General features: G+C 63.6%; 45 protein-coding genes. 29 read left to right on the top strand and 16 right to left on the bottom strand.

What is annotated here, in order from left to right:
• On the top strand, nucleotides 1–1,285 hold a 1,285-nt coding region (locus VGO12_RS17260), incomplete at its 5' end, for an NCS2 family permease (RefSeq protein ID WP_327513972.1).
• Between the two features lie 101 nt (nucleotides 1,286–1,386).
• On the opposite strand, the gene VGO12_RS17255 is transcribed toward VGO12_RS17260, so the two are convergent.
• Both VGO12_RS17255 and VGO12_RS17250 read right to left on the bottom strand, forming a co-directional pair.
• Nucleotides 1,387–1,707 carry a 2Fe-2S iron-sulfur cluster-binding protein gene (locus tag VGO12_RS17255; RefSeq protein WP_327513971.1) on the bottom strand — a complete coding sequence of 107 codons (321 nt, stop codon included), beginning with the start codon at nucleotides 1,705–1,707 and terminating at the stop codon, nucleotides 1,387–1,389.
• Nucleotides 1,708–1,739: 32 nt separating this feature from the next.
• Nucleotides 1,740–2,993: a cytochrome P450 gene (locus tag VGO12_RS17250; protein ID WP_327513970.1), complete on the bottom strand. Its 1,254-nt coding sequence runs from the start codon at nucleotides 2,991–2,993 to the stop codon at nucleotides 1,740–1,742.
• Nucleotides 2,994–3,104: 111 nt separating this feature from the next.
• On the opposite strand from VGO12_RS17250, the gene VGO12_RS17245 reads away from it, so the two are divergent.
• Nucleotides 3,105–3,953 (top strand): AraC family transcriptional regulator, encoded by an 849-nt coding sequence (locus VGO12_RS17245; protein WP_327513969.1) that lies wholly within the window; start codon nucleotides 3,105–3,107, stop codon nucleotides 3,951–3,953.
• Nucleotides 3,954–4,041: 88 nt separating this feature from the next.
• Here VGO12_RS17245 and VGO12_RS17240 read toward each other — a convergent pair whose 3' ends face one another.
• The 3 genes from VGO12_RS17240 to puuE form a co-directional block, all read right to left on the bottom strand.
• A complete protein-coding gene (locus VGO12_RS17240; protein WP_327513968.1) occupies nucleotides 4,042–4,527 on the bottom strand; it encodes an ureidoglycolate lyase in 486 nt (161 codons plus the stop codon).
• Nucleotides 4,528–4,640: 113 nt separating this feature from the next.
• On the bottom strand, nucleotides 4,641–5,660 hold the full coding sequence (gene alc / locus VGO12_RS17235) for an allantoicase (RefSeq protein WP_327513967.1): 1,020 nt from the start codon (nucleotides 5,658–5,660) through the stop codon (nucleotides 4,641–4,643).
• A 10-nt stretch (nucleotides 5,661–5,670) separates the two neighbouring features.
• Nucleotides 5,671–7,086 (bottom strand): allantoinase PuuE, encoded by a 1,416-nt coding sequence (puuE, locus tag VGO12_RS17230; protein ID WP_327513966.1) that lies wholly within the window; start codon nucleotides 7,084–7,086, stop codon nucleotides 5,671–5,673.
• Nucleotides 7,087–7,258: 172 nt separating this feature from the next.
• On the opposite strand from puuE, the gene uraH reads away from it, so the two are divergent.
• Genes uraH through xdhC form a run of 4 tightly spaced genes read left to right on the top strand, consistent with a single transcriptional unit; the run spans nucleotide 7,259 to nucleotide 12,346 of the window.
• The gene (uraH, locus tag VGO12_RS17225; RefSeq protein WP_327513965.1) at nucleotides 7,259–7,630 is read left to right on the top strand and encodes a hydroxyisourate hydrolase; all 372 of its coding nucleotides are present in this window, start codon (nucleotides 7,259–7,261) and stop codon (nucleotides 7,628–7,630) included.
• Between the two features lie 4 nt (nucleotides 7,631–7,634).
• Nucleotides 7,635–9,113, top strand: coding sequence for a xanthine dehydrogenase small subunit (gene xdhA, locus VGO12_RS17220; RefSeq protein WP_327513964.1), 1,479 nt, complete (start codon nucleotides 7,635–7,637; stop codon nucleotides 9,111–9,113).
• Between the two features lie 11 nt (nucleotides 9,114–9,124).
• Nucleotides 9,125–11,464, top strand: coding sequence for a xanthine dehydrogenase molybdopterin binding subunit (gene xdhB / locus VGO12_RS17215; protein WP_327513963.1), 2,340 nt, complete (start codon nucleotides 9,125–9,127; stop codon nucleotides 11,462–11,464).
• Nucleotides 11,465–11,482: 18 nt separating this feature from the next.
• A complete protein-coding gene (gene xdhC, locus VGO12_RS17210; RefSeq protein WP_327513974.1) occupies nucleotides 11,483–12,346 on the top strand; it encodes a xanthine dehydrogenase accessory protein XdhC in 864 nt (287 codons plus the stop codon).
• A 32-nt stretch (nucleotides 12,347–12,378) separates the two neighbouring features.
• Here the strand turns inward: xdhC and VGO12_RS17205 are convergent, their stop codons facing one another.
• On the bottom strand, nucleotides 12,379–13,167 hold the full coding sequence (locus VGO12_RS17205) for an NAD(P)H-dependent oxidoreductase (RefSeq protein WP_327513962.1): 789 nt from the start codon (nucleotides 13,165–13,167) through the stop codon (nucleotides 12,379–12,381).
• A 94-nt stretch (nucleotides 13,168–13,261) separates the two neighbouring features.
• Here VGO12_RS17205 and VGO12_RS17200 point away from each other — a divergent pair, with 94 nt between their 5' ends.
• On the top strand, nucleotides 13,262–14,188 hold the full coding sequence (locus VGO12_RS17200; protein WP_327513961.1) for a LysR family transcriptional regulator: 927 nt from the start codon (nucleotides 13,262–13,264) through the stop codon (nucleotides 14,186–14,188).
• A 327-nt stretch (nucleotides 14,189–14,515) separates the two neighbouring features.
• Complete coding sequence (locus VGO12_RS17195) at nucleotides 14,516–14,944, top strand: hypothetical protein (protein ID WP_327513960.1); 429 nt, start codon at nucleotides 14,516–14,518, stop codon at nucleotides 14,942–14,944.
• 175 nt (nucleotides 14,945–15,119) lie between these two features.
• Here the strand turns inward: VGO12_RS17195 and VGO12_RS17190 are convergent, their stop codons facing one another.
• Nucleotides 15,120–16,034, bottom strand: a complete 915-nt coding sequence (locus tag VGO12_RS17190; RefSeq protein ID WP_327513959.1) for a LysR family transcriptional regulator — start codon at nucleotides 16,032–16,034, stop codon at nucleotides 15,120–15,122.
• Between the two features lie 147 nt (nucleotides 16,035–16,181).
• Between VGO12_RS17190 and VGO12_RS17185 the strand changes: the two genes are divergently transcribed.
• Both VGO12_RS17185 and guaD read left to right on the top strand, forming a co-directional pair.
• Entirely contained in the window at nucleotides 16,182–17,420 is a 1,239-nt protein-coding gene (locus VGO12_RS17185; RefSeq protein WP_327513958.1) for a urate hydroxylase PuuD, read from the top strand.
• On the top strand, nucleotides 17,417–18,769 hold the full coding sequence (gene guaD / locus VGO12_RS17180; RefSeq protein WP_327513957.1) for a guanine deaminase: 1,353 nt from the start codon (nucleotides 17,417–17,419) through the stop codon (nucleotides 18,767–18,769). The genes VGO12_RS17185 and guaD overlap by 4 nt, the downstream gene beginning before the upstream one ends.
• A 102-nt stretch (nucleotides 18,770–18,871) precedes the next feature.
• Here the strand turns inward: guaD and VGO12_RS17175 are convergent, their stop codons facing one another.
• Nucleotides 18,872–19,693 carry an IclR family transcriptional regulator gene (locus VGO12_RS17175; protein WP_327513956.1) on the bottom strand — a complete coding sequence of 274 codons (822 nt, stop codon included), beginning with the start codon at nucleotides 19,691–19,693 and terminating at the stop codon, nucleotides 18,872–18,874.
• A gap of 170 nt (nucleotides 19,694–19,863) precedes the next feature.
• Here VGO12_RS17175 and gcl point away from each other — a divergent pair, with 170 nt between their 5' ends.
• From gcl to VGO12_RS17155, 4 genes are all read left to right on the top strand, one after another.
• Nucleotides 19,864–21,648: a glyoxylate carboligase gene (gene gcl / locus VGO12_RS17170; RefSeq protein WP_327513955.1), complete on the top strand. Its 1,785-nt coding sequence runs from the start codon at nucleotides 19,864–19,866 to the stop codon at nucleotides 21,646–21,648.
• 66 nt (nucleotides 21,649–21,714) lie between these two features.
• Nucleotides 21,715–22,530 (top strand): hydroxypyruvate isomerase, encoded by an 816-nt coding sequence (gene hyi, locus VGO12_RS17165; RefSeq protein WP_327513954.1) that lies wholly within the window; start codon nucleotides 21,715–21,717, stop codon nucleotides 22,528–22,530.
• Nucleotides 22,531–22,535: 5 nt separating this feature from the next.
• Complete coding sequence (gene glxR / locus VGO12_RS17160) at nucleotides 22,536–23,420, top strand: 2-hydroxy-3-oxopropionate reductase (RefSeq protein ID WP_327513953.1); 885 nt, start codon at nucleotides 22,536–22,538, stop codon at nucleotides 23,418–23,420.
• A gap of 189 nt (nucleotides 23,421–23,609) precedes the next feature.
• Nucleotides 23,610–24,878, top strand: coding sequence for a glycerate kinase (locus VGO12_RS17155; protein ID WP_327513952.1), 1,269 nt, complete (start codon nucleotides 23,610–23,612; stop codon nucleotides 24,876–24,878).
• A gap of 15 nt (nucleotides 24,879–24,893) precedes the next feature.
• Here VGO12_RS17155 and hpaH read toward each other — a convergent pair whose 3' ends face one another.
• The 3 genes from hpaH to VGO12_RS17140 form a co-directional block, all read right to left on the bottom strand.
• The gene (gene hpaH / locus VGO12_RS17150; protein ID WP_327513951.1) at nucleotides 24,894–25,697 is read right to left on the bottom strand and encodes a 2-oxo-hept-4-ene-1,7-dioate hydratase; all 804 of its coding nucleotides are present in this window, start codon (nucleotides 25,695–25,697) and stop codon (nucleotides 24,894–24,896) included.
• A gap of 76 nt (nucleotides 25,698–25,773) precedes the next feature.
• Nucleotides 25,774–26,388 (bottom strand): LysE family translocator, encoded by a 615-nt coding sequence (locus VGO12_RS17145; protein WP_327513950.1) that lies wholly within the window; start codon nucleotides 26,386–26,388, stop codon nucleotides 25,774–25,776.
• 210 nt (nucleotides 26,389–26,598) lie between these two features.
• The gene (locus VGO12_RS17140) at nucleotides 26,599–27,258 is read right to left on the bottom strand and encodes a response regulator transcription factor (protein WP_327513949.1); all 660 of its coding nucleotides are present in this window, start codon (nucleotides 27,256–27,258) and stop codon (nucleotides 26,599–26,601) included.
• Between the two features lie 175 nt (nucleotides 27,259–27,433).
• Here VGO12_RS17140 and VGO12_RS17135 point away from each other — a divergent pair, with 175 nt between their 5' ends.
• Nucleotides 27,434–29,122 (top strand): ATP-binding protein, encoded by a 1,689-nt coding sequence (locus VGO12_RS17135; RefSeq protein ID WP_327513948.1) that lies wholly within the window; start codon nucleotides 27,434–27,436, stop codon nucleotides 29,120–29,122.
• Here VGO12_RS17135 and pbpC read toward each other — a convergent pair.
• From pbpC to VGO12_RS17115, 4 genes are all read right to left on the bottom strand, one after another.
• On the bottom strand, nucleotides 29,112–31,193 hold the full coding sequence (gene pbpC / locus VGO12_RS17130; protein ID WP_327513947.1) for a penicillin-binding protein 1C: 2,082 nt from the start codon (nucleotides 31,191–31,193) through the stop codon (nucleotides 29,112–29,114). The two genes, VGO12_RS17135 and pbpC, sit on opposite strands and share 11 nt — an antisense overlap.
• Nucleotides 31,194–31,201: 8 nt before the next feature.
• Nucleotides 31,202–36,652 carry an alpha-2-macroglobulin family protein gene (locus tag VGO12_RS17125; RefSeq protein WP_327513973.1) on the bottom strand — a complete coding sequence of 1,817 codons (5,451 nt, stop codon included), beginning with the start codon at nucleotides 36,650–36,652 and terminating at the stop codon, nucleotides 31,202–31,204.
• 217 nt (nucleotides 36,653–36,869) lie between these two features.
• Nucleotides 36,870–37,535 (bottom strand): GntR family transcriptional regulator, encoded by a 666-nt coding sequence (locus VGO12_RS17120; RefSeq protein WP_327513946.1) that lies wholly within the window; start codon nucleotides 37,533–37,535, stop codon nucleotides 36,870–36,872.
• Nucleotides 37,536–37,708: 173 nt separating this feature from the next.
• Entirely contained in the window at nucleotides 37,709–38,428 is a 720-nt protein-coding gene (locus VGO12_RS17115) for a TetR/AcrR family transcriptional regulator (RefSeq protein WP_327513945.1), read from the bottom strand.
• Nucleotides 38,429–38,622: 194 nt separating this feature from the next.
• On the opposite strand from VGO12_RS17115, the gene VGO12_RS17110 reads away from it, so the two are divergent.
• On the top strand, nucleotides 38,623–39,111 hold the full coding sequence (locus VGO12_RS17110) for a RidA family protein (protein WP_327513944.1): 489 nt from the start codon (nucleotides 38,623–38,625) through the stop codon (nucleotides 39,109–39,111).
• Between the two features lie 243 nt (nucleotides 39,112–39,354).
• Entirely contained in the window at nucleotides 39,355–40,386 is a 1,032-nt protein-coding gene (locus VGO12_RS17105) for a trans-3-hydroxy-L-proline dehydratase (RefSeq protein ID WP_327513943.1), read from the top strand.
• A gap of 88 nt (nucleotides 40,387–40,474) precedes the next feature.
• On the opposite strand, the gene VGO12_RS17100 is transcribed toward VGO12_RS17105, so the two are convergent.
• Nucleotides 40,475–41,095: a helix-turn-helix domain-containing protein gene (locus VGO12_RS17100; protein WP_327513942.1), complete on the bottom strand. Its 621-nt coding sequence runs from the start codon at nucleotides 41,093–41,095 to the stop codon at nucleotides 40,475–40,477.
• Between the two features lie 227 nt (nucleotides 41,096–41,322).
• Between VGO12_RS17100 and VGO12_RS17095 the strand changes: the two genes are divergently transcribed.
• From VGO12_RS17095 to VGO12_RS17040, 12 genes are all read left to right on the top strand, one after another.
• Complete coding sequence (locus VGO12_RS17095) at nucleotides 41,323–42,900, top strand: ABC transporter substrate-binding protein (protein ID WP_327513941.1); 1,578 nt, start codon at nucleotides 41,323–41,325, stop codon at nucleotides 42,898–42,900.
• Between the two features lie 66 nt (nucleotides 42,901–42,966).
• On the top strand, nucleotides 42,967–43,908 hold the full coding sequence (locus tag VGO12_RS17090) for an ABC transporter permease (RefSeq protein WP_327513940.1): 942 nt from the start codon (nucleotides 42,967–42,969) through the stop codon (nucleotides 43,906–43,908).
• A complete protein-coding gene (locus tag VGO12_RS17085; protein ID WP_327513939.1) occupies nucleotides 43,905–44,774 on the top strand; it encodes an ABC transporter permease in 870 nt (289 codons plus the stop codon). The genes VGO12_RS17090 and VGO12_RS17085 overlap by 4 nt, the downstream gene beginning before the upstream one ends.
• Nucleotide 44,775: 1 nt before the next feature.
• A complete protein-coding gene (locus VGO12_RS17080) occupies nucleotides 44,776–45,789 on the top strand; it encodes an ABC transporter ATP-binding protein (protein WP_327513938.1) in 1,014 nt (337 codons plus the stop codon).
• A 2-nt stretch (nucleotides 45,790–45,791) separates the two neighbouring features.
• Nucleotides 45,792–46,799, top strand: coding sequence for an ABC transporter ATP-binding protein (locus tag VGO12_RS17075; protein WP_414650737.1), 1,008 nt, complete (start codon nucleotides 45,792–45,794; stop codon nucleotides 46,797–46,799).
• A 25-nt stretch (nucleotides 46,800–46,824) separates the two neighbouring features.
• Nucleotides 46,825–48,627: an aminopeptidase P family protein gene (locus VGO12_RS17070; RefSeq protein ID WP_327513936.1), complete on the top strand. Its 1,803-nt coding sequence runs from the start codon at nucleotides 46,825–46,827 to the stop codon at nucleotides 48,625–48,627.
• Between the two features lie 238 nt (nucleotides 48,628–48,865).
• Complete coding sequence (locus VGO12_RS17065) at nucleotides 48,866–49,597, top strand: DeoR family transcriptional regulator (RefSeq protein WP_327513935.1); 732 nt, start codon at nucleotides 48,866–48,868, stop codon at nucleotides 49,595–49,597.
• A gap of 176 nt (nucleotides 49,598–49,773) precedes the next feature.
• Nucleotides 49,774–50,787, top strand: a complete 1,014-nt coding sequence (deoC, locus tag VGO12_RS17060; protein ID WP_327513934.1) for a deoxyribose-phosphate aldolase — start codon at nucleotides 49,774–49,776, stop codon at nucleotides 50,785–50,787.
• 5 nt (nucleotides 50,788–50,792) lie between these two features.
• Entirely contained in the window at nucleotides 50,793–53,177 is a 2,385-nt protein-coding gene (locus VGO12_RS17055; RefSeq protein WP_327513933.1) for an aldehyde dehydrogenase family protein, read from the top strand.
• Between the two features lie 137 nt (nucleotides 53,178–53,314).
• Nucleotides 53,315–53,767, top strand: a complete 453-nt coding sequence (locus VGO12_RS17050; RefSeq protein ID WP_327513932.1) for an RbsD/FucU family protein — start codon at nucleotides 53,315–53,317, stop codon at nucleotides 53,765–53,767.
• Between the two features lie 102 nt (nucleotides 53,768–53,869).
• Complete coding sequence (gene rbsK / locus VGO12_RS17045) at nucleotides 53,870–54,802, top strand: ribokinase (protein ID WP_327513931.1); 933 nt, start codon at nucleotides 53,870–53,872, stop codon at nucleotides 54,800–54,802.
• Nucleotides 54,799–55,674, top strand: a complete 876-nt coding sequence (locus tag VGO12_RS17040; RefSeq protein ID WP_327513930.1) for a sugar ABC transporter permease — start codon at nucleotides 54,799–54,801, stop codon at nucleotides 55,672–55,674. Before rbsK ends, VGO12_RS17040 begins: the two co-directional genes overlap by 4 nt.
• Nucleotides 55,675–55,740: the final 66 nt, after the last annotated feature.

Here is a 55,740-nt window from a genome sequence, read left to right as displayed (position 1 = left end):
ACGACTATTCAAGCTGAAAGAGCATCAGACGACGGCGCGCACCGAGGTGATCGCCGGTATCACGACATTCCTGACGATGTCCTACATCATCTTCGTCAACCCCGACATCCTGTCGAGCACGGGCATGGATAGGGATGCCGTCTTCGTCGCAACCTGTATCGCCGCGGCCCTCGGCTCGGCCGTCATGGCGCTCGTCGCCAACTGGCCGATCGGCATGGCGCCGGGCATGGGCCTCAACGCCTTCTTCGCCTTTACCGTCGTCGCAGCCCTCGGCTTCACCTGGCAGCAGGCGCTGGGCGCGGTCTTCATCTCGGGCGTGATCTTCCTGATCCTGACCGTGACAGGGGTCCGAAGCTGGCTGATTGCGGGCATTCCGCATTCGCTGAGAAGTGCGATTGCCACCGGTATCGGCCTCTTCCTCGGCATCATCGCCTTGAAGAACGCCGGCATCGTCGTCGACAATCCGGCAACGCTCGTCGGTCTTGGCGACCTCAAGCAGACCGGTCCGCTGCTCGCGATCCTCGGCTTCTTCGTGATTGCCGTGCTCGATGCACTGAAGGTTCGCGGTTCGATCCTCATCGGCATTCTGGTCGTCACCGTCCTGTCGATGATCCTCGGCGTCAGCGAATTCAAGGGCATCGTCTCGGCGCCGCCGAGCATTGCGCCGACCTTCCTGCAGCTCGACATCATGGGCGCACTGCATGGCGGCCTGTTGCACGTCATCCTCGTCTTCGTGCTTGTCGAAGTCTTCGACGCCACCGGGACGCTGATCGGTGTCGCCAAGCGCGCCAAGCTCGTCGAAGAAGGCAAGCCAAACCGTCTCGGTCGCGCGCTTCTCGCCGACAGCACCGCGATCGTCGCCGGCTCGCTGATCGGCACCAGCAGCACCACCGCCTATGTCGAAAGCGCCTCGGGCGTCCAGGCAGGCGGCCGCACGGGCCTGACCGCACTCACCGTCTGCGTGCTGTTCCTGGCCGCATTGTTCTTCTCGCCGCTCGCAGCCGCCGTCCCGTCCTATGCGACGGCGCCGGCTCTGCTCTACGTCGCCGGCCTGATGATGCGCGAACTGACCGAAGTCGACTGGGACGACCTGACCGAAGCGGCTCCGGCAGCACTCACAGCACTTGCCATGCCCTTCACCTACTCGATTGCCAACGGCCTCGCCTTCGGCTTCGTGAGCTACGTGGTCTTGAAGGTCTTCACCGGCAAGTGGAGCGTCATCCATCCGGCCACCCAGCTCGTCGCCGCGCTCTTTATCGTGCGCTTCGCGTTCTTTGCCGAGTAAGCGAAATTGGCCGGGGCATTTCTGCCTCGGCCATCAGGACTTCCCCGTAAGTGCTGGCCGGAGCAACGTAACAGTTGCCCCGGCCTTTTTTCCGTTTCGTCTCAGTACTGCCCGGCTGGCAGATGCACGACCAGGCCGTCCAGCTCCGCCGAGACCGTGATCTGACAGCTTAGCCGGCTGCGCTCATCCGGGTTGACGACGCACTCGATCATGTCCTGTTCCTGGAATTCGGGGGCCGGCAAACGGTCGCTCCAAGCGCCGTCGATGTAACAGTGGCAGGTGCCACAGGCGCACGAGCCGCCGCATTCGGCGGCGATGGCGTCGATGCCGTTCTGCACGGCGGCCGACATCAGCGACTGGCCGATTTCCGCCTGGATTTCCTTCGACGTGCCGTCCGCACCGATGAAGACGATTTTGGGCATGGGTATTCTCCTGGTATGTCGGTTTGCTGCGGTCAGGCCGGCCGAATGGCGATGTTCAGGCGCTTGGGTCCGCGCACGGACAGTCCGCGCTTGTACTGGGGCTCCCGGTCGACCAGTTCGATCGTCGGGAAGCGGCGAAGCAGCGTGCTGAAGATGATGTCCATGTCCAGGCGCGCCAGGTGATTGCCGAGACAGAAGTGTACGCCGCCGCCGAAGGCGAGGTGCCGGTTGGGCGTGCGGCCGATGTCGAACGTATTTGCGTTTTCGAACTGTTTGGGATCGCGGTTGGCGGCACCGTAGAGCAGGCCGAACTTGGTGCCGCGCTCGAAACGGCGGCCGCCGATTTCGACATCCTCGACGCAATGGCGATGGAAGAACGGAAGCGGAGATTCGAAGCGGAACATCTCCTGCACGCCGGTCTGGATCAGGCCGGGCTCTGCGCGCAACCTAGCCATCTGGTCGGGAAAACGTAAGAGCGCATGCATGCCGCTGCCGAGTACGTCGATCGTCGAGCCGTGGCCGGCCATCAGGATCAGCATGCAGGTCGAGATGAATTCGTCGAAGTTCATCGCGCCCGAACGCTCCGCCTCGATCAGCACCGAGATGAGATCGTCCTTCGGCGCCCGCTCGCGCTCGGCCTTCAGCGCCGTCAGATATTCGTAGAACTCGGTGGTGTTACGCTCGGCAAGCTCCTTGCGCGCGTCAGAGCGGTCGACGTCGAAGAATTGAACGATGTTTTCCGACCAGATACGAAGCTGCGGACAGTCCTCGTCCGGCACGCCGAGCAGGCGGCCGATGATATGTCCCGGCACGTGGGCGGCGAGATCGTCGACGAAGTCGATCTCACCGCGATCGGCAAGGCTGTCGATCAGCCGGTCGACATAGGCCTGGATCTGGTCACGCAGCTTGGCGATCATCGCCGGCGTGAACAGCTTGAACACCTGCTTGCGGAGCCGGTCGTGTACCGCGCCGTCGCTGTCGAGCAGGCTGAACTGCACGAAGCGCTGGTGATGCGGCATGTCATGCCAATTGGCATCCCGCTGGAGTTTCGCAAGCTCCTCGACGGTCGCGATATCTTCAAGCGAGCGCACCATGCGCTTGTCCATGACGATGGCCGACACGTCCTCGAAGCGCGAAGCGAGCCATATGTCGAAATCCGCGAAATAGTGCAGACCTTCGGTCTCCCGCAGCGTCTGATAGGTCGGGTAAGGATTGCGGGCAAATTCCCGCGACAGCGGCGCGAAGACGAAATTGGCTGCATCGCCGTTCGGCGCGGCTTCGGTCATGGGTACACTCCGTGCATAAAGCTGCATGATAGCGTCACGGGCTCGCGTTGAGGAATAGTGGCCGATCGCAAGATGATGGACAAAACTCGCATCGCCTGTCAGGAAAAGCAGATGCAGAGCCTGAAAGAAGAGCTTCACTTCCATACGCCGGCGAAATTCGCCGACGCCTTCCCCTATCTGGCGCTGGTTGCCGGAAGCCGGACGGCATGGCCGCAGGAAGCACCGATCCGCAAACGCTTCCACCAGCACGTCTTCGTCTACACGACCGGCGGCTGTGGATTGATCGAGCTGCGTGACCAGCGCTTTCTGGCGGAAGCCGACAGTGTCGTCTGGCTGGATACCGCGCAGGCCTACGCCCACAGCTGCGCTCAGGACAGCGATAGCTGGCGCTATCTCTGGATGGGGATCGAGGGCCATGGCCTCAACGCCCTTTATCAGTTTCTCGGCGTCCAGCAGCAGCCACTGTTCGTGCCGAGGGATCAAGGCGCGGTGCGTGCCGCCTTTGAGGCCGTGATCGGATTTCTGTCTGAACGTTTGCCTGCGACCGATGCGCTGGCGAGTGCGGCGATCGCCGGCCTCATCGCCGATCTGGTCGCGCCGCGGCTGACGGGTTCGGAACCGGTTGACGGTGGGCATGGCGAAGACCGCTTGCTCGCGGTCCTGAAGGCCATGCGCGACGATCTCAGCCGGTCATGGACGATCGACGACCTCGCCACGCGGGCGCGGCTCAGCCCTTCGCAGTTCTTTCGGCGCTTTCGCGATCTGGTGGGTACGACGCCGATGGACTGGCTGCGGCACGAGCGCATCAACCAGGCAAAACGCCTGCTGATCGGTCCCGACGCCAAGGTCTCGGCGGTTGCTGCCGAATGCGGCTATCCGGACCCCTATCATTTCTCGCGCGATTTCCGGCGGCTGACGGGATACACGCCGACCAAATTCAAGCGCGATGGCGGCTACTGACACCGCAGTTGCATCATCCGATTTTCGGCGGCCAGCGAGGCCCTGGCGCACCGATGAACCCGACCGGACGACCGGGTCATGCGTCTTCTCACACGATCAGGAACGGTTCCGTGAAGAAGTGTTCCTCGAGGTTCACACCCTCGCCGCCGCGGTCGACAACGGCGAAATCCGAGACGTCGTCGAGCGGCGTCAGGATGCCGTGCCAGACGTTGCGGGCGATGTTGACGCCCTGGCCGGGCGTGGTCCTGAAGGCGATCGGTTCACTCGGTCCTTCTTCGGTCTCCTTGGAAACGACGATCAGAAACGGGTTGTCGCTCAAGGGAATGAAGGCCTGGCTGCCGAGCGGATGGCGTTCGACCATGGTCAGTTTCAGCGGTAGCGGATAAGGTACGCCGCGCACGAGGCTGATCATCGGCCGGGCCTTTTCGCCCGTCGTGTCGATCTTGGCGAGATCATGATAGCGGGTTGCCTTGCCGCCGTTGATCGGGAAGTTGTGGGCATTGTCGGTTTCAATCACGTCGCCGAACGGCGCAAAGGCCTCCCGGGTCAACGGTTGAATGACGATCTCTTTCATGTGACGCTCCTCCGTCCAATGTTGATGAAATATCGGAAACGGCGGGAAGGGGCGTGAATCGGCCTTCCATCCGCAACCGCGGTTGGTTCAATCACCTCCCACAGTGAGATGACTTACGATGTGCCGGCCTTTGCAATACGCCCGAAGATGCGCAGCCGGCTGACGCCGCCGTCGGGGTAGATGTTGAAGCGCACGTGGCTCACCGGGCCGCGGCGCAGCATGGCGTCTGTTCCGTAAGTGTGGACGCTGTCGGCTGAAAGCTTCTGCGCCGGCAGGACTTCCTGCCAGAACATCGAGGATGCGGTGATCGCGGACGCGAGCTCGCAGGCCGTTTCCCCGAGATCGGCCGCCTGCAACGAACAAGCATCCGGGAAGTTGCCTTTGAAATGCGCAGTATCGACGACGATCCGCCCGATCTCGCCCCGGGCTGCAAGCTTGACGACGATCCAGTCGTTGCCAGGCTCTCGCCGCCTGCGCGTTTCCCAGCCGTCGCCCATATTGATGCCGCGCCCGGGCGCAAGCAGGCGTTGGTGGCCGTAGTGGCCGTTCGAGTAGGCGATGATGCGCCCGCCGACGAGCGACGAGGCAAGATCGATCTCTGCCTCGGCAGCCGCCCGGTCGAGCACCGGCGTCCCGTAGACCCTGAGGCGCGCGACACCGCCATCGGGATAGATGCGCAGCCGCACATGGCTCCACACCCCATCGGAGCGAGCTTCGAAAAAATGCCGGCCATTCGGCCCGAGCGGTCGCGCACAGACCAGTTCCGTCCACACCGTCCGCTCGTCCGGGCCATCTGGCGCCAGACAGGCGTCAATGCCGCAGGCGGTCGGATAATTGCCGGTGAAATGGGCCGTATCGACCTCGAAGCCGCGGATGCGGCCGTTCGCGGCCAGCGCAACGATCGCATGGTCGTTGCCCGGACCCCGGCGACGGCGCGTCTCCCAGCCGTCCATCCACTTGCCGTTCTCGTCGTAGACACCGGGATGATAGACCGGGGCTGAGTCCTCAAGCATGCGCTCGAGCGGTGCGAAGAATTCGTCTGTCGCAAAGACCGGCCGCGCGCCGAGGCCGGCGGAGGCAAGGTTGATCGCGTTCAGCGCGAATTCGGGCAGGCTCACGCCGTCGGTCGTCATCGCGAGGTCCTCAGCTCGGCAGTATGTCCTTGAGGCGCAGATAGGCGATGCGTTCCACCTGCCTGCACGCGGTTTCGAACTCCGTCTCGCGATCGTTGCCGATCCGGCTTTCGAAGGCGGCGAGGATCTCGTCCTTGGTGCGTCCCTTCACCGCCATGATGAACGGGAACTTGAACGTGTCGACATAGGCCGCGTTGAGCGCGGTGAAGCGCTCGCGCTCGGCGTCGGTCAGCGCATCGAGGCCGGCGCCGGCCTGTTCGTTGGTCGAGCTTTCCGTGAGACGCTTTGCCTGGGCGAGTTTACCGGCGAGATCCGGGTGGGCGATGAGAACAGCAAGCCGCTCTTCGGCCGACGCTTCGCGGAAGACGACGGAAAGGGCGGCTGCAAGGCCGATCGCCGTATCGTTGGCACGCGAGAGTTCGCCCTGGAAGGCGCGCTTGGCGATCCACTTCGAATGTTCGAAGACGCCGCCGAAGCGGGCAACGAACTCTTCTTCCGAAAGCTGCGACGGGCGATCGTTCCAGGCCTTGTACGGATAGGCCTCGGCCCAGTAGCGCGCGATGTCGACGCGTTTTGCAAGCCAGACCTTCTCGTGGCTCTGCACATAGTCGAGGAAACGGGCGAGTGCCGCGGCGCGGCCCGGGCGCCCGACGAGGCGGCAGTGTAGCCCGATGCTCAGCATCTTCGGCGCGCCGGCGGTGCCTTCGGCATAGAGCACGTCGAAGCTGTCCTTCAGGTAGCTGAAGAACTGGTCACCGCTGTTGAAGCCTTGCGGCGTCGCAAAGCGCATGTCGTTGCTGTCGAGCGTATAGGGGATCACCAGCTGGTGGCGGCCGGCATGCTCATGCCAGTAGGGCAGGTCGTCCGCATAGGCGTCCGACACATAGTCGAAGCCGCCGGCCTCCGTCACGAGATCGAGCGTGTTGTCGGAGCAGCGACCGGTGTACCAGCCGCGCGGGCGCTCGCCGGTGACGACCGTGTGCAGGCGGATCGCTTCAGCGATCTCCTGGCGCTCGCGTTCGGGCGAGAAGTCCTTGTGCTCGATCCATTTCAGGCCGTGCGAGGCGATTTCCCAGCCGGCATCCTGCATGGCGGCGACCTGTTCGGGCGAGCGCTTCAGCGCGGTGGCAACGCCATAGACCGTCGCCGGTACGCCGCGTTCGGTGAACATGCGGTGCAGGCGCCAGAACCCGGCCCGAGCGCCGTATTCGTAGATCGATTCCATGTTCCAGTGGCGCTGGCCCTGCCAGGCCTGCGCACCGACGATTTCCGACAGAAATGCTTCGGAGGCCGCGTCGCCGTGCAGCACGCAGTTCTCGCCGCCTTCCTCGTAGTTGATGACGAATTGCACGGCGATCCGCGCGCCGCCGGGCCATGTGATCTTGAAGTTCGGGCCGTGGCCGTGAAGATCGCGGGGGTATCTCATGAAAGCAGCTCCTCCAGACATTTTCGTCTCTGCATCCAATTCGTAGCGGCATTTGTTTCGAGCCATTCCCCCCAAAAAATTTGAAAGTCTCGAATGATCGGCTCGCTACCGGTGATGCCCAAATGCCGGAATACTGCGAGGTGGAAAGCTGACTTCGGGAGGAGCGAACTACATGCAATCTCATGGTGGAAACGCCGGCCGTCTGACGACGCACGTGCTGGATACGGCAAGCGGAAAACCGGCCGAGAGCCTGCGCATCGAGCTCTACCGGATCGATGGCGAGCGCCAGACGCACATCAAGTCCGTCCGTACCAACGACGACGGTCGTTGCGACGAACCGCTTCTCAGCGGCGAAGCGATGCAGACGGGCACCTACGAACTGCATTTTCATGCCGGGGACTATCTCGGCGGCAAAGGCAAACGGGGAGACAACCCGTTCCTTGACGTGATCCCGATCCGCTTCGGCATCGAAAACGCGGGCGCGCACTACCATGTGCCCTTGCTGCTTTCGCCCTTTGGCTACTCCACTTACCGCGGGAGCTGATGTGATGACTATCCAGATCCGCAACACAATCCGCTTCATTCTCAACCATCGTTTGGTCGAGCTCGCCGACGTATCGCCTGTTCAGACCCTTCTCGATTTCCTGCGCATCGACCGCAATCTGAAGGGCACCAAGGAGGGCTGCGCCGAGGGTGACTGCGGCGCCTGCACGGTGCTCGTCGGCCGCCTGCTCGACGGCAAGCTGAAATACGAGTCCGTCAACGCCTGCATCCGCTTTGTCGGCTCGCTCGACGGCTGTCATATCGTGACGGTGGACAGTCTCGCGCAGCCTGCCGGTCCGCTCCATCCGGTGCAGCAGGCGATGGTCGATACGCACGCCTCGCAATGTGGGTTCTGCACGCCGGGCTTCGTGATGTCGCTCTATGGCCTCTGGATGGAAAACGCCAAGCCGTCGATCGCCGAAATCGAGAAGGCGCTGCAGGGCAATCTGTGTCGCTGCACCGGCTATGTAGCGATCATTCGCGCGGCCGAGGCGATCTCGACGATTGGCGATGTCGGCAAGGACCCGCTGGTTGTCGAGCGTGAGCGTATCGCTGGCGAACTGGCGGCCCTCCAGGATGGCCGCCGGGTGGAAATCGGCTCGGAGACCGAGCGCTTCATTCTGCCTGGCTCGGTCGACGATTTCGCCGCCGTGCTCGAAGCCAACCCGAAGGCGACGATCGTTGCCGGCTCGACCGACGTCGGGCTCTGGGTGACGAAGTTCATGCGCGACATTTCCCCGGTCATTCACCTGACCCATCTCGAGGAGTTGCGGCGCATCACGGTTGAGACCGACGGCGTGGTGCTTGGCGCCGGCGTCAGCTATGCCGAAGCCTATCCTGTGATCGTCGAGCATTTCCCGCAGCTGACCGAACTCTGGGACCGCATCGGCGGCCAGCAGGTCCGCAACATGGGCACTGTCGGTGGCAACATCGCCAACGGCTCGCCAATCGGTGACACGCCGCCGGCGCTGATTGCGCTTGGCGCCTCAATCACGTTGCGCAAGGGCGCTCGCCGCCGCGACGTCGTGCTCGAGGACTTCTTCATCGCCTACGGCAAGCAGGACCGCGAGCCCGGAGAGTTCGTCGAAAGCGTTCGCATCCCCTTCGTTTCCGACAAAGCCCGCGTCGCCGTCTACAAGGTGACGAAGCGCCTCGACGAGGACATCACCGCCGTCTGCGGCGGCTTCACCATCACCTTCGAAGCCGGCCGGGTGGCAGACGCCGTGATCGCCTTCGGCGGCATGGCGGCCACCCCGAAACGCGCCGCCAATGTCGAGGCGGCACTGAAGGGTGCTGACTGGAACGAGGAGACGATCGAGCGCGCGGTTGCGGCCTTCGACCAGGATTTCACGCCGCTGACCGACTGGCGCGCTTCGGCGGAGTACCGCCAGCTGGTGGCGAAGAACCTGCTGCGCCGCTTCTATCTCGAAACGCAATCGAGCGGCCAGATCCGCCTCGATCGCACCATTGCTGTCGCGGTTTAAGGGAGGAAGCCATGAACGTGATGCAACCCATCGGCCGAATCCGCGGCGCTGTGCATGAAAACGAACGGCATGAATCCGGCCACAAGCATGTGTCGGGTACGGCCGAATACATCGACGATATCCCGGAACCCCAGGGAACGCTGCACGGCTATCTCGGCCTGTCGCAGCGCGCGCATGCCGATATCCTGTCGATCGACTTCGAAGCGGTGAAAAGCAGCGAAGGCGTCATCGGCGTGCTGACGGCCGCCGATGTTCCCGGCGAAAACGACATCAGCCCTGCCCACAAGCACGACGAGCCGATCTTCGTCACCGACAAGGTGGAGTTCCACGGCCAGCCGATCTTCGCCGTCATCGCCACATCGCGCGAAGCAGCGCGCCGGGCCGCGGCCAAGGTCAAGATCGACTATCGCGACCTGCCGCATGTGACCGACGTGCTCGAGGCTGCGGCCGCCAACTATCCGCTGGTGATCGATCCGCTCAAGCTCGAGCGCGGCGATATCGACGCGGGCTTTGCCAAGTCGAAGAACATTCTTCAGGGCGAGATGCGCATCGGCGGCCAGGATCACTTCTATCTGGAAGGCCAGATCTCGTTCGCCATCCCCGGCGAAGACGACGAGGTGCTTGTCTATTCCTCGACCCAGCATCCGGCAGAAACGCAGCACATGGTCGCGACCGTGCTCGGTGTGCCGTCGAATGCGGTGACCGTCAACGTGCGCCGCATGGGTGGTGGCTTCGGTGGCAAGGAGACCCAGGCCAACATCTTTGCGGCCGTCGCCGCTGTCGCGGCCAAGAAGTACCGCTGCCCGGTCAAGGTGCGGCCCGACCGCGACGACGACATGAGCGCGACCGGCAAGCGCCACGACTTCCACGTCGACTACAAGCTCGGCTTTGACGACGACGGTCGCATCGAGGCGGTGGACGCCGTGTTTTCGGCGCGCTGTGGCTACTCGGCCGACCTTTCGGGTCCGGTCACCGACCGCGCGCTGTTCCACGCCGACAATTGCTACTTCTATCCGAACGTCCGGCTGCGTTCGCGACCGCTCAAGACCAACACCGTGTCCAACACCGCATTCCGCGGCTTCGGTGGCCCGCAAGGGATGGTCGGCGGCGAGCGCATGATCGAGGATATCGCCTATGCCGTCGGCAAGGATCCGCTCGAGATCCGAAAGCTGAACTTTTACGGCGGCGAGGGGCGTAACCTCACGCCCTACCACCAGACCGTGGAAGACAACATCATCGGCCGGATCATCGAGGAACTGGAGACCTCGGCCGATTACGCCAGGCGGCGCGAAGCGGTGATCGCGTTCAACCGCGAGAGCAACATCGTCAAGCGCGGCATCGCGCTGACACCGGTGAAGTTCGGCATCTCCTTCACCAAGACCGAATACAACCAGGCCGGTGCTCTGGTGCATGTCTATACGGATGGGTCGATCCATCTGAACCATGGCGGCACCGAGATGGGGCAGGGGCTGTACACCAAGGTCGCCCAGGTGGTCGCCGACGAGTTCCAGGTCAACCTTGACCGGATCAAGGTAACGGCGACGACGACCGGCAAGGTGCCGAACACCTCGGCGACGGCCGCCTCGTCCGGCTCCGACCTCAACGGCATGGCGGCCGCCAACGCCGCCCAGCAGATCAAGGCGCGGCTCGTCAAATTTGCCGCCGAGCGCTGGAACGTCGCCGAAACCGATATCGCCTTCGAGCCGAACACGGTGCGCATCGGTGCCGAGCGCATGAGCTTCAACGAGTTCATCAAGATCGCCTATGGCGCCCGCATTCAGCTTTCGGCGGCCGGTTTCTACAAGACGCCGAAGATCCACTGGAACCGTTCGGAGGGCCGGGGACGGCCGTTCTTCTACTACGCTTACGGCGCATCGTGCTCCGAAGTCAGCGTCGACACCTTGACCGGCGAATACCAGGTCGACCGCACCGACATCCTGCACGACGTCGGCCGGTCGTTGAACCCGGCGCTGGACCTTGGACAGGTGGAAGGCGCCTTCGTCCAGGGCATGGGCTGGCTGACGACGGAAGAGCTTTGGTGGGATGTCAAGGGCCGGTTGCGCACGCATGCGCCCTCGACCTACAAGATCCCGCTTGCCTCAGACCGTCCTCGCATCTTCAATACCCGCCTTGCCGAATGGTCGGTCAACCGCGAGGAAACGATCCGCCGCTCGAAGGCGGTCGGCGAACCGCCGTTCATGCTCGGTATCTCCGTCCTTGAAGCCCTGTCGATGGCGGCGGCGAGCGTTGCGGAGTATCGTATTGCGCCGCGGCTCGATGCGCCGGCAACGCCGGAGCGGGTGCTGATGGCAATCGAGCGGCTGAGGGCAGCCGCACGGCAGAAAGGGTAACAGGGGCAGGTTGTCATGGTGGCAAGCCGCGAGGATATCAGGGACTTTCTCCGACGGGAGCCGGACTGCGTACTGGTGGAAGTCAGCGGTGCGGCGGGTTCGACGCCGCGCGACACCGACGCCTGGATGCTCGTCGCGCCCGAGGGCCTCTTCGGGACGATCGGCGGCGGACAGCTTGAGTATATGGCGATCGACCATGGCCGGCGGGCGCTGAAGCGCGGGGACGCGCTTCAGGCGATGACGATCCCGCTCGGTCCGGAGATCGGCCAGTGTTGCGGCGGGCGCGTTGCGCTCGCCTTCACGCGCATCGATCGGGAGAAAGCCGCCATGCTGATTGAACGCAGCGACCTGGAAATCGCCAGCCGGCCGCATGTCTATGTCTTCGGCGCCGGCCATGTCGGCGATGCACTGGCGCTTGCCCTGTCGCTGGTGCCGGTGCGAACCGTGCTTGTCGACACCCGCGAAGACGAGCTTTCCGCCGTCGCAGACATTCCCGGCATCGAAACCTGCCTGACGGCGATGCCGGAAGCGGTCGTCCGCGATGCACCGCCCGGCAGCGCCTTCGTGATCCTGACGCATGACCACGCTTTGGATTTCCTGATCGCCGCGGAGGCCCTTCGTCGCGACGACGCGTCCTATGTCGGCATGATCGGATCGAAAACCAAGCGCGCCACCTTCAAGAACTGGCTGTCGCGCGAAAGCGGCCGGCCGGATCTCTTCGACCGGCTGATCTGCCCGATCGGCGGCACGACCGTGAAGGACAAACGTCCGGCCGTCATTGCGGCGCTTGCCGCGGCCGAAGTCATGACCGCGGCGCTCAGCTATCAGCAGCCGGCGCAGGCGGAGCACGCCCGCCGGCCGGCCGCGAAGCTCGTGCGCTAGCAGCGCAACCATCAATCAAGGGCGCATCCCCGTTATTGTGCGGCATCGAGGTGAAGCGCAAAGCCGCGGGCATCCGGTGCGCCCACCTCCGGCCGAAGCTGAAGCGTCGGGATCACGTAGTCGCCGCCATTCTGCCGGCGATAGGGAATGGGCGCGGTGGTCGAAAGCGTGCGCATCCTTTGCCTCAGACGATCGGCCGTCGCCTCGAAACCCGCTTCGTCGAGACCGTCGACCCGGTAGGCGACAAAGGGCGGCAGCACGTCGTAGCCGGGATAATAGAGCACGCCGTGATTGATCGGAAACAACAGGTCGTCAATCGGCCCGTTGACCCCGCGCGAGGAGTAGTGTTCCTCCCATCCGCCGGTCGTTACGATCAGCATGGCCCGCTTTCCCGCAAGCGTGCCTTCGCCGAAGCGCTTGCCCCAGTATTTGTCGCTGTGTTCGCCGACGCCGTAGGCAAAGCCATAGGCATAGACGCGATCGACCCAACCTTTGAGGATCGCCGGCATCGAATACCACCACAGCGGAAACTGCAGGATCAGGGCGTCGGCCCAAAGCAGCTTTTCCTGCTCGGCCCTGACGTCGGCGGTGAGGCTATCGGTCGCAAAAGCCTCTTTCGAGGCACGGCTCGGTTTGAACCGCGCATCCGGGTCAAGCGCCGGGAAATCTGCACGGTCGATCTCGGACTTCCATCCCTCGGCATAGAGGTCGGTAACCCGGACCTCATGGCCTTCGGCCTCAAGCGCCCTGACGGCGACATCGCGCAGAGCGCCGTTGAGGGAGCGCGGCTCGGGGTGCGCATACACAAGCAAAACGTTCATGGTCGGGTGTCCTTCAGTGATGAACTGACACTTTAAGTAGACCCCGTTTCATCTATGCGGTAGGTGTCTGTAATGGATATGAATATGCCGAAAAATGGATAGATCGGATGTGACGCTTGAGCGCATGCGCACCTTCGTCCGCGTCGCCGAGCGCGGAAGCCTTTCGGCCGTTGCGCGTGAGCTTGGCATCGGCCAGTCTACCGTGACGCGGCAGCTGCGCGAGTTGGAGGAGGCGATAGGCGTACCCTTGCTCAGCCGCACCACCCGGCGCGTCACGCTGACCGACGAAGGCAGTCGCTACTACGCCAATTGCATCCAAGTCCTGCGATTGGTCGAGCAGGCTGGCGACGAGGCGCGCGGCACCCGTGGTGCTGCGGCGGGCACGATCCGCGTCTCCTGTACTGCTGCTTTGGGAGTGCTGCACGTCAGCCGGCTGATCTTCGCGTTCCAGGACAAATACCCCGACATCGGCGTCGACCTCAGCCTGACCGACGAGCGGGTCGATCTGGTGCGCGAAGGGGTCGATATCGCCCTGCGTCTCGGGCCGCTCACCGACAGCTCGATGAAGCTGCGGGCGCTTGGCGAAAGCCGGCGCGTGCTCGTCGCCGCGCCCGGTTATCTTGCGTCACGTGGTGTCCCTGTCTCACCACAGGAACTCTCGATCCACGAAGGCATCCGCATGTCCAACGTCGCCGGCAGCGACATGCTGAACCTTGAAGGGCCGGACGGCCGCAGCCGTCAGGTGCCGTTTTCCGGACGCTTTCGGATCGATCATGGCCTTGGCGCCCGGGCGGCGCTCGCCGCGGGTCGTGGCATCGCGCCCGCCCATCGTTGGCTTGTGGACGATCTGTTGGCGAACGGCCAGCTCGTGGAGCTTCTGCCGGATCACACGCTGCCGTCGGTGCCGCTCAGCCTGTTGATCGTGCCCGAGCGGGCGGGCATTGCCCGCGTCCGTCTGCTGGTCGATTTTCTTGTGGGGCACATCGGTGCGATTCCCGGGATTGAGAAAGCGAAAGCCTAGCGGCCGGTCGCTCGCAGTTTTCCATGCGAGACAGAGGCGCTGCCGATCCACGTGGTTTGGCCGATATGGAAGAGTTCCTAGCCCGAATGGATCGGTGTGAGCGCCCGCGCGCAGCAACACATACCAAAAATGTGTCGCTTACCGACTGTGCAACTCCTGCTTATTATAAAGCGGTTGCTAAAATAAAGTCGGTGACGATGCCGACCTTTAACGGAGTAACGCGTCCAGGGTTTCTTTGAGTGCTTTCAGGGCAGTTCGCATTCGACGCACTCGTACGGAGAAGGGGCGCTTTAACAAGGGGATACGACCATGAAGAGACTGACTCGTGTGTTGCTTTTGTCCACGGCATTCGCGGTGCTGACGCACTATAGCGCGCCGTTCATGATCGGCACTGCGCACGCCGATGGAGGAACCACCACCGGCGACGGCGGCACTGGTGGTACCGGTGGCGATAGTGGTACTGGCGGTGACGGCGGCTCAACCGGTGGCGACGGAGGCGGAACTGGCGGTGACGGTGGTAGCACGGGTGGTGACGGAGGCGGTACCGGCGGGGATGGCGGCTCAACCGGTGGTGATGGCGGCGGAACTGGTGGTGATGGTGGTAGCACGGGTGGTGACGGGGGCGGTACCGGTGGCGATGGCGGCGGTACCGGAGGTGACGGTGGCGGTAAGACCAAGCACGCAAACAACGGCTTCGGTAACGGCGGTGGCGACGGCGTGCCCGGTAAATCGAAACACAGCGATGTGAAACGCTGATATGAGCCTACTGAGGGCGGCCGTAGCTGCGGTGCGCCCTTTTTTTTGCGCTGATCGCCGGCTTAGGTGTCAGGGTGTGCAGTCGGCAAAGAAACAATCCGGACGGGAATGCGCGGAAGCGTCGGCCCGACCCAGAGCGTTCCTTATGCCCGGACGCCGAGGGGCGAAACGGCGCCTATTCCAGCGCCTTGCCGATCAAGCGTTGACAGCGCTCGGCCATGTAATCGATCATCAGCCGGACCTTCGGATCCTGGAAGCGCTTGTGCGGATAGATCGCCGCCAGTTGCACGCTGAGCGGGGGCGTATCGGCCAGAATCGGCACCAGCGCACCGGAATTGATGTGCGCCTTCACTTCGAACAGCGGCTTGTTGATGATGCCGCGGCCGTCGAGCGCCCATTGGGTCAGCACGTCGCCGTCGTCGGAATCGTAGGGGCCGGTGACCTCGAGCTTGCGCACGCCTTCCATCGTCTGGAGCGTCCAGAAAAACTCCTTCGAGCCGGGATAGCGCAAGAGCAGACAGTCGTGCTTGTCGGCAATCAGCGCTTGCGGGGTCTCGGGCACGCCGCGTTTCTCGAAATAGTCAGGCGCGCCGCAGATCACCCGCTCGCAATTCATGATGCCGCGCATGCGCAGGTTCGAATCTTCGAGGATGCCGAGTTTGAAGGCGACGTCGACGCCTTCAGACAGGATATCGACATTGTGGTCCGACAGGCGAAGCCGCACCTCGATATCCGGATACTTGTCGTGAAACTCGGGAATGCCTGACGCGATCAGACGCCGACCTATCCCCAGCGGCGCGGTAATCTTGAGCGCCCCCTTTGGATTGTGCGAGAGATCGGCGATCGCGTTTTCCGCTTCGTTGACCGCTTCGAGGATCTTCACGGCGCCATCGTAAAAGACGCGGCCGTGCTCCGTCGCAGTCAGCTTGCGCGTCGTCCGATTGAACAGGCGAACGCCCATATGGCGTTCCAACTCTTTGATTCTATTGCTTGCAACCGCCGGCGTCACGCGCTGGTCGCGACCGGCCGCCGACAGGGTTCCAAGCTCTACGACGCGTACGAAGACGCGCACATTGTCCAGATAAGACATGCCTTCGTCCCACTCCTCCAGGCTCTCTCTAGCCTATCCATTGCGTCGCTATTTTATAGATTTTTTTGAAAGTGTTGGTGAAGCAGCGACGTTCCCGCGACCTCCAGCAATGACACATAATGGCGGGAGGAGAAATGGGAGAATTTCATGTACGACTATGCCATCGCCTGGGATTGGCTGACCTTTGCCGTGAGATGGCTGCACGTCATCACCGCGATTGCATGGATCGGCTCGTCCTTCTATTTCGTCGCCCTTGACCTTGGTCTGAAGAAGCATCCCGGCCTGCCCGTCGGCGCCTATGGCGAAGAGTGGCAGGTGCATGGTGGCGGCTTCTACCACATCCAGAAGTACCTGGTTGCGCCGGCCAACATGCCCGAGCATCTGATCTGGTTCAAATGGGAATCCTATGTCGCGTGGCTTTCGGGCTTCGGCATGCTCTGCCTGGTCTACTATGCCGGCGCGGACCTCTATCTGATCGATCCGAACGTGCTCGATGTCTCCAAACCGGTGGCGATCGCCATTTCGCTTGCCTCGATCGCCTTCGGCTGGCTCGCCTATGACACGATCTGCAAGTCACCCCTCGGCCGCGACAACACCCGGCTGATGGTGCTTCTGTATTTCATCCTGGTTGCCATGGCCTGGGGCTACACGCAGCTCTTCACCGGCCGCGCAGCCTTCCTGCATCTCGGTGCCTTCACCGCGACGATCATGTCGGCCAACGTCTTCTTCATCATCATTCCGAACCAGAAGGTGGTCGTCGGCGACCTGATCGCCGGCCGCACGCCCGACGCCAAATACGGCGTGATCGCCAAGCAGCGCTCGACCCACAACAACTATCTGACGCTGCCGGTTCTGTTCCTGATGCTGTCGAACCACTATCCGCTGGCCTTCGGCACCCAGTACAACTGGATCATCGCCTCGCTGGTGTTCCTGATGGGCGTCACCATCCGCCACTATTTCAACACCCGCCACGCCAACAAGGGCAACCCGACCTGGACCTGGCTCGTGACCGCACTGCTGTTCGTTGCGATCATGTGGCTGTCGACCGTGCCGAAGATTCTCTCGGGCGGCGATGAGACAAAGATCTCCGCCGCGCAGCAGCCCTTCGTCGCGGCGGAAGCCTTCCCGAAGGTGCGTGACACCGTGCTTGGCCGCTGTTCCATGTGCCATGCCAAGGAACCGGGCTGGGAAGGCATGATCGTTCCGCCGAAAGGCGTGACGCTCGAGACCGACGCCGAGATCGCCAATCACGCCCGTGAAATCTACCTGCAGGCCGGCCGCAGCCATGCAATGCCGCCCGCCAACGTGACCGCCGTGTCGGATGAAGAGCGTCAACTCCTCGTTGCCTGGTACGAATCCGTCGTCAATGGAGGAAAGACCCAATGACCGATCTGCTGATCCGCGGCCGTGTGCTGACCTTCGTCGACGAGCCGAAAGGCATCGACGATGCCGCATCCTATCGCTACTTCGAAGATGGCGCCGTGCTGGTGCGGGGCGGCAAGGTCGCCGATATCGGTGAACACGCCGAAGTCGCCCGCCGCGCCGGACCGGGCGTCAAGGTTGCCGACCATCGCCCCAACCTGGTGTTGCCGGGCCTGATCGACACGCATCTGCACTTCCCGCAGACGCAGGCGATCGCGTCCTATGGCGCGCAGCTGCTCGAATGGCTGAACACCTACATCTTCGTCGAGGAGCAGAAGTTCCGCAAACCCGAGCATGCCGACTACATCGCCGGCCGCTTCATGGACGAACTCCTGTCCAACGGCACCACGACGGCAGTCGCCTATTGCTCGGTGCATCCTGAAAGCGTCGATGCCTATTTCGGCGCTGCGGAAGCGCGCGGCATGCTGATGATCGGCGGCAAGGTGATGATGGACCGCAACGCGCCCGACGCGCTGCGCGACACGCCACAGCTTGGCTATGACGAGACCAAGGCGCTGATATCGAAGTGGCATGGCCGTGGCCGCGCCCACTATGCCATCAGCCCGCGTTTCGCCATCACCTCGACGCCGGAGCAGATGGAGATGAGCCGCGTGCTCGTTCGCGAGCATCCGGAATGCTACGTCCAGACGCACCTGTCGGAAAACAAGGACGAGATCGCCTTCGCGACCTCGCTCTATCCGGAGGCCAAGGATTACACCGACATCTATGCGCGCTACGATCTTCTGACCCGCAAGACGCTGCTCGGTCACTGCATCTATCTGAGCGACCGCGAGATCTCCGTCCTTGCCGAGACAGGCGCCGTCGGCACTTTCTGCCCGACCTCGAACCTTTTCCTCGGCTCCGGGCTCTTTGACCGGGATCGCTTCGACAGACTTGGCGCCCGCTGGTCGGTCGCGACCGATGTCGGCGCCGGCACCAGCTTCTCGATGCTGGAAACGATGGATGAGGCCTACAAGGTGCTGCACCTGCAGGGCCAGCGGCTGACGCCGTTCAATTCCTTCTACCGCCTGACGCTCGGCAACGCCCGCGCGCTCGACCTCGAACATCGCATCGGCTCGCTGCATGTCGGTGCCGATGCCGATATCGTCGTGCTCGACAGTCGCGCCAAGCCATCGATGGAGTTGCGCATGCGGGTCGCCGGTTCGCTCGCCGAGGAGCTCTTCATCCTGCAGACGATGGGTGACGACCGTTCAGTGGCGGAAACCTATGTCGCCGGCAAGCCGATGAAACACGCTTCAAGCAGCGCGAAGGAAGCGGCAACGACTGCATCCAGAAACCTCGAAACAGCCTGATCGACGTTTCCAAACCGCCTCGCAAAACCGGAGCGGGGTGCGAGCCCAAATTCTCAAGACGCCGCGTGCCCCCTGGATGCGCGGCGTTTCTTTTCGACTGCGCTAAAGGTCTTCCGGACGCTTGCCGCCCATCGCCCTGGTGAGCGCGTCGGCGCGCTCGCGCACGATCGGGCCGAAGGTCGACAGCTTGTCGTCATTGACGCGAACCGACGGACCGGAGATCGAGATGCCGGCGATCGTTTCACCATATTCGTTGAAGATCGGGGCGGCGACGCAGCGCATGCCGAGCGTGTGCTCCTCGTCGTCGACCGACCAGCCGCGGTGGCGGATATCCTGGATATCCTTCAAGAGCGCCGGCAGCGTGTCGCGGGTCTTGTCGGTGAAGTGAGCGAGTTCGCGACCGTGGAGCAGCTGCGCGATCTCCTTGTCCGACCAGGTGGAGAGGATCGCCTTGCCAATACCGGAGGCATGTATTGGACCGCGGCGGCCGGGTCGGAAGAAGGCACGCATCGGCGCGTGGCTTTCGACCTGCGAGATGAAAACGACGTCGCCGCCTTCTTCGATGCCGATATTGGCCGTCTCGCCGCTTTCTTCCATCAGCCCCTTGAGGAACGGACGGCTGATGGTGCCGAGCTTGCGGAACCGCAGATAGGCGTTGCCGATCTCGAACGCCTTGAGGCCGACCGTCCAGGCGCCGGTGTCCGGGTCGTTCATCACCATGCCGTGGCCGGAAAGCGTTGTCAGCAGCCGGTGCACCGTCGATGGCGCCATGCCGGTCTCGTCGGCGAGCTGGGTCAGGGTCGAGCCGTCGCCCTCAGCCACGACCGTCAGGAGGGCAAGACTGCGATCAAGCACCTGGACCGATGAAGGGGCGGCATTCTCGCCTGCCTTACGTCCGCGTTTTCCCCTGCCGTTGCCGTCCATAAAAGCCTCTCTGCAAATCACGTCGCTCGCCATCATCCTCTATCAGGCCATGAAGCGATTTTCTCCAAATTGTTGAAGATCTTTATTTCCGCATCATGGAAATCAATTCCATTTTGATGTTGCGTATCGGGACCAATGGATTATGTTTTCAGGAAATTGGAGGAGTTCTCATGGCTAAGATGCGTGCCGTTGACGCGGCTGTTATTGTTCTGGAGAAGGAAGGCATCGACTGTGCCTTCGGCGTACCGGGTGCCGCCATCAACCCGTTCTATTCGGCGCTGAAGGCCCGCGGCTCCGTCCGCCACATTCTCGCCCGTCACGTCGAGGGCGCCTCGCATATGGCCGAGGGGTACACTCGCGCCAAGCACGGCAACATCGGCGTCTGCATCGGGACGTCGGGTCCGGCCGGCACCGACATGATCACCGGCCTCTATTCGGCCTCGGCAGACTCGATCCCGATCCTCTGCATCACCGGCCAGGCGCCGCGCGCCCGTCTCGACAAGGAAGATTTCCAGGCGGTCGATATCGCCAAGATCGCTGCACCGATCACCAAATGGGCGGTCACGGTCATGGAGCCGGCGCTGGTTCCCTTCGTCTTTCAGAAGGCGTTCCACATCATGCGCTCCGGCCGTCCCGGCCCGGTGCTGATCGACTTGCCGGTCGACGTCCAGCTCGCCGAGATCGAGTTCGATCCGGACACCTATCAGCCGCTCGAAGCGTACAAGCCCAAGGCGACGCGCGCCCAGGCCGAAAAGGCGATCGCGATGCTGAACGAGGCGGAACGCCCGCTGATCGTCGCCGGCGGCGGCATCATCAACGCCGACGCGTCCGATCTCCTGACCGAGTTTGCCGAAATCACCGGCATTCCCGTCATCCCGACGCTGATGGGTTGGGGCACGATCCCGGACGACCATCCGCTGATGGCCGGCATGTGCGGCCTGCAGACCTCGCATCGCTACGGCAATGCCAACATGCTTGCGTCGGACTTCGTTCTGGGCGTCGGCAACCGCTGGGCCAACCGCCACACCGGCAACGTCCCGACCTATACGGAAGGCCGCAAGTTCGTTCACGTCGACATCGAGCCGACCCAGATCGGCCGCGTCTTCGCCCCCGATTTCGGCATCGTCTCGGATGCCGGCGCGGCGCTGAAGCTGTTCCTCGACGTTGCGACCGAATGGAAGACGGCCGGCAAGCTGCGCGATTGGACCGGTTGGGCCGAAGAGTGCCGCGAGCGCAAGCGCACCATGCTGCGCAAGACGCACTTCGACCAGACGCCGCTGAAGCCCCAGCGCGTCTACGAAGAAATGAACAAGGCTTTTGGCCGCGACACCTGCTACGTCTCGACCATCGGCCTCAGCCAGATTGCCGGCGCTCAGTTCCTGCATGTCTACAAGCCGCGCAACTGGATCAACTGCGGCCAGGCTGGCCCGCTCGGCTGGACCCTGCCGGCAGCGCTTGGTGTCCGCGCCGCCGATCCGGATCGGACGATCGTCGCGCTCTCGGGTGACTACGACTTCCAGTTCCTGATCGAGGAACTGGCCGTCGGCGCCCAGCACAAGCTGCCTTACCTGCATGTGGTCGTAAACAATTCCTATCTCGGCCTCATTCGCCAGGCGCAGCGCGGCCTCAACATGGACTTCGAGGTCAGCCTCGCCTTCGACAACATCAACGCGTCGGGCGATGCGGAGAAGGGCTACGGCGTCGACCACGTCGCGGTCGCCGAAGGTCTCGGCTGCAAGGCGATCCGGGTGCGCAGCCCGAACGAGTTCCAGGAAGCGTTCGACCGGGCGCGTGCCCTGATGGACGAGCACCAGGTTCCCGTCGTCATCGAGTTCATCCTCGAGCGCGTCACCAACATCTCGATGGGCGCCGACATCAACGCCGTCGTCGAGTTCGAGGAACTGGCGCTGCGTGGCGAGGACGTGCCGACCGCGATCACGGCCCTGCTTGACTGAGGAAAATGCGGGCGGCCCGCCGCCCGCACGTTGCCCCAGAGAAAAACACGAAGGAGGAGACATCGCATGGCGAAGTTCGCTGCGAACCTGACAATGCTGTTCAACGAGGCGCCGTTCCTCGACCGTTTCGCTCTTGCCGCCAAGGCCGGCTTCGAAGGCGTGGAGTATCTGTTTCCCTACGAATTCGAAAAAGTGAGCCTGCGCGCCGAGCTTCAGCGCCACGGCCTGACCCAGGTTCTGCACAACCTGCCGGCCGGCAACTGGGCCAGCGGCGAGCGCGGTATCGCCATCCTGCCGGACCGGATCGACGAGTTCCGCAAGGGCGTTGCCAGCGCCATCGATTATGCGACAGCGCTCGATTGCAAGCAGGTCAACTGCCTGGTCGGCATTGCGCCCGCGGGTGTCTCGGAACAGGTGCTGCGCAACACGCTGGTCGCAAATCTCAAGCTTGCTGCAAGCGAGCTCGGCAAGCACGGCATTCGCCTTCTGATCGAGCCGATCAACGACTTCGATATTCCGGGCTTCTATCTGAGCACGGTCGAGCAGGCCGCCTCGATCATCGAGGAGGTTGGCAGCGACAACCTGTTCATCCAGTACGACCTCTATCACCAGCAGCGCACCCAGGGTGAGCTGATCGGCACCTACAAGCGCTTCGCCGGTCTGATCGCGCACGTTCAGCTGGCCGACAATCCGGGCCGCAACGAACCGGGTACCGGCGAAATCAACTATCCCTTCGTCTTCGACGCGCTGGAAGCCGCCGGCTACGACAGCTGGATCGGCTGCGAATACAAGCCGCGCACCACGACGGCCGACGGCCTCGGCTGGCTCGGCACCGAGCGCCAGCGAACCCAATCCGCAGACATCATCAAGATCAGGAGCTAAGCACCATGGCAACAATCGGTTTCATTGGACTGGGTATCATGGGCACGCCGATGGCGCGCCACCTGCAGGACGCCGGCCACACCATCGTCACCTCGAAATTCGTCATCCCGCCGCGCCAGGAACTGCTGGATGCCGGCCTCAAGTTCGTCGAGACGCCGAAAGCACTGGCAGAGGCCGTCGACACCATCATCCTGATGCTGCCGGATACGCCTGAAGTGAAGGACGTTCTCTTCGGCGAGAACGGCGTCGCCTACGGCCTTTCGAAGGGCAAGCTCGTCATCGACATGAGCTCGATCTCGCCGATCGAGACCAAGGAATTCGCGAAGAAGGTTCGTGAAACCGGCGCCGAATACATCGACGCTCCGGTTTCCGGCGGTGAAGTCGGCGCCAAGAACGCCTCGCTGTCGATCATGGCGGGGGGCAGTGAAGAAAGCTTCGAACGCGCCCTGCCGCTCTTGAAGCTGATGGGCAAGAATATCACGCTGGTCGGCGATTGCGGTGACGGCCAGGTCACGAAGGTTGCCAACCAGATCATCGTCGCGCTGACGATCGAAGCGGTTTCCGAAGCCCTCGTCTTCGCGTCCAAGGCCGGCGCCGATCCGGCGCGCGTTCGCGAAGCGCTGATGGGTGGATTTGCCTCCTCGCGCATTCTCGAAGTGCATGGCGAGCGCATGATCAAGCGCACCTTCGACCCGGGCTTCCGCATCTCGCTGCACCAGAAGGACCTGAACCTGGCGCTGCAGGGGGCCAAGTCGCTCGGAATTTCGCTGCCGAACACGGCTGCGACCCAGGAGCTCTTCAACAACTGCGCCGCCAACGGCGACAGCGGCCTCGACCACTCCGGTCTCGTCCGCGCACTGGAGCGTATGGCGAACCACCAGGTCGCCTGAGCCGCCAGCGCGCGCAGCAATGCACATGACCCGTCCGGCATCCCATTGTTTTGGCCGGTCATGTGTCCGGGCGGCGGTTGGAGGAACCGCCGCCCGAGACCTTCTTGCAATTCCAGCTGCGTTCTTGCTCTGGGATGACATACAAGAGCGGGGCATCATGGGCGATGCGACCTGCTCCGGGGGAGAACAATGCCAGCCATCACCGATCCACGCCGTTTCCTTGAAGCGCTCTTTACTTCAGCAGTTGCCGCGGCCGATCCGGAAAAGGTGATCGCCGCCAATCTGCCGGCGCGGCCGAAGGGGCGAACGGTGGTCGTCGGCGCCGGCAAGGGTGCAGCCCAGATGGCCGCCGCCTTCGAGCGCCATTGGGATGGGCCGCTCTCCGGCGTTGTCGTCACCCGCTACGGTTATGCCGCTCCGTGCGAGCGGATCGAGGTTCTGGAAGCATCCCATCCGCTGCCGGACGAAAACGGGCTTCAGGCCGCCAAACGGCTGCTTTCTGAGGTCGACGGTCTGACGGAGGACGATCTTGTCGTGGCGCTCGTCTGCGGTGGCGGTTCGGCGCTGCTGCCTTCGCCTCCGCCCGGCCTGTCCCTGGAAGACGAGATCGCCGTCAACAGGGCGCTGCTTGTCTCCGGTGCGCCAATCAGCGCCATGAATGCCGTGCGCAAACACGTCTCGATGATCAAGGGCGGCAGGCTCGCCGCAGCCGCTTATCCGGCGAAGGTTGTATCGTTGATTGTGTCCGATATTCCGGGCGACGATCCGGCGCTGGTCGCATCCGGCCCGACGCTTGCCGACGCCAGCACGCGGGAAGACGCGTTGAAGCTCATCGACCGTTACGGCCTGGATCTGCCTGGCAATGTCATGGCCTGGATCAGAAGTGCCGACAGTGTCGCACCATCCCCTGACGATCCGCGCTTTGCTCGAAACGAGGTTCGGCTCATCGCATCGGCCGCCGTGTCGCTCGAGGCCGCAGCCGACGAGGCGCGGGCAGCCGGCATCGAAGCGATTATCCTGTCCGACGCGATCGAAGGCGAGGCGCGCGATGTTGGCGGCGTGCACGCGGCGATCGCGCGCGAAGTCGCCGGTCGAGGCCGGCCATTCAGCAAGCCGGTCGTCGTGCTCTCGGGCGGCGAGACGACGGTGACCATTCGCGGCAAGGGCAAGGGCGGCCGCAACAGCGAGTTCCTGCTGGCGCTGGCGCTTGGCATCGATGGCGCCAAGGGCGTGTCGGCGCTGGCCGCCGACACGGACGGCATCGATGGCTCCGAAGACAATGCCGGGGCCTTTGCCGACGACACCACCATTGCGCGGCTTGCCGCGCAGCGGCTGGATGCGGCGGGCCTGCTGCAGAAGAACGACAGCTGGTCGGCTTTCGATGCGCTCGGCGATCTCTTCAAGCCGGGACCGACCGGCACCAACGTCAATGATTTTCGCGCCATTCTGGTGCAGTAGGCGCTGCTTCCAGATCTAAGCGAAGTGGCAGCTCACCGTGCCGTAGGCGCCGAAATCGGCGACGATCGTGTCGCCGCTCGCAGCTTCGATGGTGCGGATGAACGAGCCTGACAGCACGATCTGTCCGGGCTCGATCGCGTCGCCGCATTGGGCCAGCCGGTTGGCAAGCCAGGCAATGCCGCGGGCCGGATGGTTGAGCACGCCGGCTGCAAGACCCGTCTCCTCGATCACGGCGTTGCGCGAGACGATCGCGCCCATCCAGCGCATGTCGACGGTATCGGGACGCACGGCGCGGCCGCCGAGAACAAGACCGCCATTGGCGGCATTGTCGGAGATGGCGTCGACGATGGTCCGGGCCTTCTTGGTCTTCGGATCGGACCGCAGGATGCGGGTGTCGAGGATTTCGAGCGCCGGCATCACGTAGTCGGTGGCGTTCAGCACCTGCACCAGGCTGACGCGGGGGCCCTTGAGGCCGGTTTTCATGATGAAGGCGATTTCCGCCTCGACGCGCGGCTGGATGAAGCGATCGGCCGGAACGGTTGCGCCGTCGTCAAACAGCATATCGTCGAAGAGCACGCCGGAATCGGGCGTGTCGATGCCGAGCGCCTGCTGCATGGCGTTGGAGGTCAGACCGATCTTCCAGCCGATGATCCGGTGGCCGTCGTCTCGCTTGCGCCTGGTCCAGGCCGCCTGCACGGCATAGGCGTCATCCACCGTCATGTCTGGATGCTTGAGCGAGAGCAGCCCGATCTGTTTGCGATCGCGCTCGGCCTGATGCAGGCTTTCGGCGGCTTTGGCAATCTCGGTCGCATTGAGCATGGTCAGGCCCCTCCACTCCAGCGTGTCACACGATACACCAAGGTTGCCGTTGCGACACGGGCCGTCTTTCGCCGCTTCAGCTCGGCTGGCTTGCCAGCATCAGACCGAGGCCGATGAGGATCGAGCCGCAGGCGCGCGGAACCAGCCGGCTGCCGCCGCCCGTAAAACGTCCGAGGGTGAGCGAGGCGATCAGCACGGCCGCGATATCGGCGATCGACAGGGCAAGGTTGACCAGGAGCCCGAACATCAAAAACTGCATCGACGCCGGCATGGACGCGGCGGGATCGACGAATTGCGGCAGGAAGGTCACGAAGAAGAGGGCCGTCTTGGGATTGAGGATCTCGACGACGATGCTGTCCCTGAGGACGCCGGGCTTGGCTGCTTCGGCGTGAACCGCATGTTTGCCTGCGCCCAGCAGCATGGTCGCGCCGAGCCACACGAGATAGACCGCACCTGAGAGCTTGATGACGACGTAGGCGAGCGGCGCGTGATGCAAGAGGGCCGCAAGCCCCAGCGTGGCCGCGGCGATATGGACGTAACATCCGATATGGATGCCGAAGGCGGCGAGGAAACCTGCCTTGCGTCCATGCGCAAGCGTCTGGGCCGTCATGTAGAGAATGGCGGGTCCCGGCATGCAGGCAAAGATCGCCGTGGCGAGCGCAAACGACATCCAATGCTCGAGTGAGGGCATGGCAGATCCTCCAGAAAATCACGGCGCCGCTGTTGCGCGGCATTCCATCTCGACGCTTCGAGATCGGGTCCGTTTCCGGCAGGAGAACTACGCTTGGTTGTGGACGGGCGATATACGGCAGGTGCCGTGTATCGCAGCTGGTGTGTGTTCGCTTATGGTGTGGTGGTTAAGGGAATGTGACCGTCGAGGCGTGGAGAGCGAGTGGCGCTGTCAGGAGATCGGCAGGCCGATGCGCACCGCGTAGGCGGCGACTTCAGCCGCACTGTGCAGGCTGAGCTTGCGCATCAGGTTTTCGCGATGCTTGCGCGCCGTCAGCGGGCTGATGCCGAGGCGATCGGCAGTTTCGCGCGCCGTCAGCCCCTGGGCTGCAAGCGAGAGGATCTGCATTTCCCGCCGTGTCAGCGGAATGGGCGAAAGCGCGGCATCCGCCGCCGGAGGGTCCTGGTGACGGTCGGGTTCGCTGACAGCGAAGCGAATGGATTGGCTGAGATACACCTCGCCGCGCGATACGGACTCGAGTGATGCGGCGAGTTCGGAGGGGTCACCGCTCTTGGTAAGGTACCCGCGGGCCCCGGCCTCGATCGTCGCGCGCACGGTTCTCGGCTCGACATTGGCGGTCAGCACCAGGATTTTCGTTCTCGGGGCGATCGTCTTGAGTTCGGTGATGAACTGCACGCCTGCGACCCCCGGCATCCCGAGATCGAGAAGGATGATGTCGGCGCCACTGGTGCGCACCAGATTGACCAGCGCCTCGCCGTCAGCAGCCTCGGCAACCACCGATACATGCTCCATGGTCGAAAGCAGCAGCTTCAGACCCTCGCGAACGATGGCGTGGTCGTCCGCCACGATGATCGTCAGCGGTTTACGCATGAGAGAAACCCTTTATGTATTTTTCAGCAATTTGGCAGAGTTACTGCGTGGAATCAGGAGAGGATGGGCAATGGAGACTCGGGAGCATTTGCAGCCTCTCTTGATAGACCTTTTATTTCGTCAATCATACGCGGTGCTGTTCGCAAATTTCGCTATTCCACTGCCGGTTGCTTATGTGCTCAGCGAATGGGTACCGGCGAACCTGCTTCTCAGCTGGATTGCAGCGCTCTACCTGCTGACGTTCTTTCGCATATTTCTCGACCGGTGTTACCGGCGCGCGGCCGATCAGCGGCGAAGCCAGGACTGGCGGCAATGGGCCTGGCGCTTCACGCTGCTTTCGTGGGCGTCGAGTGCGCTGTGGGGTGCGCTCGCCTGGTTTGCCTTCCTTCCGCAGGAGCCGCAGACACTCGCCTTCGTCTGCATCGTCATCACGGGCATTGCGAGCGGCGCGGTTCCTTCGCTTTCGGCCTTTCCGCTCGCCTATGCCGGCTCGCTTCTGGCCATGCTGCTTCCGTTTGCGATCCGATGCCTGATGGGCGACGGGCCGATCTACGACACCTACCTGGTCTTCACCGTCTGCCTCTTCGGGGTCGACCTCTATTATAGCCGTGTGACGCACCGCACCCTTGCCGAAACCGTGCGGCTGCGGTTCGAGAACCTGTCGCTGATCGGGGATCTGAAGGAGGAACGCGACAGGGCGCAAAGTGCGGATCGCGCCAAGTCGCGTTTTCTTGCCGCCGCCAGCCACGATCTGCGCCAGCCGATCCACGCGCTCGGCCTCTTCATCTCGACGCTCGGGGTGCTCGGCCGAAACGGCGACGTGCCCGCCAAGAGCGCACGTGACCTCGCCGAGCGGGCACGTTCGGTCATCGGCAGCCTGTCCGGTCTTCTCGACGCGCTGCTCGACATTTCCAAGCTTGACGCCGGTGTCTTGACCGTGACGCGCGAACCGATGGCGCTCAGGCGCATGTTTGCCGATCTGCGCGTGGAATTTTCCGGAGTTGCCAAGGGGCAGGGGCTGGATTGGCGCGTCGTCATGACCGACATCTGGGTCGATACGGATCCGATGATGCTGAAGCGGATTCTCGATAATCTCGTTTCGAATGCCTTTCGCTGCACCCAGGCCGGTACTGTGATGATCGGATGCCGCCGTCGCGGCATGACGGTGGAAGTCCAGGTCTGGGACACGGGCGTCGGCATTCCACTCGCCGACCAGCAGTCCATCTTCGAGGAATTCGTTCAACTCAGAAACCCGACGCGCGACCGGGCACAGGGACTTGGCCTTGGCCTTGCCATCGTGCAGCGTACAGCGCAGTTGCTCGGGCACCCGATCAAGGTGGTCTCCCGGGAAGGGCGTGGATCGATGTTTTCGATCACCTTGCCCGTGACAGCGCCGATCGCTTCGCCGCGCAAGGGACGCGCACATCCGATACCGGCCCGCCACCAGGGCGGGATCGTCGTCATCGACGACGAGCGTGATGCCATGGATGCGACCGCGCTGCTTCTGCGCACGCTCGGCTATCGTGTCTATGCCGGCCGTTCGGCTGCCGCCGCTCGCCACGCGCACACGAAAGCGGCGCGCCGTGGCGATGCCCCGGTCGACATGGTCGTCACCGACTACCATCTGCGCGACGGGCAGACCGGCATCGATGCCCTCGGCGAAATCACGACCTATCTCGGGCGCAGCGTGCCGGCCCTGATCCTTTCCGGCGATACATCCTCCGCTCGGCTGAAGCAGGTGACCGAAAGCGGCTACCGCCTGCTTCACAAGCCGCTCGACGCGACGCGGCTGGAGGAGGAGATCGCCGCGGCACTCAAGGGTGTGGGCGGTGAGGTCGGCGAGGTTAGCGCAGCTATTCGATAAAGACGCCGACGCTTGCTGCCCGCCCGACGGCATCGATCACAGTCAGCGTCGAGTAACCGGCGCCATCCGGTTGCCATTGCGTGATACGCCTGCGCGTCAGTTCGGGCAGCGGTTTGCCGTTGGCGAGCCAGCGGAAAGGCGCGCGACCGCCCTGGAGCTTCAGTGTCAGCGGCGAGATCGCTTGGTGGCCTGCGCCGAGCTCGACTCGCGCGCCCTCCGGCGGGAAGACGATCTGTGGTGCCGGTTCGCGGGCAGACGCGTTGACGAGACCGCTTGCGGTCAACGAGAAACGGCGCTGGCTGACGGGTAGCTCGGCTTGCGAAATGCGGATCGCGCCGGCCGGCGCATCGGGCAGAGGCGTCACGCCGAAGCCTGACTTGGCAAATCCTTCAAAGAGTATGGGCGCAGCACTAGCGTAGCCGGTGAGGCCGGGAACGGCGCCATTGTCGGGACGCCCGACCCAGACGCCGAGCACATGGCGGCCGTCATAGCCGACCGACCAGGCGTCGCGATAGCCGTAGCTCGTGCCGGTCTTGTAGGCGATCCCGCGCTGCCGGCTGCCGGTCGGCGGCAGAACGCCCGAGAGCGCATCGGAAACCTGCCAGACGGCAACGGGCGACAACAGAGGCTCGGCCTCGATCAAGCCCGCCTTGCCCTCGACGCCGTCGCCGAGCCGGATCGGGAAACCGCGATTGGCAAGCGTGGCGTAGAGCTGGACGAGATCGCGCAGCGAAAGGCCCACGCCGCCAAGGCCGATCGCCAGCCCTGGCGCTTCGCCGGTGGGTAGAGCTGGCCGCACTTCGGCGCGACGGAAGCGCATCATCAATTCGGAAGGGCCGACCGCGTCGAGCAAGCGGATCGCCGGCACGTTCAGCGACAGCTGCAGCGCCTCGCGCACGCTGACATCGCCCTGATAGCTCATGTCGAAATTGCGCGGGCGATAGCCGAAAAAGTCGGCCGGCCGGTCCTCGATGATCGTTTCCTGGCTGACCAGACCCTCCTCGAAGGCGAGGCCATAGATGAAGGGCTTGAGGGTCGAGCCGGGCGAACGGGTGATGCGTGTCATGTCGATCCAGCCGGATCGGCTGGCGTCGAAGTAATCTGCCGATCCGACCGAGGCGACGATCTCTCCGGTTCGCGCATCGGCCATGACCATGGCGACGGAAACCTTCGGGCCGAGTTTCGCTGCACCTTCTCGGGCGACAGCCTCGAGATTGCGTTGCACGGCAAGGCGTAGGGTCGTCTGATGGCGAACGGACTTGGGATCCTTGCGAAGGGCACGCTCGGCCAGATGCGCGGCATAGGAGGGAAGCTGCAGGCGGCGCGACGGCACGGAGGTTGCAACGGCGCGCTCGGCCTCACCGTCACCAATGACGTCGGCGACCGCTAGGCGTGCCAGCACCCGCTCGCGGGCCGCGACCGCGGCCGCGTGGTTGCGGTCCGGGCGGCGCTTTTCCGGCAATTGCGGCAGCGCCACCAAAAGCGCCGCTTCGCCGGCCGTCAGTCGCTTCGGCTCCTTGCCGAGCCAGGCGAGGCTTGCGGCGCGCACACCCTCGATGTTGCCGCCGTAAGGGGCGTGAGTGAGGTAGAGATTGAGGATCTCGTCCTTCGAGAGGCGGCGTTCGATCTGGATGGCACGGGCGATCTGCAATAGCTTGGCCGTCACCGAACGCTGCTGGCGCGGCTCGATCAGCCGGGCGACCTGCATGGAGAGCGTCGAGGCCCCCGATACGATGCGGCCATTGGTGACGAACTGCAACGCCGCGCGGCCGAGCGCGAGGAAATCGACGCCGGAGTGCTCCCGGAACCGTTGGTCCTCGTAGGCGATCAGCATCTTGACGAACTGCGGATCGACGTCGTCGACGGTGGTCTTCAGCCGCCAGAAGCCATCGGGCGTTGCGAAGGCGCGCAGCAAGCGCCCTTCCGCATCGTCCACCTCGCGCGAGACGACGTCCGCCGCCTCGATCGGTGGCGGAAACGCCTCGTCGGCCTTCTCGATCGCATAACCCGTCAGCCCCGTCAGCAGGAGTGAGACGGGCAAGGCGATCAGCAGTTTGCGCCCAATCGACATGATCCTGCCTATTGTGCGGCGAGCACCTCCATCCGCCCGGTCGCGGTGCGGGCGGAGAGCTGCGGCCGGTACATGTCCTCGACCGTTGCCGCCGGGTGGTCGTAGACGCCGGGGGTTACGGCGCGCACCACATATGCGAGCGTGACTTCGCGACCGGCGCCTGTGCTGCGATCAAGGGCGGCGACGAAGCGATCGTTGCGGAACTCCGTGTGGGTCGCGGTGATTTCGCCGAGCCATTCGAAGTTGCTGAGCTGGGCGCTGTCGACCAGGCTCGGATTGTCGATCTGGAAGCCGGCCGGGAGAAGATCAGTGACCAGCACGCGCGACGGCCAGTCGTTGGCCTCGGTCATCTTCAGCACGACGACGTAGCGTTCGTTCTGGCGGGCCTCGGTGACGTTGGCTTCCGCGCCGTCGAGCGTGTAGTAGGTGCGCTCGATGGTGAAGCCGTCGCCGCCGGCCGAAAGCGGCTGGGCGGGTGCTGCAACCGTGGTCACGACGGCCGAGACCGGATCGGCACCCTGATTCTGGATCACCACCGGGTGGGTCATCAGCGCGTCGCCGGTCATCTGGGCGGCATAGCTTCCGGTCTTCGATGCGCCGTTGACGTCGAGCGCCATGTCCTCGTCACCGTTCTGGATGGCGCGGGCGGCGAGCAGCATCCAGGCCTGTTCCTGGGTGCTGGTGTAGGTCTTCTGCTCCCATTCGCGCGCGACGATCTTCGACAGTTCCGGCACGATCGGCGGAACCGGCCGGCTTTCGGCGGCAAGCGCCAGCACGGCCGCGTTGTCACGCAGGGACGAACCGTAGTCGGAGCGCGACAGGCTGACATTGATGAGGCCGGTCGACATGTTTGCCGCCTTGGCAAAGGTGTCCTGCGACCCCTGCGCGTCGCCATAAAGCGCAAGGGCTGCGGCGATGTGCGCCTTGGCGAGCGGCGTCGGGAAATCGTCGATCACCGTGTTGGCGTAGTAGCGCAGGTCGTTGATCGCGGCCTTGCGGTTGCGCGCAAGGACATAGAGCCCGTAGGCGATCTCGTTGCCGCGATCCTTGACGTTGCTGTCGTAGCCGACGCCGTTCTGCAGGTTTTCGAGCGCCTGGACCATGGCGGCCTCCGGCACGTCGTACTTCTGCTCGCGTGCACGGGTCAGGAAGTCGGTCACATAGGCGTCGAGCCAGAGGTCACCATAGCCCGGGCCCCAGAGGCCGAAGCTGCCTGAAGACGACTGGTATGAGAGCACCCGATAGATCGCCTCCTGCACGCGCGCCTTCACGCCGTCGTCGTCGGCAAGGCCGGACTGCTTGGCGAGTTCACTCAGATAAAGCAGCGGCAGCGCGCGGCTGGTCGTCTGCTCGGCGCAGCCATAGGGATAGCGATCGAGCGTCATCAACAGCGCCGGCATGTCGAAGGCGGCGGATCGTGTGACGCTGAGATTGACCGAAGCGCCCTGCAGGATGCTGTCGGCGAGCAACTGTCCGTCGACCGTCAGGCTGCTTCCAGGCGCGATCGCGACCACCTGCCGCTCCGTGACGGGCAGGGTCGCCGGCCGCACCAGCAGATCGAGCGACTGTTCGAGTGCTAGCCCGTTGGCACCCGTCAGCGCCACCGTCACCACGCCGTTGCCGGGGTACTGCCCGACGACGGGCAAGGTGATCGAGGAGCGGCCACCCTGTTCGAGCGTCACCGTACTGCCGGTGCCCGGCTGTTCGACCGTGGCGGGGCCACTGGTCGTGACCTGAATCTGGTAATCGCCGGCCGGCGCATCGGTGTTGGCGATGTCGAGCCTCAATGCCGACCGGTCTCCGGGGGCCAGGAACCGCGGCAGGCTGGCGGTGACGACGACCGGGTCGCGGATCACGACGTCCCTTGTGGCGTGGCCGACGCCGGACTTCGTCCAGGCAACGGCCATCAGCCGCGCCGTACCGTTGAACTGCGGAATGTCGAAGCTGACGGTCGCTTTGCCTTCGCCGTCGAGTTTCAGCGGTCCTTCGAAGAAGGCGACCAGCTTTTCCGTGGGCGGGCTTCCCTGCAGCGCCACCTGTCCGCCGTCGCCGCCGGTGCGCAGTTTTCCGGTGGCGCCGAGCGAGCCGTCGATCAGGCGACCGTAGAGATCGCGAATTTCAAGCCCGAGCTGCCGCTGGCCGAAGTACCAGGCCTCCGGATCCGGCATCTCGTAGCGGGTGAGATTGAGAATGCCGACATCGACGGCGGCAACCGTTACATAGGCCTCTTCGTTGGCGCCGGCGCCGGCGACCTGAAGGCTGATGTCGAGGGCTCCACGCGGCTCCATCTTTTCGGGCGCATCGAGCGTGACGGCGAGCTTTCGCTCGGCCGGGTCGACCGCGAGCCATTTGATGCCGATCGAGCGCATCGGCATGCGGCTTTCCTGTGCATCGCCCGGCCGATAGAGCGTGGCGGTGACATAGGCGCCGGCGCCCCAGGCGTCGGTGACGGGCAGATCAACCTCGCCGCCTTCTGCAGCGATCGACGCCGTCTGCGTCGTGATCAGGTTCTCGGTGCCGACGGTGACCAGCAGTTCACCGGCAAAACGCGGCGAAACCTTGAGCTTGGCGGTATCGCCGACCGCATACTTCTCCTTGTCGAGGGCGATCTCAAGACCGTCGGGCGTCTCGGTCGAGGTCGCAGCCACATACCAGCCGGCATCGAACTCCACGCTCGATGTCGGACCGTCGATCGAAGCGGTCTCGACCTCGAGGCGATAACGTCCCCAACCGACCGGAACGGAAATCTCGGCACCGTCTTCCGTCACGTCGACATTGCCGTTTGCGACCTGCTTCGTGGTGACGACCGGCTCGTATTTCCAGGCGCTGCCGTCGCGGTACCAATGGTAGTTCCGCTCGACGCTGATCAGCTTCCACAGCAGTCCCGGCATGGCGAGCTTGCCGCCTTCGGGGTCGACGGCGATGACACGAAATTTGCCAACGGAATTTTCGGCGAGTTCGCCTTCGAATTCCGGCTTGATGCCGATCATCGGGCCCTCGGTGCGCACGGGCAACTTCAAGGAGCGCTCGACGGCGCGGCCGCCGGCCTCGCGCATGCGCACGGTGACGGTGGCGTCGAGCAGCTGCGTGGTTGCGGGCACCTCGTCTATGAGCACGTCGAAGGTCGATTTGCCGTCTTCGTCGAGGGCCGAGAGTTCTTCGAGCGGCAGACGGGTGTCTTCGCTTGCCTCTTCGTCGGCAAGGCCAAAGGAATAGCCCTTGAAGGCCGCATTTTCGCGGGTCGGCTTGATCGTCACTTCGCCTTCGAGCTCCAGACCGGCCGCCGGCGCGCCATAGAGGTAGCGCCCGTCGACCGCCACGCTCGCCGTCTCGTTGACGGCGATTTCCTTGGCGTCGCTGGTGAGGTCGAATTCGGTGCGATCCGGGACGAAGTCGTCGACCAGAAACTGTTTTTCGCCGATCGCCGGGGATTTCGGATCGGTGAAGATCTGCATCGTCCAGGTGCCGCGCATGGCGTTCGCCTGAACATCGAGATCGAGCGTGTGGCCCCCGAGCTTGCCGCCGGCGCTCGTCATGCGGCGATACTCGACGCCGTCCGGCCGCAGGAACACGAAGGTCAGCGGCAGGTTCTCGATCGCCATGCCGTCAACGTCGCGGGCAAGCGCTGCCGCATGCACCGTTTCGCCGGCGCGATAGATGCCGCGCTCGGTCCAGGCGAGGATATCGATGGCGCCGGGTGCGGCGCGGCCGGTGACGCCACGATCGGAGAGATCGAAGCCGGCACGGCTCATGTCGAGGAAGACGTAGTCGTCGTCCCCTTTTTTGGCGGTGATGACGGCCGGCATCAGGCCGGACGTTCCGCGCATCAACCCGGCGGTAAACGTGACGCGACCATCCCCGTCGCTCACCGCCGTGCCGAGGATTTCGTTGTTCTTGGCGACGAGCTGAAATTCGACGCCTTCGATCGGTTGGGCCGTGGCGAGCGAGCGCGCAAAGACGTTGAGGCCGTCGGTGCCGGCATAGGTGGAGATGCCGATATCGGAAACCACGAACCACTGCGTCGCGCGGGCATCCCACTCCTGGCTGAGGCCGGTGGTTGGTGCTGCGGTCATGACATAGACCCCGGGCTTGCGCTCCGGCAGCGCCTCGTCGACCGGGAAGCTGGTGACGACCTCCTTGTTGACGTCGCGCACGATATCGATCGTGCCCTGCCAGACCAGTTCGCCGCTTTCGTCCTCGATGCGCTGGGCGCTGTAGCCGTCGAGCTGGGTCAGAAACTGCGAGTTCTGGAGGACCTGGGCGATGCTGCGGTCGCCGATGCGATAGAGTTTGAGCTTGGCGCTGTCGGTGTTGACCGAAACGATCGGGATGCCGCGACGTGCGGTCGAGGGCAGCACGAAGCTGTCGCCGGTGAAGCGCACCATCTGGGCGCGGTCGGCGACATAGATGTCGAGCGTGACGGGGGCTTCGAGCACTTCGTCAACCGAGGACGGCAGGCCGGTCCGGATTGTCAGCTTGTAGCGTTCGCCGTGCGAAAGACCTTCGACGCAGACCTGGTCGCCCTTGGCTTCAAGCGCCTTCGGTGCGGCACCGTTGACGGTGACGAAGGAAGCGTAATCGGCGCCGCTTTTCAACAGCTGCTCGGAAAACTGAACGCAGGCGCGCGGGCTTGCCGCGTCGGAATCGATCGTGTGCTCGACGACCCGGAAACCCTTGCGCTGCTTGAGATCGAGATAGGCGGCTTCGACGGATTTCGCCTTCACCAGCTCAAGGCTCGCCTTGTAGGCATCGAGGGCTGCGCGAAAATTCTCGGCGCCTTCGAGCGATTTAGCGAGGACCGAAAGCGCATGCGCGCGGCTTTCGGTGGTGCGGGTGAGTTCATAGCCGTTGATCGCGGCGATCGCCGCCTGGATCGATACGGACGAGTTGTTGGTGATGCGGTTCGCCGTGCGCGCCGCTTCGAGCCAGAGCTCGGCATCTTCGGGATTGATCGCCAGGGCGCCCTGGAAGGCCTTCAGCGCATTCTCGATATTGCCCATGCCGGCCTGGCCGCGGGCCATCTCGATCAGCGTGTTGACGCCCATTCCCTGCTGGTCGTCGGCAAGCGTCAGGTTAGACTTGGTGTTGCGGGCGTCCTGCAGCAGCTGGTCGGAAAGGAACTTCAGCCGTGGCGGCGCGCCGATGTCGGCTGCCTGGAGCTCTGGCTGCACGACCTTGCCGGCGATGGCGCCGGGGAAGGAGTTCAGCTGGTTATAGTCGGACTTGAGGAAGCACCACTTCACCTTGGGATTGTAGGTGAAGGCGCGGCAGGCCTGGTCGCCGATGCAGGCCTGCTGGCACTGGTCGAGCGAGACGTTCTGCTCGGTCCGCAGATCGAAGCCGAAATAGTCACCATCCTTGGTGATCTCGATCTGGCGACCGCTCTCCTGCGCAACGACCGGGCTACCGGCGACGAAAAGCGACAAAAGGAGGGTGGAAAGGCCGAAAAACGCGCGCACAGACATCAAGTCCTCCCAACGCTGCCGGTCTCGATAAGAGCTTTCACTTTTCAGGCATCCGCCGCACTTGTCAACCAAGGAGAGGTCAAGGCACGCCGCAATTTCGGCGAGTGCGAAGCTTTGGAAAGCTTGAAGATCGGTCTCTAGTGAAAAACGATAAAACGGTATTTAAATCAAATTATTATGACGGCGAGGCGTCGAGGCGCCAAGGTTGCTGTCAGCCTCTCTGGTCCCGCAGGAAAACGATCAGCGAGCGGCCTGCGTCAAGGACGTGGTCCCGCGTCAGAGCGCTCGCGTGGTCGCCGTCGCGGGCAATGCAGGCATCGAGTATCGCCTTGTGTTCACGCCGCGCACGGGCAATGCCTGACGTCAGTGTCAGCTGTGCCCTGAGGTAGCGGTCGATGCGATCCAGCGAGGCGCGAACGATCTGCAGGTAGTAGGGGCGGCGTGCCGCTTCATAGAGGCTGTAGTGGAAGTTGCGGTTGATTTCGCCCCAGCGATCGGCGTTGTCCTCCTGCTCGAATTCCTCGCAATGGCGGCGCGCAAGATCCAGCGTGCGGCGATCGAGATTGGGGACGGCGAGGCGGATGACCTCCGCTTCGATCAGCGCGCGGAATTCGAAGATCTCCTCGATTTCTTCGATCGACAGGCCCGCGACGACCGCGCCCTTGTAGCGTTCGGTGGTGATCAGGCCGTGCTGCTCGAGACGGGAAAGGGCTTCGCGCACCGGGATGCGGCTGGTGTTGAACATCTGGGCGATGTGGTCCTGACGCAGGTTCTCGCCCTCGGCAAGATCACCCTCGATGATTGCCTTGCGCAGCGCCTCATAGACGATATCGGCGGCTGAGGCGGCTTGCCTGACATCGACGGCGTCGAGCTTCATCCTGTTCAAACCCTGTTGGCCATGCCGGCTGGCCTGGCGATGTCTTTACGTGTTGGCACGGTCGGCAAAGGTCATAGGTCCAATCGTCGGATCGGGCAACAGCGCCCGCGCTCGAAAGCTGAAGACTGTGCCTGACGGCCATTGGTGGAGCTGAAACGTGTCCGCAGTTGCCTTCATCCCTCGGTCATCGCGGGGGTCTGCTTTGACGACAGGCCGTCGATCAGGAAATCGAGGCCCTTCCTGAATGCGCCGTCCCAGTCGCTGTCCATGAGCAGCCCCGTACGCCCGATCGTCGGGTAGCGTTCGCCAAGCTCGGCCAGGCGCTGCTGGGCTGCTGCCATATCCTCGTGCGAAAGCTCGAAGCTCGCGCGGGTCACGGTTGCGCCGATCACGTAATTCCAGCACGACCAGATCGACACGTTCAGGTCCGTCTCGGCGACGCCGGCTCCCGATAAGCTCCGGCTCAGCAGTTCGAGGCGAGCAAGCATGTTGGGGCCCAGTGCCCTGCGCGGCAGCAAGGATGCCGACCAGGGATGCCGCAGCATGCAGGCGCGCCAGTCCTCGAGCAGGTGGACAAGCTCCTCTCGCCAGTCCCCAGGCACGGCCGTGTCCTGCGGCGGGCGATATTCGAGCACCGCGTCGAGCGCCAGATCGAAGACTTCCTCCTTGTTGCCGACATGCCAATAGAGGCTCATCGCGCCCGAGCCGAGACGATTGGCGAGCTGACGCATCTTCAAGCCCTCGATGCCCTCGGTGTCCAGCAGATCGACCGCGGTCGACACGATCCGCTCCAGCGAGAGAGACGGCTCGCCGCGCGGCTTCGGTGCGGACTTTGCGTGTGCGCCCGTCGCCTGTTGCCGCTTGTTGGCAGCATCATCTCTCTTGCCTGCCATCCGTCTTCCTTGCCGCGTGCGCTGCCGATTTCGGCCGACAATGCGACAAATATCGACTCGGAGCAATTGACTCGTACGCTGTACGATGCAAATTAATCGTACAGCGTACGAGACTTCATTCGAGCGGCCGAATGAAATCTCGTACGCGCCACTGGGCGCTCCATGGCCGCACGTGCCGGAGCCAGGAGGACAACATGTCACGCATTTACAGGCATCTGCTCATCGGAGGGCTATTGATCATGACCACGGGTGTTCCCACACAAGCCACTGCAACGGAAACCGGACAGAGGCTGACGATCGTCAACCCCAAAAATCTCTACGATCCGACGCCGAACGGCTACAGCACCGCGGTGATCGTGCCGGCGGGCGCGAGGATCGCCTACATTTCCGGCCAGGGCGGCCAGGACGCAAGAGGTGGCCTATCGCCCGATTTCGCTGTCCAGGTCGAGCAGGCCTATGCAAACCTTCGCGCCGCCCTCGATGGCCTCGGCGCAAGGCCGGATCAGGTCGCCAAGCTGACGATCTACGTGGTCGCTCACGATATGGGCAAACTCGAAATCCTGACCCGCAACGTCAAGGCGATGTTCGGCACGACGCTGCCGGCCCAGACGCTCGTTCCTGTTCCGAAGCTGGCGATCGACCCTATGCTCTTCGAAGTCGAGGCCGTGGTCATGCTTGAGTAGCGGACAATTTTCGCCCGCCCTTGCCGACATTGCCGCTCGTTCTGGCTTGCATCACCTCCAGCGGACAGCCGCCCGGACATTTTTGATCGGGCAGATTGTATATTGGATCCAATTTTTCTATGAGTCATCTTGCCGGGTGGGCGTGGTCGCGCCATCGTCCTGAGCGAGTGTGGGAGAAAGCCGATGCGCGACGCACCGGTGGGTCCCGGGTGGCGGCTGTCACCATCATGGAAGGAGAAGGGCATGCGCAGCAACAAGATCGTCCACATCGTTTCCTGCCACGCGGAAGGGGAGGTCGGCGACGTCATCGTCGGTGGCGTGGCACCGCCGCCGGGCGCGACCCTCTGGGAGCAGCGCCGATTCATTGCAGAAGACCAGACGCTGCGCAATTTCGTGCTCAACGAGCCGCGCGGTGGTGTCTTCCGCCACATCAACCTGCTGGTGCCGCCGAAGGATCCGCGGGCGACGATGGGGTTCATCATCATGGAGCCCGAGGACACGCCGCCGATGTCCGGCTCGAACTCGATCTGCGTTTCGACCGTGCTGCTCGACAGCGGCATCGTGCCGATGCAGGAGCCCGAAACGCGCATGGTGCTTGAAGCGCCGGGCGGGCTCGTCAACGTCGTCGCCCAGTGCCGCAATGGCAAGGCCGAGCGCATCACGGTGACCAACGTTCCGTCCTTCGCCGACAAGCTCGATGCCAAGCTCGAAGTCGAAGGCCTGGGCACGTTGACTGTCGACACCGCCTATGGCGGCGACAGCTTCGTCATCACCGACGCCCGCGCTCTCGGTTTTTCGGTGACACCGGACGAGGCGCGCGAGCTTGCCGAAACCGGTATCAAGATCACCCGCGCCGCCAATGAGCAGCTCGGTTTCACCCATCCGGAAAACCCGGAATGGGCTCACATCTCCTTCTGCCAGCTGACGCTGCCGGTCGAGGAGAAGGACGGCATCCTTCACGGTCGCAACACCGTCGTCATCCAGCCGGCGAAGCTCGACCGTTCGCCAACCGGCACCGGCTGCTCGGCGCGCATGGCGGTGCTGCATGCGCGCGGCATCATGAAGGTCGGCCAGCGCTTCAGCGGCCATTCGATCATCGACTCGACGTTTGATTGCCGCATCGCCGGTGAAACGACGGTCGGTGGCCGTCCGGCGATCGTGCCGGAAATCTCCGGTCGCGCCTGGATCACTGGTACCCACCAGCTGATGCTCGATCCGGCCGATCCGTGGCCGGCCGGTTACCGACTCGCCGATACCTGGCCGCGCAAGCAGTAGTCGCTCAGACGGGCGCCCCCCATCGTGGGCGGTGCCCCGTCAGATCAGGCAAAGCGTTGCGCGCGCACCTTACGGCCCGCGCAACCGTTCAATCTTCCTTGATGATCCGGGTGGTTCCGACCCAGAGCTCCCGCGCCGGGCCGGCGCCGACATTGCGGGCGCGATGCGGCAGGGAGGCGGGGAAGTGCAGCGTGTCGCCGGCCTTCAGCAGGTATTCCTTGCCGTCGATCTCGTAGAGCATCTCGCCGTCGATCAGGTAGAGGAAATCCTCGCCGTCGTGGCTGGTGAGTTCCGATGCGTAGCCTGCCGGCATGTGCGTGATGCAGCCGTTCAGTGAAGCGCCCGGGAAGCCGCGTTCTATCAGTTCGTAGACGCGCTCCTTCGTTTCGACATTGTAGCCTGGGCGCGCGCCTGCATGCGACACCATCGAATGGCCGTGCTGGGGCGGCTGCGAGAGGAAGGTGTCGACGCTGGTGCCGAGCGCGTTGGCGACATTGTAGAGCGAGATCAGCGAGGGTGTGGAAATGCCGCGCTCGATCTGGCTGATAAAGCCTTCCGTCAGCCCGGCCTCGCGCGCCACGTCCTTCATGGTCTTGCCGATTTCCTTGCGGCGGGCACGTAGCATCTGGCCGAGCGAGGCGGTGGTCGGGGCATCGGGACGGGAGGCGCCGCCGGCTGTTCCCGGCGCCTCTTCGATCTTCAGGGGCATGACTTTCTTTCCACTTGACTCACGTCTATCGATGTACTTTAGTCGGACTAAAGTTGGTTCGGCAAGCGATCAGATCGAATGCCGGCCTTCTTGAAAAGGGGAACGACAAAAACGTCTTCGCGGCAATCCGTCGGCGTCCAAAAACACTAAGAAAAATTGGATCCAATATCCAAATGAACGCGTTGGGCGCGCGATCGATGCCGGCTGCGGCAAAAAGGAGGAGTGAGATGAAACGTATATTGCCAATCATGCTCGGGGCGACGCTTGGCTTGCTTGCGGCCACCTCGGCGTTTGCGATCGAGCGCGGCGGCGCGATGACATTCGCGCGCTATGACGATTCGACCGTCATCGATCCGGTTTACGCCGACCGCAATCCTGATCTCTGGATGGTGAACGGCCTCTACGAGACGCTGTTGCGCAACGGGCCTGATGGGTCGATCGTGCCAGGTCTCGCCGAGGGATATGACGTCTCTGCGGATGGCAAGACCATCACGCTGACGCTCAGAAGCGGTCTGAAGTTCTCCGACGGTTCGAACCTCACCGGCGCCGACGTCGTCTTCTCGCTCGACCGTGCCCGCGATGCCAGTCTCGGCCCCTGGGCCGGCCTGCTCGGTGCGGTCGATAAGGTGACTGTCGACGGCAGCAAGGTCACTGTCTCTCTCAAGAATCCCGATCCCACGATCATTTCGATCCTTGCGACGTTCAACACCGGCATCATGCCGAAGGCCGCCTTCGAGAAGGCAGCCGGCGCGACGGACCAGGAAAAGGCCAGGGCTTTCTTTGCGGGCGGCCCGGTGACATCAGGTCCCTTCGTTATGAAGAGCCATGTCCAGGGCTCGAGCATGAGCTTCGAGCGCAACCCGAATTACTGGCGCCAGGGCGAAGACGGCAAGCCGCTGCCCTATCTCGACCGGGTGGAGTTCCTCGTCATCCCCGACGATGCCACCCGAATTCTCAAGCTGCAGGCCGGCGAAGTCGATGCGGCCGAGTTCATTCCCTTTGCCCGCGTTGGCGAGCTCGGCGCCGACCCAAACCTGAAGATGGAGCTTTTCCCATCGACACGCATCGTCTACGCGCCGATCAACACCCGTGAGGCCAAGAAGGACGGTGCGAAGAACCCGCTTGCCGACGTCAAGGTGCGCCAGGCGCTGAACTATGCGACCGACAAGAACGTCCTGATCAAGCTCGTCACCTTCGACACCGGCAAGCCGATGACCTCGCTGATGTCGGCGGCAACGCAACTGCATTACGGGCCGGAACCGCTCTACCCCTATGATCCGGAAAAGGCCAAGCAGTTGCTTGCCGACGCCGGCCTCAGCAGCGGCTTCGAGGTGAAGCTCACGACGCTTGCCGGCAGTGCCGACGATGCGACGCTGTTTACCGCCCTGCAGCAGATGTGGGCGCCGCTTGGCGTCAACCTCAAGGTCGAGCAGGTCGACAACCCGACGCGCGGCGAAAAGAACCGTTCCGGCGACTTCGACATCCATACCTACGGCTGGGCGAACGACGTCAACGATCCGGCGCAGGTGACCGGCTGGCTCGGCTACTACAAGCAGCGCCAGGCGGTCGGCACCGGCTGGAACAACCAGGAATTCAACACGCTGTTCGAAGCCTCCAACGTCGAGACCGATCCGGCCAAGCGCAAGGACGAGTACAAGCGCATGCAGGAGATCTATGCCGCGGATGCGCCGCTGCTCTTCCTGTTCGAAACGCCCTTTGCCGTCGCCGTGTCCAAGTCGATCGAAGGCTACGTGCAGACGCCGCTCGGCGCCAACGACTTCTCTGAAGCATGGCGCGCCGACTGATAACGCAACGCTTCCCGTATGTCTGGCGGTGCGAGCCTCCAGGCATACGGGGTGAAGGTTGGATCCATGCCCTCACTTTCCTATCTCGTGGCGCGGCTTTTGCAGATCATCCCGACATTCCTGTTGGTGATGGTCTTCATCTTCCTGCTCGTGCGCCTGTTGCCGGGCGATCCGGCCATCGCCATGGCCGAAGCCAAGGCAACCGATGCGCAGCTGGAACAAATCCGGCAGAACCTCGGCCTCGACCAGCCGCTGCCGGTACAGTTTCTTGTCTTTGTGAAGAACACGCTGACAGGCGATCTCGGTCGTTCGATCATGCTGAAGGCGCCGGTGACCGAGATCATCCTCGCCCGTCTGCCGACGACGATCTTCCTGGCGCTCTATTCCGTCGTGCTCGCCGTGATCCTTGCCGGGCCGCTGGCGTTCCTCGCGGCCGCCAGGGTCAACAGCCCCGTCGATGTCGCCATTCGCAGCGTGTTCCAGGTGGGGCTTTCCATGCCCGTCTTCTACATCGGGCTTCTGCTTCTGACGGTGCTTGCGGCGCAGTTGCGCTGGTTTCCGGTCGGCGGTTACGGCAAGACCTTCTTCGCCAATCTCTACCACCTGATCCTGCCGGCGCTGAGCGTCGCGCTCTATACGTCGGCGATCATCCTGCGCAATCTCCGGGCCTCGCTGATCGAGGTGCTCGACGCCGATTATGTGCAGTTCGCCCGTGCCAAGGGGTTGTCACCGCGCATCATCATGACCCGGCATGTCCTCAGAAACGCGCTGGTTTCGACGGTGACGCTGCTGGGCCTGTCGATCGGCAACCTGATGAGCGGGACGCTGGTGACCGAAACGGTCTTTGCCATTCCGGGCGTCGGCCGGCTGATGCTGGAAGCGATCTTTGCCCGCGACTATCCGCTGATCCAGGGGCTGACGCTGACCTTTGCCGTACTCGTCTCCGTCGTCTTTCTCCTGACGGATGTCGTTCAATCCTGGCTCGACCCGAGGCTTCGCCAATCATGAGCGCCGTCATCCCATCCCGTTCGCGCAGTAAGGGGCGGCTTGCCGCATTCCTCGTCCGCGCTTTCGCCCGCCCGTCCTTCGCCGTGGGGATCGCCATTCTCGGGCTGTCGCTGGCGCTTGCGCTCTTTCCTCAGGTGTTCGCCCCTTACGATCCGCTCGCCTTCGACCTGCAGGCGATGCAGCAGGGACCGAGCCTTGCACATCCCTTCGGCACCGACAATTTCGGCCGCGACGTGCTGTCGCGGGTCATCTGGGCCTATCGCGTTGACATGCAGATGGCCTTCTTCGCGACGATCTTCGCGCTTTTGATCGGGCTCGCGGTCGGCGCCTTCGTCGGCTATTACGGCGGCATCGCCGACGTGATCTTCGGCCGCTGCGTCGACGCCATCATCACCTTTCCCTTTCTGGTTCTGGTGATTGCCATCGTCGCGGTGCTCGGGCCGGGCCTCGTCAACATGTATGTGGCGATCACCGCCGTGAACTGGGTCTATTACGCCCGGCTGACGCGCGCCGAAATCATGGCGCAGAAGGCCAACGACTATGCCGCGGCCGGCCGGGTGCTCGGCTATTCCGATCGGCGCATCATCTTCCGCCATTTGCTGCCGAACGCGCTCTCGCCGATCATCGTCTACTGGATGACCGACATGGCGCTCGCCATCCTGCTCGGCTCCTCCCTCGGTTATCTCGGCCTTGGCGCTCAACCGCCCGCTGCCGAATGGGGCGTGCTGATCGCCGAAGGCCGCAACTTCCTGATGACCGCCTGGTGGATGAGCCTGATGCCCGGCATCGCCATCGTCTTGACCGGGCTCGGCTTCAGCCTCGTCGGCGACGCGCTGGCCGACCTGCTTCGACCGAAGGGGCGCTGAGATGAGAGCACATCAAAAGCCAGTCGTTCTCGACGTCAGAAACCTGCGCACCGAATTCGGTCCGCGCGAACGGCCGCTGGTCGCCGTCGACGACGTGTCGTTCCAGGTCGGGCAGGGCGAAATTCTCGGGCTCGTCGGCGAGTCCGGATCGGGCAAAAGCATCACGCTGCGTTCGATCCTCGGCATTGTCCGTCCGCGGGGGCGCGTCGCCGGTGAAATCCTCTGGAACGGCCGGGACCTTGTGCCGCTCTCCGAGCCGCAACTCCGTCGGATCCGTGGTCGTGAGATCGCGATGATCTTCCAGGAGCCGATGTCGTCGCTTAATCCGCTGTTGACGGTCGGATTGCAGATCCAGGAAAATCTCGTGGCGCATACGGATCTCGATGCAAGGCAGAGAAAAGCCCGCGCGATCGAGCTTCTGGACCTGGTCGGCATTCCCGCGGCGCGCAATCGTCTTGATGATTTCCCGCACGAATTTTCCGGCGGCATGCGGCAGCGGGTGATGATCGCCATCGCGCTTGCCTCCAATCCGAGACTGCTTTTGGCGGACGAGCCGACGACGGCACTCGACGTCACCATCCAGGACCAGATCCTCAGGCTGATCCAGTCGCTGAGCCGCGATCTCGGCATGGCGGTAATCCTCGTCACCCACGACATGGGCGTCGTCGCCGAAACGTGCAACCGGGTGGCCGTGATGTATGGCGGTCGTCTCTGCGAGGTCGGCTCGACGGCGGATGTGATCGCCGATGCGCGCCATCCCTATTCGCTGGGCCTGCTGCGCTCGATCCCGCGTGACGTGCCGCCGCGCACGCCGCTTTACTCGATCCCGGGCGCCCCGCCGGCCTTGAACGCGCTTCCATCAGGCTGCGCCTTCAGCGCCCGCTGTCCGGTGGCCGGCGCCGAATGTCCGGACGTTCGCCCTCGCCTTGAGGCGGTCGGCGGGTTGCGCCAGGTCGCCTGTCACTATCTTGGCGACGCCCAAACACACTTCAGACCACGGGAGGCGGCACAATGACCATGCCCGTTTCAGCGAGCACGTCACCCTTGCTTTCGCTTCGCGCACTTTCGATGCGCTTCGAAAAGCGGCGCTCGCTCTCCGATGCGCTCGCCCGACGCCCGCTTCAGGTCGTCTCGGCAGTCAACGGTGTTGACCTCGACGTCATGCCCGGCGAGACGCTTGGGATCGTCGGGGAATCCGGCTGCGGCAAGTCTACGCTCGCACGGCTGATCGCCGGGCTGCATCGACCGACATCCGGCGACATCCTGTTCGAGGGCGAAGGTGTCGTCGGGCTCAAGGGCGCGCGGCGGCGCGCCTATAACAGGCGGGTCCAGATGATGTTTCAGGACCCCTATACCTCGCTCAATCCGCGCATGACCGTGCGCGATACGCTGCGGGAGGCGATATCGGTGCACAGGATGCGCGAGGGGGCGGCGATCGACCGACGGGTCGACGAACTGCTGGACCTCGTCAGGCTGCCGGAGGGTGCTGCCGACAAGTACCCACACGAATTCTCGGGCGGTCAGCGCCAGCGGATCGGCATCGCCCGGGCGCTGTCGCTGGAGCCGACCTGTCTTGTTGCCGACGAACTGGTCTCCGCCCTCGACGTCTCGGTGCAGGCGCAGGTGGTCAACCTGCTGATCGAGCTTCAGGACGAATTGGGTCTGACCGTGCTGTTCGTGGCCCATGATCTGCGCCTCGTGCGTCACGTTTCGCACCGGGTCGCCGTCATCTATCTCGGCGCGATCGTCGAGATCGGTCCGTCCGAGGCGCTGTTTTCAAAGCCGATGCATCCCTATTCCAAGGGCTTGCTCGCAGCGGCGCCTTCGCTCGATCCCGGCGCCAGGCGCCGTGCCCCGGCGCTGTCCGGCGAATTGCCGAGCCCGCTCGCCATTCCGACGGGCTGTCCCTTCCACGTGCGCTGCCCGCACGCAACCGAGCTCTGCCGCCGCGAAAAGCCGGCGCTGCGCCCGGTTGGATCGGGCATGACCGCCTGCCATTTCGCCGAGACGATCGGCGACGCCTGAAGCACCACTCGATAGGAAAGACATCATGGATACGAGAGCGAGGCCGGATATCTCCGGCCGGATCGGCGCGCTGCGCCGCAAGCTTGCCGAAACCGGGCTCGATGGCTACGTCGTGCCGCGTTTCGACGAACACCAGGGCGAATATTGCGCGCCGCATGATAACCGGCTGGCCTTCGTTACCGGTTTCACAGGCTCGGCGGGCGTCGCGATCGTCATGCGCGATCGCGCGGCCATCTTCGTCGACGGCCGCTATCAGGTGCAGGTGCGCGACGAGGTGGATCTTGGGACCTTCACCATCGAACATTTCTATGACGCACCGCTGAAGACGTGGCTGAGGCACAACCTGCGCAAGGGCGAACGTGTCGGCTTCAATGCCATGCTGTTGCCCTCGACCTGGGACGCCGACTGCGGTCGTCCGGTCGCAGAGGCGGGCGGCGTCTGGACCGCTGTCGACGGCGATCTCGTCGATGCGATCTGGACCGACCAGCCGGAAAAACCGCTTGGCAAGATCACGGCTTTTCCGGTCACCTACTCCGGCGAAAGCGTTGCCGACAAGAAGCGGCGCATAGCCGACATGCTGGAGGCAGAGGGCGCCGACCTTCTGATCGAGGCCCAGCCGGACAATATCGCCTGGTTCCTCAACGTCCGCGGCCGCGATGTCGCCTTCAATCCGATGCCGCAGTCCTTCCTGATCGTCGATCGTTCCGGGCGGACCGAATGGCTTGTCGATCATCGCAAGCTGCCGAACGACCTTTCGGATTTCGAACTCGACGATGTGGCAATCGCCCAGCCGCGGCAATTGCTCGAGCGCGTGAGGGCAATGGCCGGCGGCCGCACGGCTCTGATCGACCCCGGCTTCGCCCCGTCCGCGACGGCTCATGCAACGCGGGCCGCCGGCGGGACCGTGCAACTGGCGCGAAGCCCGATCACGCTCGCCAAGATGCACAAGAACGAGACCGAGCTTGCCGGTTTCCGCGAGTGTCATCGCTTAGACGGCGCAGCCTGGATCCGTTTCTTCGCCTGGCTCGAACGGAACGCCGCGGAACGGGATGCCAGCGGCAAAGCGGTGAGCGAACTTGAGGCGGAGGACCGCATTCTCGCCTACCGGCAGATGGACGAGAGCTTCGTCGAACCGAGCTTCCGCTCGATCTCGGCAGCCGACGGTCACGCGGCGATGTGCCACTACGCGGCGACGAAGGAGACCAGCGCGCCGATCAGGAGGGGCGGGGTCTATCTGCTCGACAGCGGTGGGCAATATCTGACCGGCACCACCGATGCGACCCGGACGACCGCGATCGGCCCCGTCGGCGACGAGGTCCGGCGCGCCTATACGGCCGTACTCAAGGGGCTGATTTCGATGGTGACGCTGAAATTCCCCAAGGGCACCTTCGGCCATCAGCTCGATGCTTTCGCCCGCCGTCCGCTCTGGGACCTCGGGCTCGACTACGATCACGGCACCGGTCACGGCGTCGGCCATTTCCTCTCGGTCCATGAGCAGCCGCAACGCTTCGATCGCCGCGTCAACGAGATCGAACTCACGCCGGGCATGGTGACGACGATCGAGCCGGGCTATTACAAGGCCGGCGCCTACGGCATTCGCATCGAGAACCAGGTCGAGGTGGTCGACGATGGCGATGGCTTCTTCAGCTTTCGCAGCTTGACGCTGGTTCCGATCGACATGCGCCTGGCCGATGTCGATCTGCTGACGCACGCTGAACGGCAATGGGTCGACACCTATCACCGGCGCGTTGTGGAGGAGGCGGAAGGCCTGCTCGACACCGAAAGCCTGGCCTGGCTGGCGGAGCGGACGGCGCCCGTCGCAGGCTGACGCCGTTTCGGTTTCCGGGTCGTTGCACCAAGTTCAGTCATTCATTGGGGCGGCGGGCAAGATTGCCCGCCGTTTCGATTTTTCTGTGCCACTGATCGCCAATTCCCGTTGGCTGCTTTTCAAGCAATGTGAGTCCCCTTGCTTGCTGACGCAATTTTGTGATAAATTTCACAAATGCTGTTCGATGCCGCATTCGCGGGCAGAGGTCAGCAAATCTGGTCCGAAGACGGAAGAAATCATGGTCAGCCGTAAGATATCCCGCATCATCCAGCTCGCCGACGCGCTTTCCGGGCGTAGGGTGCTGCATCTGCGCGATGCCGCTGCCCTGCTTGGTGTTTCGGAAATGACCATTCGCCGCGATGTCGCCGACAATCCCGGCCAGTTCGCCTTTCTCGGCGGGCATATCGTGCCGGCCGGCGAGATCGAGCCGGATGCGCCCTATGAGCTGGCGCGCGAAGCCGACAGCCATGCGGCCGCCAAGCGCGACGCCTGCGTTCATGCGGCCCGCCACATTCGTCCGGACGAGACGATCTTCATCGATTGCGGCACCACGCTGGAATATCTCGTCGACCTTATCCCGGAAAATTATTCAATCACTGCAGTATGTTATTCGCTGAACGTCGCAGAGAAGCTGACCCACAGGCCCAATGTCCGGATCGTCATGCTGGGGGGCGTCTATCACCCCTCATCGGCGTCCTTCTCCGGCAATTCCGGGCTGGAGACGCTCGATTCGCTCGGCATCAACGTTGCGTTCCTGTCGGCGGCCGGTGTCGATCCCGGCCGCGGCGCCACCTGTGTGCATTTCCATGAGGTGTCGGTGAAGCAGAAGGTCATCTCGCTTGCCCGCGAAAGCCACCTCGTCATCGACATGAGCAAGATCGGCAAGCTGAAGCCGGCATTCTTTGCGCCGCTTCACGTGTTTCGCTCCGTCATTACGGAAGAGGGCGAGACCCTGGTGCCTGCGCAGTAATTGCCGGCCTGCCAAAAATATTACAAAATCGTCAAATTCCCGGCACTTCGCTTGACACCTCAAAACTTTGATGGAATAGTCACAAAAAATCGGTAGAAAAATAACAAAATTGATCTCCACGGCCGCCTGCTTGGGTGTAATGTTGTGCCGTGACAGGGAGTTCAAGGAGTCATCGCTTGAAAGACCTTGCTGTGAAGACTGGCGCGCCGAAGGCTGCGCATTCGCCCGCGGCGGGCCACAACTTGCCGCGCAACAACGGTATCGATCTCGATCTTGGCTGGGTGCTGGACCAGCGCGTCAATCTGTCCGCCGCCGAGCGGCGCGTGGCGACGCTTCCCGGTCGTCGGACAGTCAAGAAAGACGCGCAAGCCGCCTGGCTGCTGAAGGCTGTGACGTGCATCGATCTGACGACGCTGAACGGCGACGATACGACCGAGCGCGTCAAGCGCCTCTGCGCCAAGGCTCGCCAGCCGGTTCGCCAGGACCTGCTCGAGGCGATCGGCATGGGCAGTCGCGGTATCACCACCGGCGCTGTCTGCGTCTATCACCGTTTCGTTTCCACCGCCGTCGAGGCGCTCGACGGTTCCGGCATTCCGGTTGCGGCCGTCTCCACCGGTTTTCCCGCCGGCCTCATTCCGCATGACGTGAAGCTGCGCGAGATCGAAGCTTCGGTCGCAGATGGCGCCAAGGAAATCGACATCGTCATCACCCGTGAGCATGTGCTCACCGGCAACTGGCAGGCGCTCTATGACGAGATGCGTGATTTCCGCGCCGCCTGCGGCGACGCCCATGTGAAGGCCATTCTTGCGACCGGCGACCTGAAGACGCTGCGCAACGTCGCCCGCGCGTCGCTGGTCTGCATGATGGCCGGTGCCGACTTCATCAAGACCTCGACCGGCAAGGAAGGCGTCAACGCCACGCTGCTGGTGACGCTCGTGATGCTGCGCATGATCCGCGCCTATCAGGAACAGACCGGCCTCAAGGTCGGCTACAAGCCCGCCGGCGGCATCTCGGCGGCCAAGGATATCCTCAACTACCAGTTCCTGATGAAGGACGAGCTGGGCCGCGAATGGCTCGAGCCGGATCTCTTCCGTATCGGCGCATCGAGCCTGCTCGCCGACATCGAGCGTCAGCTCGAGCATCACGTGACCGGCGCCTACTCGGCCCTCAACCGACACCCGATTGGATGATCCCGATGACTGTCGCAAGGTATTTTGACGAAATGTCCTATGGCCCAGCCCCCGAAGCCGACACGGAAGCCCGCAAGTGGCTCGCCCGTCACAAGGGCGAATTCGGCCACTTCATCAACGGCGCCTTCGTCGCCTCCGCCTCGGGCAAGACCTTCGAGACGAAGGAGCCGGCAACCGACAAGCTGCTTGCAAAGATCGCGCTCGGCGGCGCCAAGGACGTCGACGATGCGGTTGCCGCTGCCCGCAAGGCGCAAGCCGCCTGGGCCAAGCTGCCGGGTCATGCCCGTGCCCGTCATCTTTATGCGCTCGCCCGCATGATCCAGCGCCATGCGCGCCTGATTGCCGTGGTCGAGGCCCTCGACAACGGCAAGCCGATCCGCGAAACGCGCGACATCGACGTGCCGCTTGCTGCCCGCCATTTCTATCACCATGCCGGCTGGGCGCAGCTGCAGGAAACCGAGTTTGCCGATCAGGTGCCGGTTGGCGTCGTTGGCCAGGTCATTCCTTGGAACTTCCCGTTCCTGATGCTCGCCTGGAAAGTCGCACCGGCGCTGGCGCTCGGCAACACCGTCATCCTGAAGCCGGCCGAATTCACGCCGCTGACGGCGCTGCTCTTTGCCGAGCTTGCGTCCGCCGCCGGTCTGCCGGCAGGCGTGCTCAACGTCGTGACGGGTGAGGGCGATACCGGCGCCCTGATCGTCGAGCATTCCGATATCGACAAGATCGCCTTTACCGGCTCGACCGAGGTCGGTCGCCTCATCCGCGAGCGCACGGCCGGCACCGGCAAGTCGCTGACGCTGGAGCTCGGCGGCAAGTCGCCTTTCATCGTCTTTGACGACGCCGATATCGATGGCGCTGTCGAAGGCGTGGTCGATGCCATCTGGTTCAACCAGGGCCAGGTCTGCTGCGCCGGCTCACGCATCCTGGTGCAGGAAGGTGTTGCACCGCTGTTTTACGAGCGGCTGAAGCGCCGCATGCAGACGCTGCGCGTCGGCCATCCACTCGACAAGGCGATCGACATGGCCGCCATCGTCGCCCCGGTGCAGTTGCAGCGGATCGAAGCCCTCGTCGCCAAGGGCGTCGCCGAAGGTGCTGCCCTGCACCAGCCGAAGATCGAGCTGCCGAAGGGCGGCAGCTTCTATCCGCCGACTCTTTTGACCGGGGTGCAGCCGACCTCGATCGTCGCAACCGAAGAGATCTTCGGCCCCGTCGCCGTGTCCATGACCTTCCGCACCCCGGAAGAGGCCATCCAGCTTGCCAACCACACCCGCTACGGCCTTGCCGCCAGCGTCTGGAGCGAGACCATCGGCCTGGCGCTGCACGTCGCGGCCAAGCTTGCCGCCGGCGTCGTCTGGGTCAACGCCACCAATCTCTTCGACGCGTCCGCCGGATTCGGCGGCAAGCGCGAGTCCGGTTTCGGCCGCGAGGGTGGCCGCGAGGGCTGCTATGAATATCTGAAGCCGAGGGCTTGGCTCGGCCGCAAGCTACGCGCGGCCGTTGCCGAGCCGATGCTTAAGCCGGTCGCCGGCGATTTCGCCCTGCCATCGGTCGATCGCACCGCCAAGCTTTTCATCGGCGGCAAGCAGGCGCGGCCTGATGGCAACTATAACCGCAACGTGCTTTCGCCCAAGGGCAAGGTGCTCGGCGAGGTCGGCGAGGGCAACCGCAAGGACATCCGCAACGCCGTCGTCGCGGCTCAAGCTGCCTCGGGCTGGTCTTCGGCAACGACCCACAACCGCGCCCAGATCCTCTACTACATCGCCGAGAACGTCAGCGGCCGCGCCGAGGAATTCGCCGACCGTATCTCGGCGATGACCGGGGCTTCAGCGGCCGCTGCCAAGGCTGAGGTCGAGGCCTCGATCGCGCGCCTCTTCACCTACGGTGCCTGGGCAGACAAATACGAAGGCGCCGTGCATCAGCCGCCGCTTCGCGGTGTTTCGCTCGCCATGCCCGAGGCAATCGGCGTCGTCGGCGTCATCTGCCCGCCGGAGGCACCGCTTCTCGGCATGATCAGCCTCGTTGCGCCATTGATCGCCACTGGCAACCGTGTCGTCGTCGTCCCGAGCGAGCCGCATCCGCTCGCAGCCACCGACTTCTACTCGGTTCTCGAAACATCGGACGTTCCGGCCGGCGTCGTCAACATCGTCACCGGCTCGGCGATCGATCTGGCAAAGACGCTGGCAAGCCACAACGACGTCGATGCGGTCTGGGCATTCGGTACACAGGAGCTGTCGACGCAGGTCGAGATGCTCTCGTCCGGCAACCTGAAGCGCACCTTTGTCGACTACGGCAAGGCGACGAACTGGCTCGATCGCGATGCCGCGGAAGGCCCCGCCTATCTGCGCCGTGCGACCGACGTCAAGAACATCTGGATCCCCTACGGCGAGTAAGGGATCCGCAAGGCGCGGGGCGGGGGGAGCCGGCTCGCGCGATGGACGTGTAGACAGTTGGGGAGACGCGTTCGCCAGAAAGGCCAGCGCATTGGGCGTTGTCGATGGCAATCGGCACCCGTCTGGAGGAGGACTGCATGCTGAAAAATATCGACCCCGCGCTTAATGCAGACGTGCTGCATGCCCTCAGATCGATGGGCCACGGCGACACGCTGGTCATTTCCGATACCAATTTTCCCTCAGATGCCATTGCCCGCAAGACGACGCTCGGCACGCTGTTGCGGATCGATAACGTGTCGGCCGCGCGCGCCGTCGAGGCGGTGCTGTCCGTATTACCGCTCGACACGCCGTTGCAGCCTTCGGCAGGTCGCATGGAGGTGATGGGCGCGCCCGATGAGGTCCTGCCGGTGCAGCAGGAAGTCCAGGCCGCGATCGATCGCGCCGAGGGCAAGTCGGCGCCGATGTACGGCATCGAACGCTTCAAGTTCTACGAAGAAGCCAAGAAAGCCTACTGCGTCATCACCACGGGTGAGGCGCGCTTTTATGGCTGCTTCCTGTTCACCAAGGGCGTGATTCCGCCCAGGACCTGAGAGACATGCCTGCGCGGTCGCCGCGCAGGGCCAGACATGAAATCGCGAGAGATTGCCTGGGCACGCCGTTTCCTTGCGGTGCGGTCGCAGGGGGAGGCTTGAATGAAGACTGGTGTTTCCATCCTTGGCATTTTCGTCGCCGACACGGCCTATCTGGCGCGGCGCTTGCCGGTCGTCGGCGAGACGATTACCGGCAGCGGGTTCTCGGTCGGGCCTGGCGGCAAGGGCTCGAACCAGGCGGTTGCCTGCGCGCGGGCAGGCAGCTCGGTCTCCTTCATCTCCAAGCTTGGCCGCGACACGTTTGGCGAGATGGCGCTGCGCACCTATGCCGAAGCTGGCGTGACGCCGAAGATCGTCGAGATGGACGATCTGCCGACAGGTGCGGCCTTCATCTACGTGAACGATCAGAACGGTGAGAATGCCATCATCGTCTACCCGGGTGCCGCCGGCTCCATCGGTGTCGACGATGTCGAGGCCGCGCGCGAGACGATCGAGGGCTCGCGAATCTTCGTTACCCAGCTGGAACAGCCGGTCGCCGCAGCCCAACGCGCGCTCGAGATCGCCCATGCAGCCGGTGTCATCACGGTCTTCAATCCGGCGCCGGCGGAACCTTTTCCGGATGCGATCTACCCGCTCTGCGACTACCTCGTGCCGAACGAAACCGAAGCGGCAGCAATCGTCGGCTTTTCGCTGTCGACACAGGACGATGTTCGTCGCGCCGGCGACGCGCTGTTGAGGAAGGGTGCAAAGACGGCCCTGATCACGCTCGGCGAACGCGGCGTGCTTTACCATAACCACGAGCAGTCGGTGCTGGTGCCTGCAATCGCCAGCGGTCCGGTGATCGACACGACAGGTGCCGGCGACGCCTTCGTCGGTGGGTTCTCTGCGGCGCTGGCGCGGGACCTTTCACCTGTTGATGCGGTGCGCTTCGGCTGCGCCACGGCCGGCATTGCCGTGACCCGGCGAGGCACCGCGCCCGCCATGCCGACACTCGCCGAGATCGAGGCGCTGCTTGCAAGAGGTCCGGCCGCATGACGCGCAACGACCCGATCAAGCACTTCTTCATCTGGCCGGCGCTGCTGATCGTGCTTCTGATCTCGATCTTCCCGCTGGTCTATTCGCTGACGACGAGCTTCATGAGCATGCGGCTCGTGCCGCCGACGCCAGCCCGCTTCGTCGGCTTCGGCAACTACATCGACCTCCTGCAAAACCCACGCTTCTGGCATGTGGCGGGCACGACGACGCTGATCGCCTTCATTTCCGTCGGTCTGCAATATGTCATCGGCCTCTCGGTGGCGCTGGCGCTGAATTCGCGGGTGCCGGGGGAAGGCATCTTTCGCGTCAGCTTCCTGTTGCCGATGCTGGTCGCGCCGGTTGCCGTCGCGTTGATCGCACGCCAGGTGCTCAATCCGACAATGGGGCCGCTCAATGAGCTGATGACGGCGATTGGGTTGCCCAATCTGCCGTTCCTCACCCAGACGAGCTGGGCGCTCGGCTCGATCATCGCAGTCGAGGTCTGGCAGTGGACGCCTTTCGTCATCCTGATGATGCTCGCCGGCCTGCAGACGCTGCCTGACGACGTCTACGAGGCGGCGGCGCTCGAAAACGCCACGCCTTGGCAGCAGTTCCGCGACATCACCTTCCCGATGCTGTTGCCGATCTCGGTTGCCGTCGTCTTCATCCGGCTGATCGAGAGCTACAAGATCATCGATACGGTCTTCGTCATGACGGGCGGCGGGCCGGGGATCTCGACCGAGACGCTGACGCTGTTCGCCTATCAGGAAGGCTTCAAGAAGTTCAACCTCGGTTACACTTCGGCGCTTTCCTTCCTCTTCCTGATCGTCATCACCGTCATCGGCCTCGTCTATCTCGCCATCCTCAAGCCCTATCTGGAGAAGCACAAATGAGCGTGCGCACTCTCAAGGGAAAAGGGCGCTGGCTGGCGCTCGGCGGCTGCCTCATCTGGCTCGCCA

Source organism: Ensifer sp. (genome assembly GCF_035999135.1).
Classification (GTDB): domain Bacteria; phylum Pseudomonadota; class Alphaproteobacteria; order Rhizobiales; family Rhizobiaceae; genus Ensifer.
This window is presented reverse-complemented; position numbering and strand designations above follow the sequence as displayed.

Excerpts from the sequence above, each read along its gene's own strand:
- VGO12_RS17255 (WP_327513971.1), bottom strand. The coding sequence starts at position 1,707 with ATGCCCAAAATCGTCTTCATCGGTGCGGACGGCACGTCGAAGGAAATC.
- VGO12_RS17250 (WP_327513970.1), bottom strand. The coding sequence starts at position 2,993 with ATGACCGAAGCCGCGCCGAACGGCGATGCAGCCAATTTCGTCTTCGCG.
- VGO12_RS17245 (WP_327513969.1), top strand. The coding sequence starts at position 3,105 with ATGCAGAGCCTGAAAGAAGAGCTTCACTTCCATACGCCGGCGAAATTC.
- VGO12_RS17240 (WP_327513968.1), bottom strand. The coding sequence starts at position 4,527 with ATGAAAGAGATCGTCATTCAACCGTTGACCCGGGAGGCCTTTGCGCCG.
- alc (WP_327513967.1), bottom strand. The coding sequence starts at position 5,660 with ATGACGACCGACGGCGTGAGCCTGCCCGAATTCGCGCTGAACGCGATC.
- puuE (WP_327513966.1), bottom strand. The coding sequence starts at position 7,086 with ATGAGATACCCCCGCGATCTTCACGGCCACGGCCCGAACTTCAAGATC.
- uraH (WP_327513965.1), top strand. The coding sequence starts at position 7,259 with ATGCAATCTCATGGTGGAAACGCCGGCCGTCTGACGACGCACGTGCTG.
- xdhA (WP_327513964.1), top strand. The coding sequence starts at position 7,635 with ATGACTATCCAGATCCGCAACACAATCCGCTTCATTCTCAACCATCGT.
- xdhB (WP_327513963.1), top strand. The coding sequence starts at position 9,125 with ATGAACGTGATGCAACCCATCGGCCGAATCCGCGGCGCTGTGCATGAA.
- VGO12_RS17205 (WP_327513962.1), bottom strand. The coding sequence starts at position 13,167 with ATGAACGTTTTGCTTGTGTATGCGCACCCCGAGCCGCGCTCCCTCAAC.
- VGO12_RS17200 (WP_327513961.1), top strand. The coding sequence starts at position 13,262 with ATGGATAGATCGGATGTGACGCTTGAGCGCATGCGCACCTTCGTCCGC.
- VGO12_RS17190 (WP_327513959.1), bottom strand. The coding sequence starts at position 16,034 with ATGTCTTATCTGGACAATGTGCGCGTCTTCGTACGCGTCGTAGAGCTT.
- VGO12_RS17185 (WP_327513958.1), top strand. The coding sequence starts at position 16,182 with ATGTACGACTATGCCATCGCCTGGGATTGGCTGACCTTTGCCGTGAGA.
- guaD (WP_327513957.1), top strand. The coding sequence starts at position 17,417 with ATGACCGATCTGCTGATCCGCGGCCGTGTGCTGACCTTCGTCGACGAG.
- VGO12_RS17175 (WP_327513956.1), bottom strand. The coding sequence starts at position 19,693 with ATGGACGGCAACGGCAGGGGAAAACGCGGACGTAAGGCAGGCGAGAAT.
- gcl (WP_327513955.1), top strand. The coding sequence starts at position 19,864 with ATGGCTAAGATGCGTGCCGTTGACGCGGCTGTTATTGTTCTGGAGAAG.
- hyi (WP_327513954.1), top strand. The coding sequence starts at position 21,715 with ATGGCGAAGTTCGCTGCGAACCTGACAATGCTGTTCAACGAGGCGCCG.
- glxR (WP_327513953.1), top strand. The coding sequence starts at position 22,536 with ATGGCAACAATCGGTTTCATTGGACTGGGTATCATGGGCACGCCGATG.
- VGO12_RS17155 (WP_327513952.1), top strand. The coding sequence starts at position 23,610 with ATGCCAGCCATCACCGATCCACGCCGTTTCCTTGAAGCGCTCTTTACT.
- hpaH (WP_327513951.1), bottom strand. The coding sequence starts at position 25,697 with ATGCTCAATGCGACCGAGATTGCCAAAGCCGCCGAAAGCCTGCATCAG.
- VGO12_RS17145 (WP_327513950.1), bottom strand. The coding sequence starts at position 26,388 with ATGCCCTCACTCGAGCATTGGATGTCGTTTGCGCTCGCCACGGCGATC.
- VGO12_RS17140 (WP_327513949.1), bottom strand. The coding sequence starts at position 27,258 with ATGCGTAAACCGCTGACGATCATCGTGGCGGACGACCACGCCATCGTT.
- pbpC (WP_327513947.1), bottom strand. The coding sequence starts at position 31,193 with ATGTCGATTGGGCGCAAACTGCTGATCGCCTTGCCCGTCTCACTCCTG.
- VGO12_RS17120 (WP_327513946.1), bottom strand. The coding sequence starts at position 37,535 with ATGAAGCTCGACGCCGTCGATGTCAGGCAAGCCGCCTCAGCCGCCGAT.
- VGO12_RS17115 (WP_327513945.1), bottom strand. The coding sequence starts at position 38,428 with ATGGCAGGCAAGAGAGATGATGCTGCCAACAAGCGGCAACAGGCGACG.
- VGO12_RS17110 (WP_327513944.1), top strand. The coding sequence starts at position 38,623 with ATGTCACGCATTTACAGGCATCTGCTCATCGGAGGGCTATTGATCATG.
- VGO12_RS17105 (WP_327513943.1), top strand. The coding sequence starts at position 39,355 with ATGCGCAGCAACAAGATCGTCCACATCGTTTCCTGCCACGCGGAAGGG.
- VGO12_RS17100 (WP_327513942.1), bottom strand. The coding sequence starts at position 41,095 with ATGCCCCTGAAGATCGAAGAGGCGCCGGGAACAGCCGGCGGCGCCTCC.
- VGO12_RS17095 (WP_327513941.1), top strand. The coding sequence starts at position 41,323 with ATGAAACGTATATTGCCAATCATGCTCGGGGCGACGCTTGGCTTGCTT.
- VGO12_RS17090 (WP_327513940.1), top strand. The coding sequence starts at position 42,967 with ATGCCCTCACTTTCCTATCTCGTGGCGCGGCTTTTGCAGATCATCCCG.
- VGO12_RS17085 (WP_327513939.1), top strand. The coding sequence starts at position 43,905 with ATGAGCGCCGTCATCCCATCCCGTTCGCGCAGTAAGGGGCGGCTTGCC.
- VGO12_RS17080 (WP_327513938.1), top strand. The coding sequence starts at position 44,776 with ATGAGAGCACATCAAAAGCCAGTCGTTCTCGACGTCAGAAACCTGCGC.
- VGO12_RS17075 (WP_414650737.1), top strand. The coding sequence starts at position 45,792 with ATGCCCGTTTCAGCGAGCACGTCACCCTTGCTTTCGCTTCGCGCACTT.
- VGO12_RS17070 (WP_327513936.1), top strand. The coding sequence starts at position 46,825 with ATGGATACGAGAGCGAGGCCGGATATCTCCGGCCGGATCGGCGCGCTG.
- VGO12_RS17065 (WP_327513935.1), top strand. The coding sequence starts at position 48,866 with ATGGTCAGCCGTAAGATATCCCGCATCATCCAGCTCGCCGACGCGCTT.
- VGO12_RS17055 (WP_327513933.1), top strand. The coding sequence starts at position 50,793 with ATGACTGTCGCAAGGTATTTTGACGAAATGTCCTATGGCCCAGCCCCC.
- VGO12_RS17050 (WP_327513932.1), top strand. The coding sequence starts at position 53,315 with ATGCTGAAAAATATCGACCCCGCGCTTAATGCAGACGTGCTGCATGCC.
- rbsK (WP_327513931.1), top strand. The coding sequence starts at position 53,870 with ATGAAGACTGGTGTTTCCATCCTTGGCATTTTCGTCGCCGACACGGCC.
- VGO12_RS17040 (WP_327513930.1), top strand. The coding sequence starts at position 54,799 with ATGACGCGCAACGACCCGATCAAGCACTTCTTCATCTGGCCGGCGCTG.